Origin of the sequence: Halomonas icarae (assembly GCF_009901955.1) — a bacterium.
GTDB classification, from domain to species: domain Bacteria; phylum Pseudomonadota; class Gammaproteobacteria; order Pseudomonadales; family Halomonadaceae; genus Halomonas; species Halomonas icarae.
Genome location: NZ_WUTS01000001.1, coordinates 3,153,937 through 3,210,658 on the forward strand (window position 1 = coordinate 3,153,937; position 56,722 = coordinate 3,210,658).

Here is a 56,722-nt window from a genome sequence, read left to right on the forward strand (position 1 = left end):
CGGTGCCACTGTCGGCAGCAGCAAGCCCGGATGGCAATGCATGAACGATCACGGCATTAGTTACGACTGTAGTACTAGGGGGCGGCGGAATCGGCCTTGTCGATCGCCAGCCGCTCCTCGGCCCTGGCGATCCTCAGACCATGTTTGCGGAGCTTGCGCACCACGCTCGGCTGACTGATGCCCAGGCGCCTGGCGATGGCATAGGTCGAGTCCAGCTCGCCGCACAGCCCCGCCAGGATGTCGCGCTCGGTGCGCGCCAGGGCCGACGCCAGTGACTCGTTCTCTCCCAACGCCGAGGCAGGCTCGGCCGGCACCGGCTGGGGACTCGATTCGGCCAGCTCCACATCGCTCGACTCCGTCATCGGGCGCGGCAGCTCACCCAGCTCCTGATGGCGAATGACATCGCCCTCCGCCGATAGCCAGGCGCGCTCCAGCACATTCTCCAGCTCGCGCACATTGCCGAGCCACTCCCAGCCCATCAGCGACTGCCACACGCTGCGCGCCAGCATCTTGTCGCGCCCGTAGCGCCGATTGAGACGCCCGAGCTGACGCTCGACAAGCCCCGGAATATCCTCGCGACGCTCGCGCAACGGGGGCAGGGTGACCGGGATCACATTCAGGCGGTAGTAGAGGTCGAGCCGAAACAGCCCCTCCTCCACCCGCGCCGAGAGGTCCTGGTTGGTGGCCACCACCAGGCGAAAGTCCACGCGCCTCGGCGCGCTGTCGCCGAGCCGAGTGATGAAGCCATCCTGGATGGTCTTGAGCAGTTTGGTCTGCACCGCCAGGGGCAGCTCGCCGATCTCATCGAGAAACAGGGTGCCGCCCTCGGCCTGTTCGATCAGCCCCACACGCCCACCGGGGGCGGCGCTGGAGAAGGCGCCGGGGCGATAACCGAACATTTCCGACTCGAACAGGCTCTCGGGAATGGCGGCACAGTTGACGTCGATGAAGGGGCCGTCGCAACGCGAGCTCCAGCGGTGAAGCTGGCGGGCGAAGGCGGTCTTGCCCACCCCGGACTCCCCCAGCATCAGCACGGTGGCATCGGTAGGGGCGACCCGCCGCAGCAGCAGGGCCACCTCACGCATCAGCTGGCTCTTCACCTCGAGCTCATCCAGCTCCGCCTCCAGCGCCTCGGCGTCGGTCTCCAGCGCATGCCCCCGGCGGAGATGCTCACTGAAGCGGCGCTGCAGCAGCGCATACTCCTGTTGCAACAGCTGCAGATCGGTCATGTCCATGGAGCGGCTCACCACCGCCACCAGGCGCTCGTCCTCGAACACGGGGTGCGCCTGGGCGATGACCCGCCGCCCGGTACCGGTACGCTGCTCCAGCTGCACCGGCCTGCCCGTTCGGATGACCTCCAGGCTCACCGAGGGCGTCAACACACCGTCGGCCTCCAGCCGCTGGACGCTGGTGGCACAGAGGGCCTCACGGGACATGCCATAGACCGCCGCCGCCCCGGGGCTGACATCCCGGATACGGCCATCGGGCGCGACAATAAAGAAGTGATCGTGGGCGGTGTCGATGATGGTCTTGAGGATCAGGGCGTCATGCTCGAACATCGGTGATTCATTCCTGGATCGCGATCCATTATTGTATCACGCCACTCCGGCCCACCGATCCAGAATTGAATCAATTCTCTCTTACCTCACCTCCTCAGGCCATATCATCGGCCTTGTTTTTTAATCTTTGGTCTAACGAAACCGACATTGGCACGCATCCTGCTTTTCCAGGGGTATCGCACCAGCCTTACCTCGGCCAGGCATATCAATCAGCCTCACAGGAGCCCTGCATGAGCGACTTCAACCAGCCCCTCGGCGGCAACGACATGCCGCGTTTTGGCGGCCCCGCCACCATGATGCGCCTGCCCACCCAGGAGAGTGCTGCCGGCCTCGATGCCGCCTTTATCGGCATCCCGATGGATATCGGCACCTCCAACCGGCCCGGAACCCGCCTGGGGCCGCGACAGATTCGCGATGAGTCGCGCATGTTGCGGCCCTACAACATGGCCACTCGTGCGGCCCCCTTCGACAGCCTGCAGGTGGCGGATATCGGCGACGTGCCGATCAACACCTTCAACCTGCCGAAGAACCTGGACATCATCAGCCGGTTCTACGACGACGTTCTGGCCCATGACTGTGTTCCGCTGACCCTGGGCGGCGACCACACCCTGACCTGGCCGATCCTGCGCGCCATCGCCAGGAAGCATGGCCCGGTCGGCCTGATCCATATCGATGCCCACGCCGACGTCAACGAGCACATGTTCGGTGAGGAGGTCGCCCACGGCTGCCCCTTCCGTCGCGCCCAGGAGGAGGGCCTGCTGGATGCCAACCGCGTGGTGCAGATCGGCCTGCGCGGCACCGGTTACGCCGCCGAGGACTTCGACTGGTGTCGCCAGCAGGGCTTCCGTGTCGTTCAGGCCGAGCAGTGCTGGCACAAGTCGCTGGAGCCGTTGATGGCCGAGGTGCGCGAGCAGATGGGCGACGGCCCGGTGTATATCTCCTTCGACATCGATGGCCTCGACCCCTCCGTCGCACCCGGTACCGGCACCGTGGAGATGGGCGGCCTGACCTCCGCCCAGGGACTGGAGATCGTGCGTGGCGCCCAGGGGCTCAACATCGTCGGTGGTGACCTGGTCGAGGTGGCACCGCCCTACGACCCGAGCGGCAATACCGCCCTGATGGGCGCCACGCTGCTGTACGAAATGCTGTGCGTCCTGCCCGGCGTCAAGCGCCGCGACTGATTTCACCCCGGGGCCAGGGAGAGGCCCCGACAACCGCCTGATGGCGCCCCCAGCGGGCGCCCACCATTACAACAGCAATGAGTAATCGCCCCATGTCCTCCCATCTGCATTCCGCCGACAAGATCACGACCGAAGGGGACAAGCTGAGCACCCACGGCCTGATCAAGTTCCTCGCCCCCTCGTTGATCGGCATCCTGCTGTTCCTGGTGCCCTTCTCGGTGGGTGACACCATCAACATTGGCATGGGCCTGGCCGCCGACTGGCTCAAGGCCACCCTCGGTGACGCCCTGCCCGCCATCGCCACCGTGGTGCTCTGTGTCTCCATCCTGCTGACACTTCTGGTCAAGCTGACACGGCCCGGCTGGGCCCGCCAGGGCGCCATGAAGGAGCTCTTCGACATCTCGCCGCTATGGGTGGTGATGCGTGCCCTCGGTGCTGCGTTCGCGCTGATGACCTACTTCCAGGTCGGCCCGCAGATGATCACCGCCTCCTTCACCGGTGGCGTGATGCTCAACGATCTGGCGCCGGTCCTGCTGACCTTCTTCTTCTTCGCCGCCATTCTGCTGCCCTTCCTGGTCGATTTCGGCTTCATGGAGTTTATCGGCTCCATGGTGCGCACCCCCTTCCGCAGGATCTTCGGTCTACCCGGGCGAAGCGCCATCGATGCGACCGCCTCCTGGATGGGCTCGGGCACCGTCGGCGTGCTGATCACCACCCAGCAGTACGAGCAGGGCTTCTATAACGCCCGCGAGGCCTCGGCCATAGCGACCAACTTCTCCATCGTCTCCATCGCCTTCGCCCTGCTGGTGACCAGCTTTATCGGCATCAACCACCTGTTTGTTCCCTTCTACCTGACCGTGGTGGTGGCCGGCCTGGTGGCTGCCGTGATCGTGCCTCGCCTGCCGCCCCTGTCACGCAAGTCCAACGCCTACTACGAGCCGGTCGGCTGCCAGATCCAGGAGGAGAACACCGGCGACCAGAGCCTGCTGCGCTACAGCCTGGGCATCGCCGTGGCCCGCGCCGAGAAGGCTCCGGGTCCGCTGAAGCTGGTCCGCCTGGCTCTCTTCAACGTCGCCGACATCTTCTTCGGCCTGCTGCCGCTGGTCATCGCCATCGGTACCGTGGCGCTGGTGCTGGCCGAGTTCACCCCGTTGTTCACCTGGCTCTCCATGCCGATGGTGCCGGTACTCGAGTGGATGGGCCTGCCCGAAGCCGAGGCTGCCGCACCGGCCACCCTGGTCGGCTTCGCCGACATGTTCCTGCCGGCGGTGCTGGCCAGCGACATCGAGAGCGAGCTCACCCGCTTCGTTATCGCCTGCCTGTCGCTGACCCAGCTGATCTACATGTCCGAGATCGGCGCCCTGCTGCTGAAGTCCCGCATTCCCCTCAAGCTGTGGGAACTGGTGGTGATCTTCCTGCTGCGTACCGCCATCACGCTGCCCATCATCGTGATCATGGCCCACTGGCTGGTGGGGTAAAGGGCACCCCTACCCCCGAGCCCACCATGCCACTGAGGAGAGAGATATCCATGACCTGCGCCGAACTGCTGATCCGCCTGCTGCGCGACGCCTACGACGTGGACACCGTGTTCGGAATTCCGGGCGTCCATACCATCGAGCTCTACCGCGGCCTAGAAGGCGGCGACGGGCATGAACGCCAGGGCAGCGGCATCCGCCACGTGACGCCACGCCATGAGCAGGGCGCCGGCTTCATGGCGGACGGCTACGCTCGCGCCACCGGCAAGCCCGGCGTCTGCTTCATCATCACCGGCCCCGGGATGACCAATATCGCCACCGCCATGGGCCAGGCCCTGGCGGACTCGATACCGATGCTGGTGATCTCCAGCGTCAATCGCCGTGACACCCTGGGTCGTGGTCAGGGGCGCCTGCACGAGCTGCCGGGGCAGCGCGAGCTGATGGCCGGGGTCTCTCGCTTCAGCCACACCCTGCTCGACCCGGAGGGCCTCGGTGAAGTGCTGGCCCGTGCCTTTGCGGTGTTCGACGGAGCCCGCCCGGGGCCCGTGCATATCGAGATCCCCATCGATCTGTTCGATGCCCCGGTCAGCGCCCCACGCCACCTTCGCCGCAGCGTGCTGAGCAAGGCCGCCCCGGACCCGCACGCCCTCGAGCAGGCCCGGAGCTGGCTTGGCGAGGCCGAGCGCCCCCTGGTGCTGCTGGGGGGTGGCTGCGTCGGCGCTCCTCAGGCGGCCCGCCGTCTGGTCGAGCTGCTCGATGCCCCCACCGTCACCACCATCAACGCCAAGGGGCTGCTCGGCCGCGACCATCCGCTGGATCTGGGCGCCAACGCCTCGCTGCCGGCGGTGCGCCAGCTGGCGCGTGAGGCCGATGTGGTGCTGGCCATCGGCACCGAGATTGGCGAGACCGACTACGATGTGGTGTTCGACGATGGCTTCGAGCTGGACGGCCAGCTGATCCGTATCGACCTGGACCCCGAACAGCTGGCGCGCAATCAGCACGCCGATCTGGCGCTGGTGGCCGACGCCGTCTCGAGCATCGAGGCGCTGGCGACGAGCTGCGAGCAGGCGCTGGCCGGCCGCCCCCTGGCACGGGATGGAAGGAACCGTACCCGCGCCGCCCTCGAGTCCCTGGCACTGGCCGAGGACCCGGCCTTCCGCGCTTATGTTCCGCTGTTCGACACGCTGCGTGAGTGCCTGCCTGAAGCGATCCTGGTGGGTGACTCCTGCGCCACCACCTACGCGGCCAATCATCTGGTGAGCCAGGATGCCCCGCGGCGTTTCTTCAACGCCTCCACCGGCTACGGCACGCTGGGCTACGGCCTGCCCGCCGCCATGGGGGCGAGCCTCGGTCAGCCCGAACTGCCGGTGGTCGCCCTGGTCGGCGACGGCGGCGTGATGTTCACCCTCACCGAGCTGGCCTGCGCGGTGGAGGAGGGCCTGCCAATCATCGTGCTGCTGTGGCACAACCAGGGCTATGAGGAGATCCGCCGTTTCATGGACAATGCCGGGGTCACTCGCCTCGGGGTCGATATTCAGGCGCCGGACTTCCAGACCCTGGCCGCCGGCTTCGGCTGCGCGGCGAGCCGGGTCGGCAATCCCGCGGGCCTGGCACGTGCCCTCGCACACCGTCCCGAGGACGGCCCGATGCTGATCGAGATCGACGCCGCGGCCTGGTCCGAGACCGTTGCCTGACCGCCTCACCCTCCAGCATGGTGCCGAGACAACCGGGAGCCTTTGCATGCAACACCTGATTCAGCAGTTCATCGACAATCAATGGATCGAGAGCCGAGGCCAGCGCCGCCTGTCGGTGATGGACCCCTATCGCCAGACCCGGATCGCCGAGCTCACCGCCGGCGACAGCGCCGATGTGGACGCCGCCGTGCAGGCAGCACGTGCGGCCCTGCCCGTCTGGCAGGCGCTGGGTGGCGTCCGCCGCGGGGCCTACCTCGCGGCCTTTGCCGACGCCCTGGAGGCCCGCCGGGAACGCCTTGTACGGTGCTCGTCGACCAACAACGGCAAGGCGCTGGCCGAGGCCGCCATCGATCTGGATGATGCCATCGCCTGCTACCGCTACTACGCCGGCCAGGCGAAGGCACTGGAGCAGCGACAGGGACGCCGGCTCGAGCACGGCATGGCGGGTATCGAGGCGCGGGTCTTCGAGGACCCCGCCGGGGTGGTCGGTCTGATCACTCCCTGGAACTTCCCGCTGGTCACCAGTGCCTGGAAGATTGCCCCGGCACTGGCCGCCGGCTGTACGGTGGTCTTCAAGCCCTCCGAGGTCACCCCGCTGCCGGAGGTCGTGCTCGCCGAGATCGCCCTGGAGGTCGGCCTGCCCGCCGGGGTGCTGAACCTGCTCAATGGTGACGGCGACGGCATCGGTGCGCCGCTGTCCGCCCATCCGGGTGTGGACAAGCTGTCGTTCACCGGCAGCAACGCGGTGGGCGAGAAGGTCATGCAGGCCGCCGCCAACGGCGTGCGCGGCGTATCGCTGGAGCTCGGTGGCAAGTCACCGATCCTGGTGCTCGATGACGCCGAGGTGGAGAGCGCCGCCGACTGGGTGATGGCCGGCATCTACTTCAACTCCGGGCAGATCTGCTCGGCCACCTCCCGGCTGCTCGTCCACGAGTCGCTGGCGGAGCCGCTCTACCAGGCGCTGGCCGAGCGCATCGATGCGCTGACCCTGGGGGATCCTCTGGTCGAGGGCACCGACATGGGGCCGATGACCAGTGCCCGCCAGCGCGAGGCGGTGGAGCGCTACCTCGAGATCGCCAGGGCCGAAGGGCTGGTGGCGGTCCGCGACGGCCGCCATCGCGACCTGCCCGACCAGGGTGAGTTCGTCGCCCCGACGCTCTATCGCGACGTGCCGACCAGCAGCCGCCTGTGGCGGGAGGAGATCTTCGGGCCGGTGCTGTGTGCCCACAGCGTGACCAGCGAGGCCGAGGCGATCGAGCTGGCCAACGACTCGCCCTTCGGGCTCGCCGCCACGGTCATCTCGGGAGACAACGAGCGTGCCCGCCGGGTAGGACGCGCCCTGCGCGCCGGCAGCATCTGGTTCAACAGCGAGCAGCTGGTGATGCCCGAGGCCAGCTGGGGCGGCTTCGGGATCAGCGGCATCGGTCGAGAGCTGGGGCCCTGGGGGCTGGCCGGTTATCTGGAGGTCAAGCACCTGATCGGCCCCGAGGGCTGACGCCCTCGCCGATACCCTTGTCGATACCTTCGCCGATACCAGCGACGCCCCGGCCCTGCGGTCGGGGCGTTCGCGTCGATGGCCAGCGTGCCCTCCCAACAAGGCGCCGGCATCGGGTCTGGCATCGGCTCTGGCGTCAAGGGCAGCGTCCGAGACTTAAGCCGCGTCGAGCTTTGCTGTAAGATACCGCGCCTTTGTCCAGGTCGCCCCTTCCCTGCGGCCGTGAGCGCACCCTGTTACAGCATCCTCGAGGCATCATGAGCGACTTCACCCCCGGTCAGCGTTGGATCAGCGACGGCGAGGCCGAACTCGGCCTAGGCACCATCCTCAACTGTGACCCGCGCAGCGTGACCGTGCTGTTCGGCGCCAGCCAGGAAACCCGCACCTACAGCAGCCGCCAGGCCCCGCTGACGCGCGTGGCCTTCGGCAGCGGCGACCGCATCCGCGCCGCCGAAGGCTGGACGCTGACCGTCGATGACACCAAGGAGGTCGGCGGCCTGATCGTCTATATCGGCGAGGACGAACAGGGTGAACTCACCGAACTTTCCGAGGCGCGCCTGGCCGACAGCATGCAGTTCGATCAGGCCCGCGACCGCCTGCTCACCGGCCAGGTCAACCGCAACGACTGGTTCGACCTGCGCTTTCGCACCCTGCACCACTACCATCGTGTGGAGCAGAACCCGGCGCTGGGCCTTTCCGGTCCGCGCATCGACCTGATCCCCCACCAGCTCTATATCGCCGATGAGGTGTCGCGCCGTCACGCCCCGCGGGTGCTGCTGGCCGACGAGGTAGGCCTGGGCAAGACCATCGAGGCGGGGCTGATCCTGCACCGCCTGCTGCTCACCGGCCGCGCCGAGCGCGCCCTGATCCTGGTCCCGGACAGCCTGACCCATCAGTGGCTGGTGGAGCTGCTGCGCCGCTTCGCCCTCGAGGTGACCCTGCTCGACGAGCAGCAGAGCCAGGCCCATGGCGACACCAACCCGTTCGAGGCCGGCCAGCTGATCCTGGCCAGCCAGGACTGGCTGTTCGCCAATCCTCACCGTCAGGCTCAGGCCCAGGCCTGCACCTGGGACCTGCTGATCGTCGACGAGGCCCATCATCTCGACTGGAGCGCGGAGCAGGTCGGCACCGGCTACGCCTGCGTGGAACGGCTGGCCGCCGAGAGCGAGGGCCTGCTGCTGCTGACCGCCACCCCGGAGCAGATGGGCATCGAGAGCCACTTCGCCCGCCTGCGCCTGCTCGACCCGGGTCGCTATCACAGCCTGGCGGCCTTCCGTGAGGAGGAGACCCACTATGTGGCGGTGGCCGAGGCGATCGACGCCCTGGAGCGCCTGCCCGGCGGCGACGAGGAGCGCGAGCGGGTCGCCGCGGTGATCGACGAACCCGACAGCCTGGCACTGCTTGCCACCCTGGCCAACCCCGAGGCCGACGCCACCCAACGCGATGCCGCTCGCGACCAGCTCCGCGACCAGCTGCTCGACCGTCACGGCACCGGCCGGGTGATGTTTCGCAACAGCCGGCGCCACGTGGGGGGCTTCCCCGAGCGCCGCCTGCATGTGACGGAGCTTGCCCCCCCGGCCGCCTATCGGCGCGTGCTGCGCAAGCTGGGCCGAGACGAGGAGTACCTCGACGACCTGCTGATCGAGACCGGCCTCGACCACCCCGAGGTGCTGATCTACCTGGACGCCATGTACCGCGCCCTCTCCGACGATCCGCTCAACGGCGAGCCCTGGTGGCAGATCGACCCGCGGGTCAACTGGCTGCTGGAGCGCCTGGCCGATGACGGCGAAGGCGGGCTGGCCGGTGACAAGGTGCTGGTGATAGCCCACGAACGGGAGACCGCCGAGGGCCTGGCCGAGGCCCTGCGCGTGCTGGGTGGCTACCATGCCCCGGTGTTCCACGAAGGGCTCTCGCTGGTGGAGCGCGACCGCGCCGCCGCCGCCTTCGCCGACGAGGAGGAGGGCTGCCAGGTGCTGGTGTGCTCCGAGATCGGCTCCGAGGGTCGCAACTTCCAGTTCTGCCGCCACCTGGTGATGTTCGACCTGCCGCTGCACCCCGACCAGCTGGAGCAGCGCATCGGCCGCCTGGATCGTATCGGCCAGCGCCACGCCATCGAGATTCACGTGCCGGTCTTCGAGGCCAGTCCCGGCGAGAAGCTGCTGCGCTGGTACCGCGACGGCATGGACGCGTTCAGCGCGCCCCACGGCATCGGCAGCGAGATCTTCGACGCCTTCGGCGACCCCCTGGCCGATGCCCTGCTCGACGACGACTCCCTCGAGGAGGTCATCGAGGAGACCCGGGCGCTGTTCGAGAGCCGCCTGGCCGAGCGCGATGCCGGTCGCAACCGCCTGCTGGAGCTCAACGCCTGCCGGCACGAGCGTGCCGAGGCGGTGGCCGCGGCGATCGGCGAGCTGGATGAGGACCGCGCCCTGCGCCGCTATCTGGATCTGGCCCTGGATATCTTCGGCGTCGACAACCAGGACCTGGGTGGCGATATCCAGCACCTGGTGGCCGGCCCGCAGATGCTCGACGGCCTGCCGGGGCTGGCCAAGGGCGAGGAGGGCTTTTCCGCCACCCTATCGCGCTCGCGGGCGCTGGCCCGTGACGATGTCCAGCGACTCTCCTGGGAGCATCCGGTGGTGCGCGAGATGATGGGGCGCATCCTCGACGGCAGCATGGGCAATACCGCGCTGGCGCTGCTCCGGCATCCGTCACTGCCGCCCGGTCGGGTGATGGTGGAGCTGATCTATCGCACCCACTGCCCGGCCCCAAGGAAGCTGCATCTCAACCGCTTCCTGCCGCCCACCGCGGTGCGCGTGCTGCTGGATGAGTCCGGCGCCAACCTGACCGACAAGATCTCCTTCACGGGGCTCTCGAAGAACCTGCAGAAGGTCAAGAAGGCGATGGCTCGAGATCTGATCCGCAGCCGCCTGGAGGTGCTGCGCGAGCTGCTCGACCGAGGCGAGGGGGAAGCGGCTCGCGAGCTGCCCTCCATCGTCGAGGCCGCCCAGGGTCGCATGCGCGAGGAGCTTGACGGAGAGCTGGCGCGGCTGACCGCCCTGGCACGGCGTAACCCGGCGGTTCGCGAGGAAGAGCTGGCCGCGCTACGCGACGAGCGCGCCGCCCTGGACGAGGCCATCGAGGGGGCGCGGCTGCGCCTGGACGCGGTGCGGGTCATCGTGACGGTGGGGGAAGAAACCCGCTAGGCCAGGATGTCGGCCAGGGCCTCCTCCAGCGTCTCGAACCGGAACTCGAAGCCGGCCTCGAGGAGCCGGCCCGGGCGCATATCGGCGCCGGTCAACAGCAGTCGCGCCATCTCGCCGAAGGCGGTCTGAAGCACGATGGCGGGCACCGGGAAGATCGCCGGACGCTTCAGCTGGCCGGCCAGGGCGCGGGTGAACTCGGCGTTGGTGACCGGGTGCGGGGCGCTGCCGTTGAAGGCCCCCTCCAGCTCATCACGTTCGATCAGGAAGAGAATGGCGCGCACCAGATCCTCGCGGTGGATCCAGGGCATGTACTGCCTGCCGCTGCCGAAGCGCCCGCCCAGCCCCAGCCTGAAGGGGGGCAGCATCTTGGCCAGGCTGCCGCCGCCCTGGTCCAGCACCAGGCCGGTACGCAGCAGGGCGACCCGCACTCCAAACGCCTCGGCCTCGAGGGCGGCTTCCTCCCAGCGACGACAGAGACGGTGGGCGAACTCATCGTGGGGTGGGGTCTCCTCGGTCACTTCACGATCGCCCTGGTCGCCGTAATAGCCCATCGCCGACCCCGACACCATGACGCGAGGTACCCGGGTGTCGGTCTGTTGCAGCTGCTCACAGAGCCCCACCAGTTCACGGGTGGCGTTGAGGCGCGAGTCGATCAGCTTCTCCTTCTGGTCGTGACTCCAGCGTTTGGCGGCGATCGGCTCGCCCGCCAGATTGACCAGGACGTCGGGGGGGGCATCGACGAAGTCCAGCGCCGAGCGGCGTATATCCACCGTATCGGGCAGGCGGCCTCGCGCCGACTCGGGATCTCGCGAGACCACCTGCACCCGGTGCCCCGCTTCGGTCAGCCGCTGGCACAGTCGCTGGCCCACGAACCCACTTCCTCCGGTAATCAGCACGCGCATCCGAACCTCCTGATAAGCCGTGATGAGTTATACAGCTGTTGTACACTTCTGCTAGTCTAGCGGAAAACCAGCTTGCGAGGGTGTCATGACCCAGCCCCAGAACCATACCGCCATCATCGGCGCCGGCATCGCCGGCCTGGCCTGCGCCAGGTCGCTCGCCGCCGCCGGCCGGCCGGTGACCCTGTTCGACAAGGGGCGCGGCCCCGGCGGGCGACTGTCGAGCCGCCACCTGCCCCAGGCGACCCTGGACCTCGGCGCCCAGTTCCTCAGCGTGCGCGACGCCACCTTCGCCGCGGCCGTGGAGGAGTGGCTGGAAGCGGGCTGCCTGGCCGAATGGCCCACCTCGCTATGGTCCGCCACCGATGACGGCTGGCAGCGCCATCGAGACGATCTGCGCCGACTGTGCGGCACTCCGTGCATGAGCGCGCTGACTCGTCATCTGGCAACGGGGCTCGAGCTTCACGCCAGGACCCGCATCGAACGCCTCGAACGCGATTCCCGAGAGTGGTGGCTGGTGGACGCCAAAGGCGGGCGTCACGGCCCCTTCACCCAGGTGGTGATCGCCATCCCCTCGGCCCAGGCCAGGGCACTGGTGGCGCCCCACGATACGGCTCTGGCCGCGGCCTGCGCGGCGGTGATCCAGCGCCCCTGCTGGACCGCCTGGGTGCTGTTCGATGCCCCGCTGCCCACGCTGCCCGGCGTCGACGATGACTGGCAGGCGGTGCGCCTGCATGCGCCGGCGCTGCGCTTCGCGGTACGCAACCACCTCAAGTCCGGACGCGGCGACCAGGGCGAGGGCCTTACCCTGCTCGCCAATCTCGAATGGAGCAAGGCACGCCTCGAGGACGGCCCCGAAACCATCGCCGAGGCACTGTTCAACGCCTTCCAGCGCGGCCTGCCCGGTGATATCACCCTGCCCGAGCCCAGTGCCATGGGCGCTCACCGCTGGCGCTACGCACAGCCCGATGTCTTCGCCTCGGGCGAGGCGGTCAACGTCGACTACCGTCTAGCCCGCAACGGCCTGGCGCTGTGCGGCGACGGCTGGCGCGGGCCGCGCATCGAGGACGCCTGGCTCTCCGGCCACCATCTCGGCGATGCCCTGACAGGAGGATCATCCGCAACATGAACGAGCCGATCCAGCACGGCGGCGACACCCCGCTCTATCCGATTCGCGAGGTGTCGAGGCTTACCGGCGTCAATTCCGTGACCCTGCGCGCCTGGGAGCGCCGCTACGCCCTGATCAAGCCGCGTCGCACGCCGAAGGGGCATCGTCTCTATGCCCACGAGGATATCGAACGGATCGAGGAGATTCTGCAGTGGCTTAACCGCGGCGTTCCGGTCAGCCAGGTGCGCGAACTGCTCGATCGCCCCGCGCTCGCCGAACCCGAAGCGCCACTCCCCGACCCCAGCGACTGGAACGCCCAGCGCCGCCGCCTGGTCGACGCCGTGGAGGCCGTGGACCTCGCTCTCCTGGATGGCCTTTACAACCAGGCACTGGCGCTCTACCCGGTGGCCACCTGCGTCAACGAGCTGTGGGCTCCGGCACTTCGGGAGCTGGAGGAGCGCTGGGGTGACGAACGCCTTGGCAACATCCTGCAGCGCCACATGCTGGAGTCCTTCCTGCGATCACGCATCGGCATGCGTCTCTATCACAGCAATGCCCAACACACAGGGCCAACCCTGCTGGCCATGCCCCTGCCCGACGACCCCGGGACCCTGTGGCTGCTGCTCGCCACCCTGCTGGCTGGCGACCGCGGCCTGAACGTGACGCTGATTGATGCTGCGCCCCCCCTGGGTGAACTGCCTTTGGCGGTGGAGCGTCTGGGCGCCAGCGGTGTACTGCTGGCCGGCAGCCACGCCGGGCGCACTGACCTGATTCGTCGCCAGCTGCCGCGCCTGGCAGAACAGCTCGAGGTCCCACTGGGACTGTGCGGCCCGGTGGCACGTATCCGCCAGGCCGAACTCGACGACAGTGGTGTGGCGGCTCTGGGTGACGACCTCATCGAGGCGATCACACGCCTGCAGGCCCTGCTGCCCACCACCTGATGGAGCCGATATGCCCCCGACCCTGATGTGGTTTCGTAGCGACCTGCGTGTCCATGACAACCGTGCCCTGGCCGCCGCCGCACACCGCGGCCCGGTGATCGCCGTCTACCTGCGCGCCCTGCCCCACTGGCAACGCCACGGCCATGGCGCCAACCAGCTCGACTTCCGCGCCCGCGGCGTGGCGGCCCTCGAGACGGCGCTGCGAGGCCTGGGCATCCCGCTGCTGCATCGCGATATCGACGACTTCGACGAGGCCCCGGAATCGCTGCTGACCATCGCCCGCGAGACCGGCGCCGGCAGAGTGCACTTCAATCGCGAGTACCCGGTGGATGAGCTCGCCAGGGACGCCGCGGTGATCGATGTCTTCCAGGCGGCGGGCCTCGAGGCACAAGGCCATCACGATGCCGTGGCCTTCGCCCCGGGAGAGCTGCTCACCGGCAAGGGCGACTACTACGGGGTCTTCACCCCCTTCGCACGGGCCTGGCACCGCCAGCTGAGCGCGGAGCGCCTGGCGCTGGCAGACACCCCGCCCCCCCAGGCATCCATCGGTATCGAGAGCGACCCGCTGCCCGCTCTTCCGACGCTCGCGGACAGCCCCATCGATGGCCGCCAGTGGCCGGCCGGTGAGGAGGCCGCCGCGGATCGCCTGGAGCGCTTCCTGCGCTTCCGTGCTCGCTACTACGCCAACCAGCGCGACTTCCCGGCGATTCGCGGCACCAGCGAGCTTTCACCCTACCTGGCACTGGGCATGATCTCCTGGCGCCAGTGTCTTCAGGCGGTGCTCGCCGAGAATGACGGCAGCCTGGCCGAGGGTGATGCGGGCCTGACCGCCTGGGTCAATGAGCTGGTGTGGCGTGAGTTCTACCGTCATGTGGCGGTGGGCTTTCCTCGTGTATGCCGGCATCGTGCCTTCCAGCGCCATACCGAGGAGCTCGCCTGGCGCGATGATGACGCTGGCTTTCGCGCCTGGTGCGAGGGCCGCACCGGCTACCCCATCGTCGATGCCGCCATGCGCCAGCTGGTCGCCACCGGCTGGATGCACAACCGCCTGCGCATGATCACCGCCATGTTCCTGAGCAAGCACCTGCTGATCGATTGGCGCCGCGGCGAGGCCTTCTTCCTGCGCCACCTGGTGGATGGGGAGTTCTGCGCCAACAACGGCGGCTGGCAGTGGGCCGCCTCCACCGGCACCGATGCAGCACCCTACTTCCGTATCTTCAATCCCACCACCCAGTCCAAGCGCTTCGACCCCGACGGCACCTTCCTGGCCGAGTGGCTGCCGGAGCTGGCCGAGCTGCCTGCCAAGGCACGCCATGCCCCGCCCCGTGACCTGCTCGGCGGCAGCGGCTACCCCTCTCCCATCGTCGACCACAAGGCGGCGCGCCTTCGCGCGCTGGAGGCCTTCAAGGCACTCAAGGCCGACTGAACCAAGGTGTGCCCGATGTCAGCCGACCCTCAGCTGGAGGCCTTCTGCGCCTTCTTTAAAAATCTAGACAAGAGCTATACAAACAGATTGAGCGAGTTCTATACTCAGGACGTCATCTTTCACGACCCGCTTCACCATATCGAGGGTATAGAGTCACTCGAGCGCTACTTCTCTGCCTTGTACAGAAATGTCACCAAATGCCGATTCCGCTTTCACAGTCGGCAGCGCCTGGATCGGGAGGCCTTCGTCACCTGGACCATGCACCTGGTGCACCCCCGTCTGGAGAGCGGCCGCGAGATCACGGTGGAAGGATGCTCCCACCTCGCCTTCGCGGAAGATGACAGCGGACGGATCGCCCGCCATCGCGACTACTTCGATGCCGGTGAACTGCTCTATGAACGGCTCCCCCTGCTGGGCGGTGCCATCCGACTGATCAAGCGCCAGCTCGACGCCTGAGGACAACGGCCCCGGGCATGGCAACCACCCCCGGAGGCCCCATGTCCGACTCCCAGCGCATCTGGATCACCGGCGCCAGCTCGGGTATCGGCAGCGCCCTGGCCGAACGCCTGCTGGCCCGCGGCGATCGCGTGGCACTCAGCGGCCGCAACACGGCTGCCCTCGATCAGCTGGCCGCCGGCCGCGCCAACGCCCTGGTACTGCCGCTGGATGTGACCGACCGCGGGGCGGTACGCGACGCCAGTCGGCAACTGGCGGCCACCCTGGGCGGCCTCGACCTGGTGATTCTCAATGCCGGCACCTGCGAATATCTCGATGCCCGACACTTCGACGTCGACCTGGTGGAGCGAGTCTTCGCCGCCAACTTCCACGGCGCCCTCCACTGCATCGATGCCGCCCTGCCACTGCTGCGCCGCGCCCGCATCGAGGGCGGGAATCCGCTGCTCGCCGCCACGTCGAGTGCCGCGGCCTACCTGCCCCTGCCCCGGGCCGAGGCCTACGGCGCCTCCAAGGCCGCGCTGAGTCACTTCCTGGAGTCGCTGCGTCTGGACCTGGCCGACGAAAGGATCGACGTCAGCCTTATCCACCCTGGTTTCGTGCGCACGTCACTCACCGACCGCAATGACTTCCCGATGCCCATGCGGGTGGAGGTCGACCAGGCCGCCGAAGCGATCCTCGAGGGTATCGCTCGCCGTCGCCTGGACATTCACTTCCCACGCCGCTTTACCCTGCTCGTCAAACTGATGGGCATACTGCCGGCGCCCCTGCGCTATCGCCTGGGGCGACGCATGACTCGCGCCGAGGCCGTCAAGGAGAACGCCCGATGAATGCTCGACTTCCCCATCCCACGGTCAGGCGGCGCATCGCCGTGATCGGCAGCGGCATCGCCGGCATGGCCGCCGCCTGGTACCTGTCGGGCCGCCACGAGGTAACGCTCTTCGAGGCCGATGCACGCCTGGGCGGCCATACCGCCACCGTGGATGTGGAGCTCGAGGGCCGCCATTACGCCATCGACACCGGTTTCATCGTCTTCAACGACTGGACCTATCCGCACTTCCAACGCCTGATGCAGCGCCTCGGCATATTGTCCCAGCCCACCGAGATGAGCTTTTCGGTGCATGAGACGACCCGCGACTTCGAGTATAACGGCCACACCCTGGCCAGCCTGTTCGCTCAGCGGCGCAACCTGCTGCGCCCCAGTTTCTACGGTCTGCTGCGCGAGATCCTGCGCTTCAACCACGAGGCGATCCGGGCCATGGATGAGGGCGCACTCGATCCCGCTCTGACTCTGGGCACATGGCTGGAGGCGCACGGTTTCGGTGCCGCCTTCCAGAAACGCTACCTGCTGCCCATGGGTGCGGCGATCTGGTCGGCCAGCCTGAATGATCTGCGCGATTTTCCGCTGCAATTCTTCGTGCGCTTCTTTCGCCACCACGGCCTGCTCTCGATCAACCACAGACCGCAGTGGTACACCCTGGTCGGCGGATCGCGCAGTTATATTCCGCTGCTCACCGCGCCCTACGCCAACCGCATCCGCCTGTCGACACCGGTGCGCGGTATCCACCGACAGGCCGACGGCGTGGTGGTGCGCAGCGCCCTCGGCGTCGAACACTTCGACGAGGTGGTGATGGCCTGCCACGCCGACCAGGCCCTGGCGCTGCTGGAGGATCCTAGCCCCGCCGAGCGTGAGATCCTTGGCGCCCTGACCTACCAGGACAACGAGGTGGTGCTGCATACCGACACCCGCCTGCTGCCCCGCCGCCGCCGCGCCTGGGCGAGCTGGAACTATCGACTGGATGGTCGCGACGAGACGGCACGCGTCTCGGTGACCTATGACATGAATATCCTGCAGCGCCTGGCGGCACCGCATACCTTCTGCGTCACCCTCAACGACAGCGAGGCGATCGCGCCGGAGAAGGTGCTGGGCCGATTCACCTATGCCCACCCACAGTTCACCCTGGCCGGCGAAGCGGCCAAGACCCGCCATGACGAGATCTCCGGCACCGCCTTCCATACCCACTACTGTGGCGCCTACTGGCGCAACGGCTTCCACGAGGACGGCGTCTGGAGCGCCCTGCGCGTGGCCCACACCCTGGGCGGTGACGAGATGGGGCCCGAGGGTGTCACCAATCTGCTCGCCCCGGTGGTCGAGGGGGCCGTGAGCGCATGATCGCCACGCCCCGCTCTCGCATCTATCGCGGCGAGCTGCGTCATCGGCGCTTCCTGCCGCGCGACCACGCCTTCACCTACAGGGTGTGGATGGCCTGGCTCGATCTCGACGAGTTGCCTGAGCTGTTCGACGGTGTGCCCGGCTTCAGCGCCCGGCGCCCCGCGTTGGCTTGCTTCCGCCGCCATGACTATCTTGCCCCCCACGACCGCCCCCTTGAACAGGTGGTACGCGAGGAGATCGCGCACCAGCTGGGCGACGCCCCCGATGGTCGCATCTGCCTGCTCACCCAGCTGCACACCCTGGGAGTAGGCTTCAACCCCATCTCGCTCTACTACGCCTTCGATGCCCGCGGCGAGCTGCGCGCCGTGCTGGGTGAGGTGAGCAACATCCCCTGGGGCGAGCGTACCCGCTACGCCTGTGCCGTGGACCCGAGCCGGCACACCCACAGGGCCGAGTTCACCAAGGCGATGCACGTCTCGCCCTTCAACCCCATGGACATGACCTATCGTTGGCGTTTCAACACCCCCGGCGAGCGGCTATTGATGCATATGGAGAACTGGCGCGAGGGAGCACGCCACTTCGACGCCACCCTGACCCTGGAGGGTCGCCCGGCGACCCGCCGTGTGCTGCTCGGCAGCCTGGCGTACCAGCCGTGGATGGGCGCCAAGACCCTGGCCGGCATCCACTTCGAGGCACTGCGCCTATGGGCCAAGCGCGTGCCAGTCCATGACCACCCCGGCCCCGGTGCCGACCGTTCGTAGAGGAGAGACCGACGTGAACACGCTGCGCTCCGCCAACACCACTCGTCCCCTGACGGACGATGCCGACCGCCTGACACGCTGGCTACGACCGCGTCTGCTGGCCCAACTGGACCGCCTTGAGGGTGGCCAGATCACACTGATCGAAGGACATCGTCGCCACTATCTGGGCCAGGGCGGGCCACTTGTCGCCAACCTGGTGGTGCGCGACAGCCGGGCCTGGAGGCGCCTGGCGCTGGGCGGCACCGTGGGGGCAGCGGAGGCCTACATGGATGGCGACTGGGATACCGATGACCTGGTCACGCTGGTACGCCTGTGCGCCGCCAACCTGGAGCGGGTCAACGGCGAGATCGAGAACGGCCCCGCCCGCCTGGGCCGCTGGCTACTGACCGCCCTGTACCGCCTGCAGCGCAACAGCCTGTCCGGTTCACGACGCAACATCTCGGCCCACTACGATATCGGCAACGAGCTGTTTGCCACCTTCCTCGATCGACAGCATCGCATGTACTCCAGCGCCGTTTTCCCTCATCCCGAGGCTCGCCTGGAGGAAGCCTCCACCTATAAGCTGGATCTCATGCTGGAGCGGCTGGATGTGCGCCCCGACCACCACCTGCTCGAGATCGGTACCGGCTGGGGCGGACTCGCCATCCATGCGGCCAGGACCCGCGGCTGCCGAGTCACCACCACCACCATCTCCGAGGAGCAGTACGCCTACACCGCACGACGCATCGCCGACGAAGGGCTGGAGGACCGCATCACCCTGCTCAAGCAGGACTACCGCGAGCTCGAGGGCCAGTACGACCGGCTGATCTCGGTGGAGATGATCGAGGCGGTGGGCCATCAGTATCTGGAGATCTACCTGGCCACCCTGGACCGGCTGCTCACCGACGACGGCCTGGCGATGCTGCAGGCGATCACCATCCGCGACCAGCGTTTCGAGGCTGCCAAGCGCGAGATGGACTTCATCAAGCGCCATATCTTTCCCGGCGGCTTCCTGCCCTCTCACCACGCCATCCTGCAAGGGGTGACGCGAAGCACCTCGCTCAATGTACTGGCCCTGAACGAGATAGGTCCGCACTATGCGCGCACCCTGCGTGAATGGCGCCAGCGCTTCGAGGCCAGCCTGGAGACCGTACGTAACCTGGGCTACGACGAACGCTTCATTCGCATGTGGCGCTACTATCTGTGCTACTGCGAAGGGGGCTTCCTCGAGCGCACCATCGGCACCTGCCACCTGCTGCTGGCCAAGCCCGGCGCCCGCCCGACCCCACTCACCGGCATCCTGGCCGATGCCTGAGCCGGCACTGGACCGGCGACGCTCGACACCCCGCCTGCTGGCCAACCTGCTGGCTTTCGAGGCGGGCTGGCTGGCCTGCGTGCTGGGCGGCAGCCTGTCGGGCGGGACTATGGCCATTGTGATTCTCATCGCCCATCTACGCTGGCAGGCCTGGCCCGGGGAGTGGCGCTGGCTGCTCGGCTTTATCCTGCTCGGCCTGGCCGTCGATGGTGGCCTGACCCGGGCCGGCGGCTTCGACTTCAGCGATGCGCCCCTGATCCTTGACCTGCTGCCGGCCTGGCTATGGCTGCTGTGGCCACTGTTCGCCACCCTGCTGCACCACTCCCTGGCCTGGCTGTGGACACGACCGTGGCTCGCCACTCTGTGCGGAGCCGTCGGCGGTCCGCTCTCCTACTACGCCGGCGCCAAACTCGCCAATGTATCTCTCGCCCCATGGTTACTTCCCACTCAGGCTCTGATCTGGGCCGGCCTCTGTCTGTGGCTATGTCGGCGACTGGGCCATCACCCCACCTTCCGACACTGAAATGTGAAGGCGAGGACAACGTGCATTCACCTTGCACGGGCAGTAGACTACGCCTCTAATAACATTCGACTCTCGGAATGACTCTGTGACCAAGCAACACTCCTTCAACCGCGATGAACTGCTGGCCTGCTCACGAGGCGAGCTGTTCGGCCCCGGCAACGCCCAGCTGCCGGCCCCCAACATGCTGATGCTCGATCGTATCATCTCGATCACCGAGGATGGCGGCGAGCATGGCAAGGGTGAACTGATCGCCGAACTCGATATCCATCCCGACCTGTGGTTCTTCGACTGCCACTTCCCCGGTGATCCGGTCATGCCTGGCTGCCTGGGCCTGGATGCCATGTGGCAGCTGGTAGGCTTCTACCTGGGCTGGCTCGGCCACCCCGGCCGTGGACGCGCCCTGGGCTGCGGAGAGGTGAAGTTTACTGGCCAGATCCTGCCCGATGCCCAGAGGGTCACCTACCGTATCAATATCAAGCGCATCATCACCCGGCGCTTGATTCTCGGCATGGCCGACGGCACCGTTTCCGTCGACGGCCGCGATATCTATCAGGCCAACGACCTGCGCGTCGGCCTGTTCACCTCCACCGCGAACTTCTGACCAGGAGGCTTCCATGCGACGAGTGGTAGTCACCGGCCTGGGCATCGTCTCCTGCCTGGGCAACGACCAACAGCAGGTTCTGGAGGCGCTCAAGGAAGGGCGCTCCGGTATTCGTTTCAAGGAGGAGTACGCCGAGCGCGGATTCCGTAGTCATGTGGCCGGCGTGGTCGATATCGACCTCGACGCCCTGATCGACCGCAAGCAGCGTCGTTTCATGGGCGATGCCGCCGCCTACGCCTATGTCAGCATGGCCCAGGCCATCGAGGACGCAGGCCTGACGCCGGAGCAGGTATCCAATGAACGTACCGGCCTGATCGCCGGCTCCGGTGGCGCCTCCAGCGCCAACCAGGTGGAGGCCGCCGACGTCATGCGCGAGAAGGGCCTGCGCCGCGTGGGGCCCTACCGGGTCACCCGCACCATGGGCAGTACCGTCTCGGCCTGCCTGGCGACGCCGTTCAAGATCAAGGGCATCAACTACTCCATCTCCTCTGCCTGCGCCACCTCCGTGCACTGCATCGGCAACGCCGTGGAGCAGATCCAGATGGGCAAGCAGGATGTGGTCTTTGCCGGCGGCGGCGAGGAGGAGCACTGGACCCTCTCCTGCCTGTTCGACGCCATGGGTGCCCTCTCCACCCAGTACAACGATACGCCGGACAAGGCATCACGCCCTTATGACCAGGCCCGCGACGGCTTCGTCATCGCCGGCGGTGGCGGCATGCTGGTACTCGAGGAGCTCGAGCATGCGCGCGCTCGGGGCGCCAAGATCTATGCCGAGGTCACCGGCTACGGCGCCAACTCCGATGGTCACGACATGGTCGCCCCCTCCGGCGAGGGAGCCGTGCGCTGCATGCGTCAGGCCATGGCCACCGTCGACGGCAAGATCGACTACATCAACACCCATGGCACCTCGACGCCGGTAGGCGATATTTCCGAGCTACGGGCGATCCGTGAGGTGTTCGGCGATGCGACCCCGGCGATCAGCTCCACCAAGTCGCTGACCGGACACTCCCTGGGGGCCACCGGCGTGCAGGAGGCGATCTACTCGTTGCTGATGATGGAGAACGACTTCATCGCCGCCTCGGCCAATATCGAGACCCTCGACGAGCAGGCCGAAGGCGTCGATATCGTGACCCAGCGTCGTGACGGGGTGAAGGTCGAGCGCGTGCTCTCCAACAGCTTCGGCTTCGGCGGTACCAACGCCTGCCTGGTGCTGGAGACCTTCCGCGACTGATGACACTTGGCCGCGTACCGCAACACAAGACGGCGCCCTCAGGGGCGCCGTCTTGCGTTCGTCACTCGCGATAGTGGCATCACGCTCGTAGGGCTTATCGCCAGATCAGCCCGGACAGCCAGGCTATCTGTCGCCTCGGGCGTCACACGGCAGAGGCTGCACTATCGGTCACTGGCCTCGGTACCTCGGAGATCTCTTCGAGAGTCGCTTCGATCCACGCCTCGACCTCGAGCAGGACCTCCTCCGGGCTACGCCCCTCGGTGGCGATGGGAGCCCCCACCACCAGCGACAGCCGGCCCGGGTTCTTTACCCAGTGGCGCCCTGGCCAACGCTCGCCGGCATTGTGGGCCACCGGCACCACCGGCACCCCGGCACGACAGGCAATCACCGCCCCACTCTTGTTGTAGCGCTTGCGGCTGCCCGGAGCGACCCGGGTACCCTCGGGAAAGATCAACACCGACAGCCCCTCTCCCAGGCGCTGCTTGCCCTGGGTGAGCACTTGCTTGATGGCCCGAGAGGGACGAGAGCGATCCAGGGCGATGGGGTGCAACAGGCGCAGCCCCCAGCCGAAGATCGGCAGATTCAGCAGCTCCTTCTTGAGCACCGTGCACACAGGCGGATGCAGTAGCTGCAGATAGACGGTCTCCCACTCGGACTGATGATTGGCAAGGATCACACAGGGGCCATCGGGCACGTTCTCATGGCCTCGAAAGTCGTAGCGCACCCCGACAACCAGCCGGAACCAACTGATGATGAAGTGGTTGTAGAGGTTGAGCAGGCGATAGCGAGAGCCGAGCGGCAGGAAGGGCGCCGGCGGCAGAAACAGCACGCCACACACCAGCATGGCGATGAAGTAGCCCAGGTAGAAGATCAGGCTGCGCAACACGTTCACGATGCGCTCTCCTCCTTGCTGCACGACGGCGCATTGGCCAGACACCAGGCATCAAGCATATTGCTCAGCTCCAGGCGCCAGGGTTTCTGATGCACACCGAAGACCTCCAGCACGCGCCGACAGTTGAGCACACGGCGCAGCGGGTGGTCGTGATGATGATGCAGGGCGCGCAGAGGTCCCAGCTCTCGCTGCTCACCGCGCCCCTCGAGGCGGGTGGCGAGCTGGGTGCGCACCACCGAGACAAAGGTGTAGACGCTGACCGGCTCGGTGCCCGCCAGGTGATAGCTACCCCAGGCCCCCGCACCACACTGCTGCTGCTGTAACATGCCGACCAGCGCCATGGCCACCGCATCCGCCGAGGTGGGGCAGCAGGTCACATCGACCTCGCCACGCACCTCACCGGCCACAATCAGCGTATCGATCAATTCATTGAGCCAGGCGTGGCTGCCCTCCAGCGCGAACAGTGGCCCCAACCGCACGATCAGGTGGTGAGGGTGCTCGGCGCGGATGCGATCGCCGGTAACGACCAGACGTCGCAGGCTCTCGTCTCGCGGGCGCGGAATGACATGTTCGTCGATGGGCTCGGCGAAGCCATCCTCGTAGAGCTGGTCGGAGACACACCACACCAGCGGAATATCCGTTTCACGACACAGCTCCATGCAGCGCTCCACCGCCTCGGCATGGGCCGTCACCTCCGCCGGCGCGGCGATGATCGGGCGCGACAGCGGCGGAATCACCAGGGCGTCCGGTGCCACCTCCGCCAGCCAGTCCGGGTCCAGCGCCAGGCTCTCCTCGATGACCAGCTCGGTATCCGAGCGACGATTGGCCTCCCGAGCCAGGGCCAGGCTCAGGCAGTGGCCGGCATCCAATACCAGCAGCTTCACTCGTGCACCTCTCTCGACATGGCGTCAGCGGATCGACGTATCAGAACGGGATCTCGTCATCGAAGTCGTCGAAGCTGCCCGGATCGGGAGCCCCGAAGTTGCTACCCTGCTGCTGACCGCCAGCCGGCTGGCCACCCTGGGCGGGACGCTGGGGAGGCTGCTGCGGGGGACGCTGGGGTGCTCCACCGCCGAAGCCTCCGCCCTGCTGGGGAGCACCACCCTGCGGCGGCTGGCTGCCATAGCCGCCCTGCTGGGGTTGTCCGCCATAGCCACCCTGCTGCTGGGCACCGCCGAAGCCGCCCCCCTGGAAGTCTCCACCACCGGCGCGGCCGTCGAGCATCTGCATGTCGTTGACCACGATCTCGGTGGTATAGCGATCCTGGCCATCCTGGCCCTGCCACTTGCGGGTCTGCAGGCGTCCCTCGACATAGATCTTGCTGCCTTTCTTGAGGTACTGCTGGGCGATCTCGGCGGTCTTGTTGAACATCACCAGACGGTGCCACTCGGTACGCTCCTGACGCTGGCCGCTCTGGCGATCCATCCAGGTATCGGTGGTCGCCAGGTTGACATTGGCAACGGCGGTACCGGAAGGGGTAAAACGAACCTCGGGGTCCTGCCCCAGATTGCCGATGAGGATGACCTTGTTGATGCCACGGGCCATGAGGGACTCCTTGTTTAAAAAAAGTTTTCAGAAAAGTTTTCGGGAAAGTTGTCAGAAAGAGATACAGGAAAGAGATGCCATCAATGCACGGTTTCGCGGGCCGGGGTCGCCATCTGGTGTGTCATGCCGGCCGGCGTGGGTGAGGGCGCCGTCAGGCACGCTCCCTTCCCGAGTCGATCAGTCTGGCCAGCGCCTCCTCGTCGAGGCGCTGGCGGTCCACCTTGAGATAAGCCAGGCGCTCCTCGGGGACGACCAGCACATCCTCGACGCCGGCCACCTCGGCAAACCTCGCCATCAGGGTCTCCAGGGCATCATCGCCGTGATCACCCTCAAGCGCCACTACTTCGCTGACCAGATGCGGCGGCTGACGCATGCCCACCATGACCGCCAGCCAGGCCGCTACCAACGTGGCTGCTCCCAGGAAGACCGCCGTCAGCCCCCAGTGCTGGGCCAGGGCGCCACCCAGCACGCCGCCCAGGAAGGCCCCCAGAAACTGGCTGGTCGAGTAGACCCCCATGGCGGTGCCCTTGGCCCCGGCCGGTGCCAGCTTGCTGATCATCGACGGCAGCGTGGCCTCGAGCAGATTGAAGCCAATGAAGTAGGCCAGCAGCCAGGCCAGCAGCCCCCAGAGACCGGTGCCGCCCCAGGCCATGCCCAGCAGGCTGACCAGCATCGCCGAGATGGCCAGCAGGCACATCGCCTTCATGCGTCGGCGCTTCTCGGCCACCACGACCAGTGGCACCATGCCGATGAAGGCCAGCAGCATCACGCCCAGATAGGCCAGCCCGTGGCGCTCCGAGGGAAGCCCCGCCTCGATCAGTCGGAAGGGTACCGCAACGAAGATCGCCATCAGCACCAGGTGCAGGGCGAAGATGGAGACATCCAGGCGCAGCAGATCGGGCCGCCTCAGAGTGCGCCCCAGCTGTGCGCGGTCGATGCCCACATCGCGATGGCGCAAGCGGCGTGGTGCAGGCGGCACCAGTCGCCACAGCACCGGTAGTCCCATGGCAGCCAGGAGGGCGTTGAACCAGAACACTCCCGAAAGACCGAAGCTGGCGGCCACCAGCGGTCCCAGCACCATGGCCACGGCGAAGGCCACCCCGATGGAGAGGCCGATGGTGGCCATCGCCGCGGTGCGCACCTGCTCGCGTGTCTGGTCGGCCAGCAGTGCCATGATCGCCGCGGCCACCGCACCGCTGCCCTGCAGGCAGCGCCCCAGGATGACGCCGCCGATGGTGTCGGCGGCGGCGGCCACCACGCTGCCCAGCACAAACAGCACCAGGCCGGCGGCGATCACCGGCTTGCGTCCAAGACGATCGGAGAGCAGCCCGAAGGGGATCTGCAGTACCGCCTGCGTCAGGCCGTAAATGCCCAGCGCCAGCCCCACCAGCAGCGGCGTGGCGCCGGCCAGGTCATCGGCATACAGCGCGAGAACCGGCAGCACCATGAACAGGCCCAGCATACGAGTGGCGTAGAGACCGGCCAGGCCGGTGATGGCGCGCCGTTCGGCGGGGAGCAGCAGCCCGGAGACCTTGCGCATAGGCGTAGCGTATCTTCCCTGGAGGGGGCGTCATGCGCCCAGGATTGACCGTCTATTCTAGCGGTTTGCCACCTGCCGGGGAAAGTCGACATCCAACCCGCTTTGCCGCCGCCGGGAGCCGGCCCGTATAATCGGCCTTTTGCCGCGCTCTTTTGCCGCGCTCATGAGGTGGGAATGGACAGGATTCTGGTCAGGGGTGCCCGCACCCACAACCTGAAGAATATCGACGTCGAGCTGCCCCGCGACAGGCTGATCGTGGTCACCGGCCTATCCGGCTCGGGCAAGTCCTCGCTGGCCTTCGATACGCTCTATGCCGAAGGGCAGCGGCGCTATGTGGAGTCGCTCTCCACCTATGCCCGCCAGTTCCTGTCGATGATGGAGAAGCCCGACGTCGATCATATCGAGGGGCTGTCACCGGCGATCTCCATCGAGCAGAAGTCCACCTCCCATAACCCCCGCTCTACCGTGGGTACCATTACCGAGATCTACGACTATCTGCGGCTATTGTTCGCGCGGGCCGGCACGCCGCGCTGCCCGGAACACGACGAGGACCTCGAGGCCCAGACCGTTTCGCAGATGGTCGACCAGGTGCTGGCGCTGCCCGAGGGCAGCAAGCTGATGCTGCTGGCTCCGGTGGTCAAGGGACGCAAGGGGGAGCACCTGCAGCTGCTCGCCGAGCTGCGCGCCCAGGGCTTCGTGCGCGCGATGGTCGACGGCCAGGTCCTGGAGCTCGATGATATCGCCCCGCTGGAGAAGACCCGCAAGCACGATATCAGCGTGGTGGTGGACCGCATCAAGGTGCGTGACGGCTTGCAGCAGCGCCTGGCGGAATCCTTCGAGACCGCCCTCGGCCTGGCGGACGGCGTCGCCATGGTCCACTTCATGGACGGCGAGCGGGAGGATATCGCCTTCTCGGCACGCTTCGCCTGCCCGGTGTGCGGCTACTCGATCGCCGAGCTCGAGCCGCGCATGTTCTCCTTCAACAACCCCGCCGGCGCCTGCTCGACCTGCGATGGCCTGGGGGTGCAGCAGGTCTTCGATCCCGACAAGCTGATCAGCCACCCGGAACTGTCATTGGCCGAAGGCGTGATCAAGGGCTGGGACCGGCGCAGCGTCTTCTATTTCAATCAGCTCCAGGCAGTGGCCGATCACTACCGCTTCACCCTGGAGACCCCCTGGCAGGAGCTGGCACGCCACGAGCGCGAGGTGATTCTCTACGGCAGCGGTCACGACGATATCGCCTTCCACTATGTCAACGATCGTGGCCGCAAGGTGAGTCGCGAACACCCCTTCGAGGGAGTGCTGCCCAACCTGCAGCGCCGCTACCGTGAGACCGAGTCGAACATGGTGCGCGAGGAGCTGGCACGCTATATCGCGCTCCAGCCCTGCCCGGGCTGCGACGGGTCGCGACTGCGCAAGGAGTCGCGCCATGTCTTTATCGACGAGCGCTCCCTGCCCGACATGGTGCGCCTGCCCATCGGCGAGGCCTGGCACTACTTCCAGGAGCTCGAGCTGCCGGGCCGGCGAGGCGAGATCGCCACCAAGATCATCAACGAGATCCATGCCCGCCTGGAGTTTCTGGTCAACGTCGGTCTCGACTACCTCAATCTGGAGCGCAGCGCCGAGACCCTCTCCGGCGGCGAGGCCCAGCGTATCCGCCTGGCCAGCCAGATCGGCGCCGGCCTGGTGGGAGTGATGTATATCCTCGATGAGCCCTCCATCGGCCTGCACCAGCGTGACAACGACCGTCTGCTGCAGACCCTCGAGCGCCTGCGCGACCTGGGCAACACCGTGATCGTGGTGGAGCACGACGAGGATGCCATCCGTGCCGCCGACCATGTGCTCGACATCGGCCCCGGAGCCGGCGTTCACGGCGGCCGGATCATCGCCCAGGGCACCCCCGAGGAGGTGACCGCGACCGCCGATTCGCTCACCGGCCAGTACCTGGCCGGCACCCGGCGCATCGAGGTCCCGCCCTGGCGCATCCCCGGCAACCCCGAGAAGGTACTGCGCCTCTCAGGCGCCCGCGGCAACAACCTTCAGGATGTCACCCTGGAGCTGCCGCTGGGCCTGTTCGTGTGCGTCACCGGCGTCTCCGGCTCCGGCAAGTCGACGCTGATCAACTCGACCCTGATGCCCATCGCCGCCCGCGAGCTCAACCACGCCACCAGCCTGACGCCCTCGGCCCACGATGAGATCGAGGGGCTCGATCATCTCGACAAGGTGATCGATATCGATCAGAGCCCCATCGGGCGTACCCCTCGCTCCAACCCGGCCACCTACACCGGGATCTTCACGCCGATCCGCGAACTCTTCGCCGGCACCCAGGAGGCGCGCTCGCGGGGCTACAAGCCCGGCCGCTTCTCCTTCAACGTCAAGGGGGGACGCTGCGAGGCGTGTCAGGGCGAGGGCATGATCAAGGTCGAGATGCATTTCCTGCCCGATATCTATGTGCCCTGCGATGTCTGCAAGGGCAAGCGCTACAACCGCGAGACCCTGGAGATCGAGTACAAGGGCAAGAGCATCGACGAGGTGCTGGGGATGACCGTGGAGGAGGCGCTGGAGTTCTTCAGCCCCGTGCCGGCCATTGCCCGCCGCCTGCAGACCCTTCTTGATGTGGGCCTCTCCTATATCCGCCTGGGCCAGAGCGCCACCACCCTCTCCGGCGGCGAGGCCCAGCGGGTCAAGCTCGCCCGGGAGCTGGCCAAGCGCGACACCGGCAAGACGCTGTATATCCTCGATGAGCCCACCACCGGCCTGCACTTCGAGGATATCCGCCAGCTTCTCGGCGTGCTCCATCGCCTGCGCGACCACGGCAACACCATCGTGGTCATCGAGCACAACCTGGATGTGATCAAGACCGCCGACTGGCTGATCGACCTGGGTCCCGAGGGCGGCTCCGGCGGCGGACGCATCATCGCCGAGGGTACCCCGGAGCAGGTGGCCCGCAGCGAGGTCTCCCATACCGGGCGCTTCCTCAAGCCGCTGCTGGAGCGGGCCCAAGCCGGCAAGGCGGAGACTGAGGCCGCCTCTTAAGCTGTAAGCCATAAGCTGTAAGCTGTAAGCTGTAAGCTGTAAGCTGTAAGCTGTAAGCTGTAAGCACAGCATGAGACCCCGCAGGCCAGACCTGGCGGGGGTTTCTTATGGCTTACAGCTTATGGCTTACAGCTCCCGGCGAAGCCGGGGATAAAAAAAACCGGCCCCTTGCGGGAGCCGGTTTTTCTTTACAGCGTATGCCTGACCCGGGGGCCCGAGGATCACTCCTCGTCGGCATCCTCGACGACCGGACGGTCGACGAGCTCGACGAAGGCCATGGGGGCGTTGTCGCCGGTGCGGAAGCCGCACTTGAGAATACGGACGTAACCGCCCGGACGCTCGGCGTAACGCGGACCCAGCTCATTGAAGAGCTTGCCGACCGCTTCCTTGGAACGGGTGCGGCTGAAGGCCAGACGACGATTGGCGACGCTGTCCTGCTTGGCCAGAGTGATCAGCGGCTCGATGACGCGACGCAGCTCCTTGGCCTTGGGCAGGGTTGTCTTGATGACCTCGTGCTCGATCAGCGACACGCTCATGTTCTTGAACATGGCCTGGCGATGCGAGCTGTTACGGTTCAACTGGCGACCGCTTTTACGATGACGCATGGTTGTGATTCCTTACCAAACTGGGACTCGAGTCGGCGCTCACGCGGAGGCCTTGTCGTCCTTCAGGCTTGCCGGCGGCCAGTTTTCCAGCCGCATGCCCAGGGAAAGACCGCGTGCTGCCAGCACGTCCTTGATCTCGTTCAGGGACTTCTTGCCGAGGTTCGGCGTCTTGAGCAGCTCCACCTCGGTGCGCTGGATCAGATCGCCGATGTAGTAGATATTCTCGGCCTTCAGGCAGTTGGCGCTGCGAACGGTCAACTCGAGATCGTCTACGGGGCGCAGCAGGATCGGATCGATATGATCCTCTTCCTCCTCCACTTCCTGTTCCTTGTCGGCTTCCAGGTCGACGAACGCGGCCAGCTGATCCTGCAGGATGGTCGCGCTGCGACGGATCGCCTCTTCGGGATCCAGGGTGCCGTCGGTTTCCAGGTCGATGATCAGCTTGTCGAGGTCGGTGCGCTGCTCAACACGCGCGGCCTCGACGCTGTAGGAAACACGACGCACGGGGCTGAAGGTCGCATCCAGCTGCAGGCGGCCGATGGCGCGAGATTCATCATCGGCACCGACACGTGCATCCGCCGGCTCATAGCCACGGCCGCGTGCCACCTTGAGCTGCATCTTCAGCTCAGAACCCTCGTTGACGTGGGCGATGACATGGTCGGGATTGATGATCTCGACGTCATGGTCGAGGGCGATATCGCCCGCAGTCACGACGGCCGGGCCCTGCTTGTTCAGCGAGAGCACCGCCTCGTCGCGGCTATGCATCTTGATCGCCACGTCCTTGAGGTTCAGGAGGATCTCGATGACATCTTCCTGAACGCCCTCGATCGCGCTGTATTCATGCTCTACGCCGCCGATCTCGGCCTCTACCACGGCACAGCCGGGCATGGACGAGAGCAGGATGCGACGCAGGGCGTTGCCCAGCGTGTGGCCGAAGCCACGCTCGAAGGGCTCGAGCACGATCTTTGCGTGGTGTGCGCTGATCTCTTCGACCTTGATGTCGCGCGGACGAAGAAACTCTGTCACTGAACGCTGCATATGAACACCTTTCAGGCTGCCAAACGGATACTGGGTACTCTTGGCCCGCCCCCGTCAACGAGGGCAGGCACGGCGCTTGACACCGCTTACTTGGAGTACAGCTCGACGATCAGGGCCTCGTTGATGTCGGCAGTCAGGTCGCCACGCTCGGGCAGCGCCTTGAAAGTGCCTTCCATCTTCTTGGCATCGACCTCGATCCAGGCCACGTCGCCGCGGTTGGCGGCCAGGGCCAGGGCGTTCTGGATGCGCGCCTGATTCTTCGCCTTCTCGCGAACGGAGACCACATCACCGGGCTTGACCTGATAGGACGCCACGTTGACGGTCTTGCCATTCACGGCGATGGCCTTGTGGCTGACCAGCTGCCGAGCTTCGGAGCGGGTCGAGCCATAGCCCATGCGGTAGACGACGTTGTCCAGTCGGGATTCGAGAAGCTGCAGCAGTACTTCGCCGGTCGCGCCCTTGAGACGGGCCGCTTCCTTGTAGTAGTTGCGGAACTGCTTCTCGAGTACGCCATACATGCGACGTACTTTCTGCTTCTCGCGAAGCTGCAAGCCGTATTCGGAAATACGCTGACGGCGCTGGCCGTGCACACCCGGAATCTGCTCGGATTTGCACTTCTTCTCGAAGGGAGTGACACCGCTCTTCAGAAAGAGGTCGGTCCCCTCACGACGAGACAGTTTGCACTTCGGTCCAATGTAACGAGCCATGAATCTGTCTCCTTAAACGCGGCGTTTCTTCGGCGGACGGCAGCCATTGTGGGGAATGGGCGTCGCGTCAATGATGCTCTGCACGCGGAAGCCGGCGGCGTTGAGTGCGCGCACGGCGGATTCACGGCCAGGACCGGGGCCCTTGACCAGCACGTCGACGTTTTTCACACCATACTCGGCTGCAGCGGTCGCTGCACGCTCGCTTGCCACTTGAGCAGCGAACGGGGTGCTCTTGCGAGAACCACGAAAACCCGAACCACCGGCAGTTGCCCAGGATAGGGCATTGCCCTGGCGGTCTGTGATCGTAATGATCGTGTTGTTAAAAGAGGCGTGGATATGCGCGACGGCATCCACCACCTGCTTTTTAACCTTCTTGCGATTGCTACGCGGGTTAGCCATGTTGATGATTCTTCCTGTCTTTACGCCAGAACGTGCGTGTTATTTGCGGATCGGCTTACGCGGGCCCTTACGGGTACGCGCATTGGTCTTGGTACGCTGACCACGCAGCGGAAGACCACGACGATGACGCAGACCACGGTAGCAACCCAGGTCCATGAGACGCTTGATATTCAGCGTCACATCACGACGAAGGTCACCTTCAACGGTGTACTTGCCGACTTCAGAACGCAGGGTGTCGATCTCTTCAGATGACAGGTCCTGGATCTTGGTGGTCGGCGCGATGCCGGACGCGGCACAGATATCCTGTGCACGAGTGCGGCCAATCCCGAAGATATAGGTCAGCGAGATCGCCGCATGCTTGTTGTCCGGGATATTGACGCCTGCAATACGGGCCATCAGCTTACTCCGAATATGTGAGCGGCTTGCTCGTTGGGTCTACTACAAAAGGCGCAACAGCATACCCCTTTACCCTGCACAGGGCAAGGGGGGCATGCCGGCACCCGGTTCAGCGCAGTCGCCAGGATCAACCCTGACGCTGCTTGTGCCGCGGCTCCGTGCAAATGACGCGGACGGCGCCATTGCGACGGATGATCTTGCAGTTGCGGCACATTTTCTTCACGGAAGCTCGAACTTTCATCGTTCCATCTCCAAAGTCGGCTAGCGAGGCGGCCCCTGGGGACCGCAACGCGCCAGTTCGACGAACGGCGCCTCAGCGCATGATGCCGCCGCCGCCGTAGCCTTTCAGGTTGGACTTCTTCATCACCGACTCGTACTGGTGCGACATGAGGTGCGACTGCACCTGACCCATGAAGTCCATGATGACCACCACCACGATCAGCAGCGAAGTACCGCCAAAGAAGAACGGCACGTTCCACGCCACGATCAGGAACTGGGGCATCAGGGAAACCGCAGTGATGTACAAGGCGCCAAACAGGGTCAGACGAGTCATGACCTTGTCGACGTAGCGAGCCGTCTGCTCGCCAGGACGAATCCCCGGCAGGAAGGCACCCGACTTCTTGAGGTTGTCGGCGACGTCCTTGGGATTGAAGACCAGCGCTGTGTAAAAGAAGCAGAAGAATACCACCGCAGCGGCAAAAAGCAAGATGTACAGCGGCTGACCCGGGCCAAGAGCCTGGGACGCACGCTGCAGCCAGTCGAGGCCATCGCCGGCACCGACCCACTGTCCCAGCGAGGCCGGAAACAGCAGGATGCTGGAGGCAAAGATCGGCGGAATGACGCCCGCCATGTTCACCTTCAGCGGCAGATAGCTACTCTGACCAGCATACATCTTGTTGCCGACCTGACGACGCGGATAATTCACCGTGATGCGGCGCTGACCGCGCTCGATGAACACCACGAAGGCCACGGTAGCAACGCCCAGGGCAGTGAGTGCCAGCAGCGGCAGGACGTTCCACGCCCCTTCGTTGCGAGCCAGCTCGAAGGCCTGACCGACGGCGCCGGGCAGGCCCGCCACGATACCGGCGAAGATCAGCAGCGAGATGCCGTTGCCGATCCCTTTCTCGGTGATCTGTTCACCCAGCCACATCAGGAATACCGCACCACCCACGAACGTGACGATGGCGGTGAAGTAGAAGCTGAAGTCGGCAGTATAGGCGATGCCCTGGCTGGCCAGGCCGACCGACATGCCGGTGGCCTGAACCAGTGCCAGGGCAACGGTGCCGTAGCGGGTGTACTGGCTGATCTTGCGCCGCCCGGCCTCACCCTCCTTCTTGAGCTGCTCAAGATGGGGCGAGACCGCGGTCAACAGCTGCATGATAATCGACGCCGAAATATAGGGCATGATGCCCAGGGCGAAGATGCTCATGCGCTCCAGGGCGCCACCCGAGAACATGTTGAACATGCCAAGGATGGTACCCTGCTGCTCCCTGAACAAGGCAGCAAGCTGGTCAGGATTCATACCGGGCACGGGGATGTGGGCACCGATGCGGTACACCACGATGGCGAGGAGCACGAAGCGCAGACGCGCCCACAGTTCACCTAGACCGCTGCCCATCGCCGGCATTTTTCCTGACTTCGCCATTTAGTCCTCTACCTTGCCACCGGCGGCTTCGATCGCGGCACGGGCACCCTTGGTGACCTTGAGTCCGCGAACCGTAACCGCCTTGTTCAGATCGCCGGAGAGGATCACCTTCGCGTGCAGCGTGGCGTCCTTCAGCACGTTGGCCTGCTTGAGGGTCTCGAGGGTGACTTCGTCACCGGCAACCTTGGCCAGCTCGGCCAGGCGCACTTCCTCGGAAACCAGCGACTTCGCAGAGGTGAAGCCGAACTTCGGCAGACGCCGCTGGAGCGGCATCTGACCGCCCTCGAAGCCGGGCTTGACGCTGCCGCCGCTGCGCGACTTGAGGCCCTTGTGGCCACGGCCGCCGGTCTTGCCCAGACCGGAGCCGATGCCACGACCGACACGCTTCTCGGCGTGCTTGGAGCCCGGTGCCGGGCTCAGGCTATTGAGTTTCATGGATTACTCTCCCTCAACGCGCACAAGGTAGTTAACCTTGTGAATCATGCCGCGTACGGCGGGGGTATCTTCCAGTTCGACCGTGTGACCGATGCGGCGCAGGCCGAGGCCCTGGATGGTGGCCTTGTGCTTGGCCAGCACGCCGATGGTGCTGCGGGTCTGGGTAACCTTGATCGTTGCTGCCATGGTGCTCACCCCGTGATCGCTTCGACAGGCATACCGCGCTTGGCGGCGATGTCTTCCGGCGACTGAATGGCGCTCAGGCCCTTGACGGTCGCCCGTACCACGTTCACCGGGTTGGTGGAGCCGTAGCACTTGGCCAGGACGTCATGGACGCCGGCCAGCTCCAGCACGGAGCGCATGGCACCGCCGGCGATTACGCCGGTACCCTCGGAGGCGGGCTGCATGTACACCTTGGAGGCACCGTGACGGGCCTTGATCGGGTACTGCAGGGTGCCGCCGGAGAGGTGCACCTTGACCATGTTGCGACGCGCCTGGTCCATCGCCTTCTGGATAGCGACCGGCACTTCACGTGCCTTGCCGCGACCGAAGCCGACACGACCCTTGCCGTCGCCCACGACGGTCAGAGCGGTGAAACCGAAGACACGGCCACCCTTGACCACCTTGGCAACACGGTTGACCTGTACCAGCTTCTCCTGGAGGTCGCCGCTTTGCTGTTCGTTCTTCGCCATCGTAAAACCCTTTAGAATTCCAGGCCGCCTTCACGAGCGGCGTCGGCCAGGGCCTTGACGCGGCCGTGGTACTTGAAACCGGCGCGGTCGAAGGCTACCTGGGTGATGCCCGCTTGCTTGGCGCGCTCAGCAATCAGTTCGCCAACCTTGGCGGCGGCGTCAGCGTTGCCGGTAGCACCCTCACGCAGGACCTTGTCCAGCGTTGAGGCGCTGGCCAGCACCTTGCCACCATCCGGCGAGATAATCTGCGCGTAGATGTGACGCGGGGTACGGTTGACGCACAGGCGATACACGCCCAGCTCGCGGATCTTGGCGCGAGCGCGGCGGGCACGACGGAGACGAGATTCTTTCTTCGCGTTCATAACCCTGCCTTACTTCTTCTTGGCTTCTTTGCGACGCACCTGCTCGTCGGCGTACCTGACACCCTTGCCCTTGTAGGGCTCGGGCGGACGGAAGGCGCGGATTTCCGCGGCCACATGGCCGAGCTTCTGCTTGTCCGCGCTCTTCAGCACGATCTGGGTGTTCTTCGGCGTTTCCGCGGAGACACCCTCAGGCAGCGTATACTCGACTGGGTGCGAGAAGCCTAGTGACAGATTGAGCGTCTGGCCCTTGGCCTGGGCACGATAACCGACGCCGATGATTTCGAGGGACTTGGTGAAGCCTTCGCTTACCCCGGTCACCAGATTCTGCACCAGGGCGCGGGTGGTACCGGCCATGGCCCAGGTCTTGGCAGACTCGCTGGGGGCGAAGGTCAGCTGACCCTCTTCCTGACCTACCACCACGTCGTGGTGGATGGTCATTGACAGCGTGCCCTGGCCGCCCTTGGCGGTCAGCTGGTCACCGTCGATCTTGATCTCGACGCCAGCGGGCACTTTTACTGGATATTTGGCTACGCGGGACATTCCAAACTCCTAGAATACGGTGCAGATGACTTCGCCACCGACACCGGCCTTGCGAGCCGCGCGATCGGTCATCACCCCGTTGGAGGTGGTGACGATAGCGATACCCAGACCATCGGCGACCTTCGGCAGCGCGTCCTTGCCCTTGTACTGGCGCAGGGACGGCTTGGAAACTCGCTGGATGTGCTCGATGACCGGCTTGCCCTCGAAATACTTGAGGGTCACGGCCAGCTCCGGCTTGGCGCTTTCGGACACCGCGAAGTCGTTGATGTAACCCTCTTCCTTCAATACGCGGGCCACCTCAACCTTGAGGCGGGAAGACGGCATGGTGACCGTCTCCTTGGTGGCCATTTGCGCATTGCGGATACGGGTAAACATATCCGCCAGAGTATCTTGCATGCTCATTTACGTTGCGCTCCTGATTCTTGCGTGGCTTACCAGCTGGACTTCTTGAGTCCGGGAACATCGCCACGCATGGCGGCTTCACGAAGCTTGTTGCGGCCGAGGCCGAACTTGTTGTAGAAGCCGTGCGGACGACCAGTGATACGACAGCGGTTACGCTGACGCACCGGGCTGGAGTCGCGCGGCAACTGCTGAAGCTTCAGCGTAGCTTCGAAGCGCTCTTCGTCGGAAGCGTTCGCGTCCTGGATGATCGCCTTGAGCTCGGCACGCTTGGCGGAGTACTTCTCCACCAGCTTGGCGCGCTTGAGCTCACGCTCTACCATGCTTTTCTTTGCCATGATCCCACCCTTATTTCTTGAACGGGAAGTTCAGCGCGCTCAGCAGCGCACGACCTTCATCATCGGTGTTGGCGGTGGTGGTGATGGTGACATCCAGACCACGAATCCGGTCGATCTTATCATACTCGAGTTCCGGGAAGATGATCTGCTCACGCACCCCCATGGAGTAGTTGCCACGACCGTCGAAGGACTTCGGGTTGAGACCACGGAAGTCACGAACGCGGGGGATCGCGATATTCACCAGGCGATCGAGGAAGTCCCACATGCGCTCGGAGCGCAGGGTCACCTTGATCCCGATCGGCCAGCCTTCACGCACCTTGAAGCCCGCGATGGACTTACGTGCCTTGGTTACCACCGGCTTCTGACCGGAGAGCTTCTCCAGGTCACCGATGGCGTTGTCGATCAGCTTTTTATCGCTGGTCGCTTCGCCGATGCCCATATTCAGAGTCACCTTGGTGACTCGTGGCACCTGCATCACGTTGGCGTAGCTGAACTGCTCTTTGAGTTGAGCCACCACCTCGTTCTGATAACGTTCTTTCAAGTTCGCCATTATGCTACCCGACTCGCGTTAGGCGTCGATCTGCGACTGCGTCGACTTGTAGATACGTACCTTGGTACCGTCTTCCTGAACCTGGAAGCCGACGCGATCTGCCTTTCCGGTCTCCTGGTTGAAGATGGCCACGTTGGACGCGTGAATCGGAGCCTCGCGCTCGACGATACCGCCCTGATTTCCCGCCATGGGATTGGGCTTGGTGTGACGCTTGATCATGTTCACACCGGACACCACGAAGCGGTTATCAAGAACCCGCTTTACGGTGCCGCGCTTGCCCTTATCCTTGCCGGCGATGACGATCACTTCATCGTCACGTTTGATCTTTTGCATATCCGCCTCGCTCCTTACAGCACTTCAGGCGCCAAGGAAATGATCTTCATGAACTTCTCGTTGCGAAGCTCACGGGTCACCGGCCCGAAGATACGGGTGCCGATCGGCTGATCATTGGTGTTGTTCAACAGAACCGCCGCATTTCCGTCGAAGCGAATCAGCGAGCCGTCGGAACGACGGACACCGCTGCGGGTGCGAACCACCACCGCCTTGAGGACCTGGCCTTTCTTGACCTTGCCACGCGGAATGGCTTCTTTCACCGTGACTTTGATGATGTCGCCAACGTGGGCATAACGGCGATGAGAACCGCCCAGCACCTTGATGCACTGCACCCGGCGCGCTCCACTGTTGTCGGCGACGTCCAGCATTGTCTGAGTCTGAATCATCGGTTTTCTCCAAACCTAATCTGACAGCAGGTGTAGGGTTAGCCCTTGGCCTGCTCGACCACCTCGACCAGCGTCCAGGACTTGGTCTTGGACAGCGGACGGCACTCCTGGATGGAGACCGTATCACCGGCCTTCGCCTGGTTCGCCTCGTCATGGGCGTGGAGCTTGGTGGAGCGCTTAACGTACTTGCCGTAGATCGGGTGCCGCTCACGGCGCTCGATCATCACGACGATGGACTTGTCCATCTTGTCGCTCACCACCTTGCCGGTGAGCGTACGGGTTTTCTTCTCTTCGGCCATCTCAGTCACCTGCCTTCTCGTTGAGCACAGTCTTCACCCGGGCGATGTCCCGACGAACCTGCTTGAGCAGGTGCGTCTGGCTGAGTTGGCCGGTGGCCTTCTGCATGCGCAGGTTGAACTGCTCGCGGAGGAGTTCGAGGAGCTGATCGTTCAGCTCGTCGACTGACTTTTCACGGATTTCCTGGGCTTTCATCACATCACCGTCCGTTTCACAAAGGTGGTGGAAACCGGGAACTTCTGCGCCGCCAGGCCAAAGGCCTCGCGAGCCAGCTCCTCGGACACGCCTTCGATCTCGTAGAGGATCCGACCGGGCTGAATCTGTGCGACCCAGTACTCGACGGAACCCTTCCCCTTACCCATACGGACTTCGAGGGGCTTCTTGGAGATCGGCTTGTCCGGGAACACCCGAATCCAGATCTTGCCACCACGCTTGACGTGACGGGTGATCGCACGACGACCGGCTTCAATCTGACGGGCGGTGATACGACCACGGCCAGTTGCCTTGAGGCCGTATTCGCCGAAGCTTACCTTGCTTCCGCGATGCGCCAGGCCACGATTGCGGCCCTTCTGCATCTTGCGGAACTTCATACGCTTGGGTTGTAACATCGACTCGCTCTCCCCTTACCTGGAACCTTTCTTCTTGGAGGGCGCGGCCTGCGGCTGTTTAGCCTTGGCGCGGACCTCCTCGATGCCCCCGAGGATTTCACCCTTGAAGACCCAAACCTTGACACCGATGATGCCGTAGGTGGTCTTGGCCTCGTAGGCGGCGTAGTCGATGTCGGCGCGCAGCGTGTGCAGCGGAACACGACCTTCCCGGTACCACTCGGTACGGGCGATTTCCGCACCGCCGAGACGACCGGAGAGCGACACCTTGATGCCGCCGGCGCCCAGACGCATGGCGTTCTGCACGGAGCGCTTCATGGCACGACGGAACATCACGCGGCGCTCGAGCTGGCCAGCGATGTTCTGGGCCACGAGCATGGCATCCAGCTCGGGCTTGCGAACTTCCTCGATGTTGACGTGCACGGGCACACCCATCATCGCGGTCAGCTCGCGGCGCAGACGGTCAACGTCCTCGCCCTTCTTGCCAATCACGATGCCCGGACGGGCGGTGTGAATGGTGATGCGCGCGTTGTTGGCCGGACGCTCGATGGTGATGCGGCTCACGGAGGCGTTCTTGAGACGCTCTTCCAGGAAGCTGCGCACCGCGAGGTCGCTGTTCAGCTTATCGGCATAGGCGCCGCGCTCGGCGTACCACACCGAGGTATGGTCTTTGACGATACCCAGGCGGATGCCTGTTGGATTGACTTTCTGACCCATCTGGTCGACTCCTACTTCTCGGCTACCTTGACGGTGATGTGGCAGGTGCGCTTCAAGATACGATCCGCGCGGCCCTTGGCACGCGGCTTGATACGCTTGAGCGTCATGCCCTCATCGACGCAGATGGTCGAGACACGCAGCTCGTCGATATCCATGCCGTTATTTTCTTCCGCGTTCGCGATGGCGGACTGCAGCACTTTCTTGACCAGCTTGGCAGCCTTCTTCGGTGAGAAGGTCAGCAGGTCCAGCGCCTCGGCGACCGGCTTATCGCGCACCTGGTCAGCCACCAAACGGGCCTTCTGGGCGGATAAACGAGCGCCACGCAGCTTAGCTGTGACTTCCATCTCTCAATCCTCTCTGGCTTACCGTTTGGCTTTCTTGTCCGCCGCATGACCGCGATAGAGGCGGGTAGCAGCGAATTCGCCCAGTTTGTGGCCAACCATTTCCTCGGAGACATGCACCGGGACGTGTTGGCGACCGTTATGGACTGCGATGGTGAGTCCTACCATGTTGGGCAGGATCATGGAGCGACGCGACCAGGTCTTGATCGGTTTGCGATCACTCTTCTCCACAGCAGCCTCGACCTTCTTCAGCAGATGAAGGTCAATAAAGGGACCTTTCTTCAGTGAACGTGGCACAGCCGTTACCTCTTAAAGTGTGTTACTTGGCCTTGCGGCGACGAACGATCAGCGCATCGGTGCGCTTGTTCTTGCGGGTCTTGTGGCCCTTGGTGGGAACGCCCCACGGAGTCACCGGATGACGACCACCGCTGGTGCGGCCTTCACCGCCACCGTGCGGGTGATCCACCGGGTTCATGGCCACGCCGCGAACGGTCGGACGCACACCTTTCCAGCGCTTCGCACCGGCCTTGCCAAGCTGACGCAGGCTGTGCTCTGAATTGCCCACTTCTCCCAGGGTCGCGCGGCACTCGCTCAGCACCTTGCGCATCTCGCCGGAGCGCAGACGCAGGGTGGCATAGTTGCCTTCACGAGCGACCAGCTGGGCGCTGGTACCGGCGCTGCGAGCGATCTGGCCGCCCTTGCCGGGCTTGAGCTCGATGCAGTGCACGGTGGAACCCAGCGGAATGTTACGCAGCGGAAGAGCGTTGCCCTTCTTGATGGCCGCGTTGACGCCGGACTCGAGACGGTCGCCGGCGCTCACGCCCTTGGGCGCCAGAATGTAGCGACGCTCGCCATCGAGATACTTCAGCAGCGCGATGTTGGCGCTACGGTTCGGATCGTACTCGAGACGCTCAACGATGGCCGGAACGCCATCCTTGGTGCGCTTGAAGTCGATGATCCGGTAGTGCTGACGGTGACCACCGCCCACGTGACGGGTGGTGATACGACCGTTGTTGTTACGCCCGCCATTGCGCGACTGCTTCTCGAGCAGAGGCGCGTAGGGTGCACCCTTGTGGAGCTCGCTGTTCACGACCTTTACAAGGTGGCGACGACCGGCGGATGTGGGTTTAGTCTTGACGATTGCCATTGTCCGTACTCCTGCCCTTATTCGGCGCCAGAGAAGTCTTCAAGGGTCTCGCCGGCGGCCAACGTAACATAGGCCTTGCGATACCCCTTGCGGTGACCCAGACCCTGCGCGGTGCGCTTGGTCTTGCCCTTGACGTTCAGCGCTTGAACGCGGTCGACCTTCTTGCCGAACAGAGCCTCAACGGCCTTCTTGATCTCGGGCTTGGTCGCGTCGCTAGCCACCTTGAACACGTACTGGTTGCGTTCAGCAGCCATGGCGGCCTTCTCGGTCACGTGCGGGCCGAGCAGCACCTTGAATACACGCTCCTGGTTCATGCCAGCTTCTCCTCGAATTTACGGAGGGCGGAGACGGTGGCCAGCACCTTGTCGAAGGCGACCAGACTCACCGGATCGGCGGCGGCCACATCGACCACATCCACGTTGGGGATGTTGCGGGCGGCCAGGTAGAGGTTCTCATCGACTTCTTCGGTGACGATCAGCACCTTCTCCAGACCCAGCTCGTTGAGCTTGGCGACCAGCTGCTTGGTCTTCGGAGCGTCGACGGCGAACTCCTCGACGGCCACCAGGCGATCCTGGCGCACCAGCTCGGAGAGGATCGAGCGCATCGCCGCACGGTACATCTTGCGGTTGACCTTCTGGGTGTAGTCCTGGGGACGAGCCGCAAAGGTCACACCGCCACTGCGCCAGATCGGCGAGCGGATGGTGCCGGCACGGGCACGACCGGTACCCTTCTGACGCCACGGCTTCTTGCCGCCGCCACGCACGTCGGAACGGTTCTTCTGAGCGCGGGTACCCTGACGACCACCGGCCAGATAGGCGGTGACAACCTGGTGCACGAGCGCTTCATTGAATTCTTTGCCAAAGGTGGCGTCGGACACGTCGACGGTGCCGGCGCCGGCAGCAAGATTCAGATTCATCGGTAGATTCCCCTTCAGCCAGCTTTCACGGCGCTGCGCACGATAACGTCACTACCGGTGGCACCAGGCACGGCACCCTTGACCAGCAGCAGATTACGCTCAGCATCGACGCGGACGACTTCAAGACTCTGGACGGTGCAACGCACGTTGCCCATCTGGCCAGCCATTTTCTTGCCCTTGAACACTCGCCCAGGGGTCTGGCACATGCCGATGGAGCCCGGCGCGCGGTGGGCCAGGGAGTTACCGTGGCTGTTGTCCTGGGTGCGGAAGTTCCAGCGCTTGACGGCGCCCTGGAAACCCTTGCCCTTGGAGCTGCCAGTCACATCGATCGATTGACCAGCTTCGAAGAGGGATACGGTGAGTTCGCCGCCCACTTCCGGAGCCTCGTCGCCTTCTGCCAGGCGGAACTCCATCAGCGAACGACCGGCCTCGACACCTGCCTTGGCGAACTGCCCAGCCTGGGCCTTCGACAGGTGCTTGGCCTTGCGGGAGCCAGTTGTAACCTGAATCGCCGCGTAGCCGTCGCTTTCGACGGTCTTGACGCGAGTGACGCGATTAGGCTCAACCTCGATCACGGTTACGGGCACGGAAGCGCCGTCTTCGGTGAAGACACGGGTCATCCCGGCCTTCTTGCCGACTAAACCGATAGTCATTCTCAGTCTCCTATAGTGTACGGGGCTATCACCCGCTATGGCTGCCCTTTCCAGAGCATTCCACTAGCACGTTGTGTGGCGCCTCACGGCGCGGCGGCTGCTGCTCGAGCGAATTGTCGAACGCTGGGCCGCGGTGTCTAGTGTAATAATCAGTCGAGCTTGATCTGCACGTCCACGCCGGCGGCGAGATCGAGCTTCATCAGGGCATCGACGGTCTTCTCCGTCGGCTCGACGATATCGAGCACGCGCTTGTGAGTGCGAATCTCGTACTGGTCGCGCGCGTCCTTGTTGACGTGCGGCGAGATCAGCACGGTATAGCGCTCGCGATTGGTCGGCAGAGGAATCGGTCCACGAACCTGGGCGCCGGTACGCTTGGCGGTTTCGACAATCTCCGCAGCGGACTGGTCGATCAGGCGATGGTCGAAGGCCTTCAACCGAATGCGAATCTTCTGGTTCTGCATTTGCCCTAACTCCAATGGATTCTGACGGCGCGAGCCGTCAACCCACGCATTCAAAGGATGCGCATTATATGCACACCGAAAACGAGAGTCAAACACTCGTTGACGATGAACAGCAAAGGGGCTCCTCCTGGAGCCCCTTCTGATCATTCAAGCAGCGCGATGCTTACTCGACGATCTTGGCCACGACGCCAGCGCCGACGGTACGACCGCCTTCACGGATGGCGAAGCGCAGGCCATCGTCCATGGCGATCGGCGCAATCAGGCTGACCACCATCTTGACGTTGTCGCCCGGCATGACCATCTCGACGCCTTCCGGCAGCTCACAGGTACCGGTGATGTCGGTGGTACGGAAGTAGAACTGCGGACGGTAGCCCTTGAAGAACGGAGTGTGACGACCACCCTCGTCCTTGGACAGCACGTACACCTCGGCCTCGAACTTGGTGTGCGGGGTGATCGTGCCCGGCTTGGCCAGAACCTGACCACGCTCGACGTCGTCACGCTTGGTGCCACGCAGCAGGGCGCCAACGTTCTCGCCGGCACGACCTTCGTCGAGCAGCTTGCGGAACATCTCGACGCCGGTAACGACGGTCTTGACGGTGTCCTTGATACCGACGATCTCGACTTCCTCGCCAGCCTTGACGATGCCGCGCTCGACACGACCGGTGACCACGGTGCCGCGACCGGAGATGGAGAACACGTCCTCGATCGGCATCAGGAACGGCTGATCGATGGCACGCTCCGGCTCCGGGATGTAGTCGTCCAGGGCCTTGATCAGGCTGGCAACGGCGGTGGTGCCCATGCCGTTGTCGTCCTTGCCTTCCAGCGCCATCAGGGCAGAGCCGGTGATGATCGGGGTGTCGTCGCCCGGGAAGTCGTACTCGTCGAGGAGCTCACGAACTTCCATCTCGACCAGCTCGAGCAGCTCTTCGTCGTCGACCATGTCGGCCTTGTTCAGGAACACGACGATGTACGGCACGCCAACCTGACGAGACAGCAGGATGTGCTCGCGAGTCTGCGGCATGGGGCCGTCGGCAGCGGAACAGACCAGGATCGCACCGTCCATCTGGGCGGCACCGGTGATCATGTTCTTGACGTAGTCGGCGTGCCCCGGGCAGTCGACGTGTGCGTAGTGGCGCGCTTCGGACTGGTACTCGACGTGAGAGGTGGCGATGGTGATACCACGCTCACGCTCTTCGGGAGCGTTGTCGATGGCGTCGAACTCGCTCCAGTCACCACCGAACACCTCGGCGGAAACACGGGTCAGGGCCGCAGTCAGAGTGGTCTTGCCGTGGTCGACGTGACCGATGGTACCGACGTTGACGTGCGGTTTGGAACGCTCAAATTTTTCCTTAGCCACTGCTATAACCTCTTTACGTTAGCTAACGGTTAACCGTTTTGGTTGATGACGGCTTCAACGACGCTGGACGGCGCCTCTTCGTAATCCGCAAACTCCATGACGTAGCTTGCGCGTCCCTGGGTCTGAGAACGCAGATCGGTCGCGTAACCGAACATCTCAGCCAACGGAACTCTGGCGCGAATGACCTTGCCCATGGGCGAATCATCCATGCCGGATACCAGACCACGGCGGCGGTTGAGGTCACCCATGACGTCGCCCATGAAGTCCTCGGGGGTGACGACCTCGACCTTCATTACCGGCTCGAGCAGCACCGCCTTGGCCTTCTTGGCACCTTCCTTGACTGCCATGGAAGAAGCAACCTTGAACGCGGTCTCGTTGGAGTCCACGTCGTGGTAGGAACCATCGTACAGCGTAACCTTGACGTCGATCATCGGATAGCCCGCGATGACACCGTTCTGCAGCTGCTCGTAGGCCCCTTTCTCGACGGCTGGCACGTATTCCTTGGGAACCACGCCGCCGACGATCTCTGAAGCGAACTTGAAGCTCATGTCTTCATCTTCGCCCTTGTCTTCCGCGGTCAGCGGCTCGATGCGCAGATGCACGTGACCGTACTGACCACGACCACCGGACTGGCGCACGAACTTGCCTTCCTGCTCGACCGAGCCACGAATGGTCTCGCGGTAGGCGACCTGCGGCTTGCCGATGTTGGCCTCGACCTTGAACTCACGACGCATGCGGTCGACGATGATGTCGAGGTGCAGCTCGCCCATGCCGGAGATGATGGTCTGGCCCGTCTCCTCGTCGGTACGCACCTGGAACGAGGGGTCTTCCTGGGCCAGTTTGCCCAGCGCCACGCCCATCTTCTCCTGGTCCGCCTTGGACTTCGGCTCGACGGCCACGGAGATAACCGGGTCCGGGAACTCCATGCGCTCCAGCACGATCTTGTCATTCAGGTCGCACAGGGTGTCGCCGGTGGTGACGTCCTTCAGACCGATACAGGCGGCGATATCGCCGGCCAGCACTTCCTTGATCTCCTCACGGGAGTTGGCGTGCATCTGCACCAGACGCCCGATACGCTCCTTCTTGTTGCGCACGGAGTTGTAGACGCTGTCGCCGGACTTCAGCACGCCGGAGTAGACGCGGATGAAGGTCAGGGTGCCGACGAAGGGATCGGTCGCGATCTTGAACGCCAGGGCGGCGAACGGCGCCTTGTCATCGGCCTCGCGAGTCTCGATGGTACCTTCCTTGTCGTCCAGCTCACCCTCGATCGCCTTGACCTCGGTGGGAGACGGAAGGTATTCGACGACTGAGTCCAGCACCGCCTGCACGCCCTTGTTCTTGAACGCAGAGCCGCAGGTGACCAGCACGATCTCGTTGTCGAGAGTACGACGGCGCAGACCGGCCTTGATCTCTTCCTTGGAAAGCTCGCCACCTTCCAGGTACTTGTCCATCAGCTCTTCGGAAGCTTCGGCTGCGGCCTCGACCATCTCCTCGCGATACTTCTCCGCGGTCTCCTGGAGATCGGCGGGGATATCGATCAGGTCATAGGTGGCACCGAAATCGCTTTCGTTCCACTGGATGGCCTTCATCTCGATCAGATCGATGACGCCCTTGAAGTCTTCCTCGGTGCCCCAGTTGATCTGGATCGGCACGGCATTGGCACCGAGCCGGTCCTTGAGCTGGGCGACCACGTTGAAGAAGTCAGCGCCGGTACGGTCCATCTTGTTGACGAACACCATGCGCGGAACTTCGTACTTGTTGGCCTGACGCCAGACTGTCTCGGTCTGCGGCTGCACGCCGGAAGAGCCACACAGCACCACCACGGCACCGTCGAGCACACGCAGGGAACGCTCCACCTCGATGGTGAAGTCGACGTGCCCGGGGGTGTCGATGATGTTGATGCGATGCTCGTCGAACTGGTGGTTCATCCCCCTCCAGAATGTCGTCACGGCAGCGGAGGTGATGGTGATACCACGCTCCTGCTCCTGCTCCATCCAGTCGGTGGTAGAAGCGCCTTCGTGGGTCTCGCCCAACTTGTGGTTGATCCCGGTATAGAACAGCACGCGCTCGGTCGTGGTGGTCTTGCCGGCATCGACGTGGGCGACGATCCCGATGTTGCGATAGCGTTTTAGCGGAGTTTTGCGAGCCACGGTGGAACTCCCCGTTGGTTGGCGATGCGTTTTGCGGCCGGCACTTAGAACCGGAAGTGCGAGAAGGCCTTGTTGGCTTCAGCCATACGATGCACGTCTTCACGCTTCTTGACCGCAGAGCCCTTGCCTTCGGCGGCATCGAGCATCTCGCCGGCGAGACGCAGCACCATGGTCTTTTCACCACGGCGGCGCGCGGCATCTGCCAGCCAACGCATGGCCAGCGCCTGACGACGCGAGGGACGCACCTCGACCGGCACCTGATAGGTCGCGCCGCCGACGCGGCGTGACTTCACCTCGACCATCGGCTGGATGCTCTCCAGCGCCTTGTCGAAGATCTCCAGCGGCTCTTCGTTACTGCGCTCGGCAACCCTGTCCAGCGCACCATAGACGATGCGCTCAGCTACGGACTTCTTGCCGCCGATCATCAGGTGGTTCATGAACTTCGCCAGGCGTTCGCTTCCGAACTTGGGATCCGGCAGGATCTCACGCTTGGCCGCAACTCTTCTTCTAGGCATGATAAGCCCTCTGTTGAAGGGTCCTTCAGGTAAACTCGGAACTCCCGCGCACTCGCTTTGAGCCCGCGACGCCCGACCTTACTCTTATCAGACCGATATCAATGGGTGGTGAAATCGCGATCCGGGCCGATCAGGCCTTGGGACGCTTGGTACCGTACTTGGAACGACCCTGCTTACGGTTCTGCACGCCGGAGGTGTCCAGAGCGCCGCGCACGGTGTGATAACGCACACCGGGAAGGTCCTTGACTCGACCACCGCGGATCAGAACCACGGAGTGCTCCTGCAGGTTGTGCCCCTCACCACCAATGTAGGAGGAAACCTCGAACCCGTTGGTCAGGCGAACACGGCACACCTTACGCAGTGCGGAGTTCGGCTTCTTCGGGGTAGTCGTGTAGACGCGGGTGCAAACGCCGCGCTTCTGCGGGCAGGCCTGCAGCGCCGGCACGTCACTCTTGCTGACGGGACGCTTGCGCGGCTTGCGCACCAGCTGATTGATTGTTGCCATCTATTGCTCCAATGGGTTGCCTTGCGGAAGCGAGGTAGCCGCTCGCTTTCCTGTACTACGCTACCTTCCCAGCAGGTTCGGGCGCACCCGCCCCACTGTTAAAGGCTGCGCATTCTACTGGCTGACGCCGCCCTTCGTCAAGCCCGGCCGCCGCAGCGGCCGGACCTGCCGGTGACGTCAGATCTCGTCGTCATCCGAATCCAGCGCGGTCAACTGAGCACCCAGCGCCTGCTCGACGTCATGGGCCGACGGTGCGGCAGGCTCTTCGACACCATCGCGCCGGCGGCGACGCTCGGCATGGTGAGTCAGGCCGGTACCGGCCGGGATCAGGCGACCCACCACGACGTTCTCCTTCAAGCCGCGCAGGTAATCCCGCTTGCCGGTCACCGCGGCTTCGGTCAGCACTCGCGTGGTCTCCTGGAAGGAGGCCGCGGAGATGAACGACTCGGTTGCCAGGCTGGCCTTGGTGATACCGAGCAGCACACGCTGATACTTGGCCGGGAACTTGCCCGCCTTCTCGAGGCGCGCATTCTGTTCGAGCACCCGCACCAGCTCGGCCTGATCGCCGGGGATGAAGTCGGAGTCACCGGCATCGGTGATCTCGACCTTGCGCAGCATCTGACGCACGATCACTTCAATGTGCTTGTCGTTGATGCCCACGCCCTGGAGGCGGTAGACCTCCTGGATCTCGGCGGTGATGTACTTGGCCAGCTCCTCGACACCCAACAGACGCAGGATGTCGTGGGGGTTGCTGGGACCATCGGAGATGACCTCGCCCTTCGCGACCGACTCGCCCTCGAAGACCGCGATCTGACGCCACTTCGGGATCAGCGTCTCGAAGGGATCGCCACCGCCTTCCGGGGTAATCGTCAGGCGACGCTTGCCCTTGGTCTCCTTGCCGAAGCTGATCACGCCGCTGATTTCGGCGAGGATCGACGGTTCCTTGGGCTTGCGCGCCTCGAACAGATCCGCGACACGCGGCAGACCACCGGTGATGTCCTTGTTCGAAGAGGCCTCCACCGGGATACGCGCGACCACTTCACCGATACCGATCCGAGCGCCGTTGTCGGCGGTGACAATCGACTTGCCGGGCAGCGGATACTGCACGGGAGTATCGGATCCAGTGACGGTAACCGGCTTGCCGGACTCGTCATTGAGCAGGATCATCGGGCGCTTGTCGCGACCAGCCATCGGCCGCGCCGCCGCCTCGATCACCTCGATGGAGGAGAGACCGGTCATCTCGTCCACGCTGCGGTGGATGGTGACGCCCTCCTCCATGTCGGCGTACTGCACGGCACCCTCGGCCTCGGCGACGATTGGGTGGGTGTGCGGATCCCACTTGGCCACTGCCTGACCGGCGTCGACACTGTCGCCGTCGCGGACCGACAGCTCGGCACCGTAGGGCAGCTTGTAATATTCGCGCTCGCGACCATGCTCGTCGGCGACGGCCAAGGCACTGGAGCGCGAGACCACCACCAACTTGCCGTCGGCGCGCTCGACATACTTGATGTTGTGCAGACGTACCTTACCGCCATGCTTGACCTGGACACTGTCCACCGCGGAGGCCCGCGATGCGGCACCACCGATGTGGAAGGTCCGCATGGTCAGCTGGGTGCCCGGCTCACCGATCGACTGCGCGGCGATGACGCCGACGGACTCGCCGATATTGACCTGATGGCCACGCGCCAGGTCGCGGCCGTAACAGGCCGAGCAGACGCCATGGGCGGTCTCACAGCTGATCGCACTGCGCACCACGATTTCGTCGACACCCATGGTGTCGAGATCGGCACACCACTTCTCGTCGAGCAGGGTGTTACGCGGGATCAGCACCTCGTCGCTGGCCGGGTCGATGACATCCTGGGCGACCACGCGGCCCAGCACGCGCTGCGCCAGGGGCACGATGATATCGCCACCCTCGATCACCGGATGCAGGGTCAAGCCACGCTCGGTGCCGCAGTCCGTCTCGGTGATCACCATGTCCTGGGCCACGTCGACCAGGCGACGGGTCAGGTAACCGGAGTTGGCGGTCTTCAGGGCGGTATCCGCCAGACCTTTACGGGCACCGTGGGTGGAGATGAAGTACTGGAGTACGTTCAAACCCTCACGGAAGTTCGCCACGATCGGTGTCTCGATGATCGAGCCGTCCGGCTTGGCCATCAGGCCACGCATGCCCGCCAGCTGGCGGATCTGGGCGGCGCTACCCCGAGCACCGGAGTCGGCCATGATGAACACGCTGTTGAAGGAGTCCTGTTCGACCTCCTTGCCTTCGCGGTCGATCACGGTCTCCTTGGAGATCCCCACCATCATCGCCTTGGCCACCTTGTCGTTGGCCTTGGACCAGATGTCGATCACCTTGTTGTACTTCTCGCCCGCGGTCACCAGACCCGAGGAGAACTGGTCCTCGATCTCCTTGACCTCCTCCTCGGCGGCCTCGACGATCTCGGCCTTGGCGTCCGGGATGACGAAGTCGTTGACCCCGATGGAGGCGCCGGACCAGGTGGCCAGGCGGAAGCCGGTGTACATCAGCTGGTCAGCGAAGATGACCGTCGGCTTGAGACCGGAACGGCGATAGACCTCGTTGAGCAGGCCGGAGATCGCCTTCTTCTTCATCGGCTGGTCGACCAGCTCAAAGGGCACGCCCTCCGGCAGGATGCGGAACAGCAGCGCACGCCCGACGGTGGTATCGCGAAGCACCCGCTGGTGGGTTTTCTCACCGCTCTCCTCATCGATGAGGACCTCGTCGAGACGCACCTTGATGCGGGCATGCAGCGCCACATTCTGGGTGTTGAAGGCGCGCTCCACCTCGTTGAGGTCGGTGAAGACCATGCCCTCGCCCCTGGCGTTGATCTTCTCTCGGGTCATGTAATACAGACCCAGCACCACATCCTGGGAAGGCACGATGATCGGCTCACCGTTGGCCGGCGACAGCACGTTGTTGGTCGCCATCATCAGCGTGCGCGCCTCGAGCTGAGCTTCCAGGGTCAGCGGCACGTGGACCGCCATCTGGTCACCGTCGAAGTCGGCGTTGTAGGCGGCACACACCAGCGGGTGCAGCTGGATCGCCTTGCCCTCGATCAGCAGCGGCTCGAAGGCCTGAATGCCGAGGCGGTGCAGGGTCGGGGCGCGGTTGAGGAGTACCGGGTGCTCGCGAATGACATCGGCGAGGATATCCCACACCTCGGCTGTCTCGCGCTCGACCATCTTCTTGGCCGCCTTGATGGTGGAGGCGTGGCCCAGTGACTGCAGCTTGGAGTAGATGAACGGCTTGAACAGCTCCAGCGCCATCTTTTTGGGCAGGCCACACTGGTGCAGGCGCAGGGTCGGGCCGACGGTGATCACCGAACGGCCGGAGTAATCGACGCGCTTGCCCAGCAGGTTCTGACGGAAACGCCCCTGCTTGCCCTTGATCATGTCGGCCAGGGACTTCAGCGGGCGCTTGTTGGAGCCGGTGATGGCACGACCACGGCGACCGTTGTCGAGCAGCGCATCGACCGCTTCCTGCAGCATCCGTTTCTCGTTGCGCACGATGATATCGGGCGCATTGAGGTCGAGCAGCCGCTTCAGGCGGTTGTTGCGGTTGATCACGCGACGATAGAGGTCGTTGAGGTCGGAGGTCGCGAAACGACCACCGTCCAGCGGCACCAGCGGACGCAGGTCCGGTGGCAGCACCGGCAGCACCTCCATGACCATCCAGGCCGGATCGTTGCCGGAGCCTTGGAAGGCCTCCAGCAGCTTGAGCCGCTTGGAAAGCTTCTTGATCTTGGTCTCGGAGTTGGTCTGGGGGATCTCCTCGCGCAGGCGCTCGATCTCCTCCAGCATATCGATGTCCTTGAGCAGCGCCTGGACCGCCTCGGCCCCCATGCGGGCGTCGAAGTCGTCGCCGAACTCCTCGAGTGCCTCGAAGTACTGCTCGTCGTTGAGCAGCTGACCGCGCTCCAGCGTGGTCATGCCCGGGTCGATGACCACGAAGCTCTCGAAGTAGAGCACGCGCTCGATATCACGCAGGGTCATGTCCAGGAACATGCCGATACGTGACGGGAGCGACTTCAAGAACCAGATATGCGCGACGGGGCTGGCCAGCTCGATATGCGCCATGCGCTCACGGCGCACGGCGGCCTTGGTGACCTCCACGCCACACTTCTCGCAGATGATGCCGCGATGCTTCATGCGCTTGTACTTGCCGCACAAGCACTCGTAATCCTTGACCGGGCCAAAGATCTTGGCACAGAACAGGCCATCCCGTTCCGGCTTGAAGGTACGGTAGTTGATGGTCTCGGGCTTCTTGACCTCCCCGAATGACCAGGAACGGATCATGTCCGGGGACGCCAGGGTAATCTTGATCGCGTCGAACTCGTCGGACTGAGACTGCGATTTGAGGACTTTCACCAAATCTTTCATGGGGTCGGCTCCGCTGCGGAGTTGTCATGGGCGGGGGCAATGCTGCCACCCCCGCGGACCGTCATAATGTGAAGCGTCGGCCGCCTCAGCTCTCGAGCTCGATGTCGATGCCCAGCGAGCGGATCTCCTTCACCAGCACGTTGAAGGACTCCGGCATGCCCGCCTGCATCGCGTGATCGCCATCCACGATGTTCTTGTACATCTTGGTACGACCCTCCACGTCATCGGACTTGACGGTGAGCATCTCCTGGAGGGTATAGGCGGCGCCATAAGCCTCCAGGGCCCAGACCTCCATCTCACCGAAACGCTGACCACCGAACTGCGCCTTGCCGCCCAGCGGCTGCTGGGTCACCAGCGAGTAGGAGCCGGTGGAACGGGCGTGCATCTTGTCGTCCACCAGGTGGTTGAGCTTGAGCATGTACATGTAGCCAACGGTCACCGGACGATCGAAGGCATCACCGGTACGGCCGTCATAGAGCGTCATCTGGCCTGAATCCGGCAGCTCGGCCAGGCGCAGCAGATGCTTGATCTCATCCTCTTCGGCGCCATCGAACACCGGCGTGGACATCGGCACGCCGCCCTTGAGGTTCTTCGCCAGGGCGATCACCTCATCGTCGGAAAGCGTGTCGAGTTCCTCGACCCGGGTGCCCGGAGTGGTGTTGTAGACCTGCCCCAGGAACTCGCGGATCTCGGCCACCTGCTGCTCACGCGCATCACGCAGCAGAGCGTCGATCTTGCGACCCAGCCCCCAGGCGGCGAGGCCCAGGTGAGTCTCGAGAATCTGACCGACATTCATGCGCGAGGGTACGCCCAGCGGGTTGAGCACGACATCCACCGGCTCGCCCTGGTCGTCGAACGGCATGTCCTCGATGGGCATGATCGCCGAGATGACACCCTTGTTTCCGTGACGACCCGCCATCTTGTCGCCCGGCTGCAGGCGACGCTTGACCGCCATGTAGACCTTGACGATCTTGAGCACGCCGGGAGCCAGATCGTCCCCCTGGGTCAGCTTGCGCTTCTTGTCCTCGAAACGCTCGTCCATCTCCTTGCGACGGTTCTCGAGCTGTTCGTCGGCCTGGGCCAGCAGCTCATTGAGCGTCTCGTCCTGCAGGCGCAGCTTGAACCACTGCTGACGCGGCAGCTCGTCGAGGTAACTCTCGGAGAGCACGTCACCCTTCTTGAGCTGGGGGCCACCGTTTACCGGCTGGCCACTCAGGGTTCGCTTGAGGCGCTCGAAGGTGGCATCCTCGGCGATGCGATAGGTCTCCTGGAGGTCCTTGCGTACCTCGTCGAGCTGCATCTGCTCGATGGAGAGCGCACGCGAGTCCTTCTCCACGCCGTCACGGGTGAAGACCTGAACGTCGATGACGGTTCCCTTCATGCCCGTCGGGGCACGCAGGGAGGTGTCCTTCACGTCGCTGGCCTTCTCACCGAAGATCGCACGCAGCAGCTTCTCTTCCGGCGTCAGCTGGGTCTCCCCCTTGGGCGTGACCTTGCCGACCAGGATATCGCCGGGACCGACTTCCGCACCGATATAGACCACACCGGCCTCATCCAGCTTGGAGAGTGCCGACTCGCCGACATTGGGGATATCGGAGGTGATCTCCTCCGGCCCCAGCTTGGTGTCGCGGGAGACGCAGGTCAGCTCCTGGATATGGATGGTGGTGAAGCGGTCCTCTTCCACCGCCCGCTCCGAGAGCAGGATCGAGTCCTCGAAGTTGTAGCCGTTCCAGGGCATGAAGGCGATGCGCATGTTCTGGCCAAGCGCCAGGTCACCCATGTCCACGGAGGGGCCATCGGCGAGGATGTCGCCGCGTGCCACCGAGTCACCAGGACGCACGATCGGGCGCTGGTTCTGGCAGGTGTTCTGGTTGGAACGCACATACTTGGTGAGGTTATAGATGTCGACGCCGGCCTCGCCGCCGATGATCTCATCCTCGTTGACGCGTACCACGATGCGCTTGGCATCCACGGAGTCGATCACCCCGCCGCGACGCGCCACCTCACAGACCCCGGAGTCACGGGCGACGAAGCGCTCCATGCCGGTACCCACCAACGGCTTGTCGGCACGCAGGGTCGGCACCGCCTGACGCTGCATGTTGGCCCCCATCAGGGCGCGGTTGGCGTCATCATGCTCGAGGAAGGGAATCAATGCGGCGGCAACCGATACCACCTGACGCGGCGACACGTCCATCAGCGTCACCTGCTCGGGACGCATGAAGGTGGTCTCGCCCTTGTGGCGCACCTGCACCAGATCGTCGGCCAACTTGCCGCTCTCATCCACGGTCGCCGAGGCCTGGGCGATAACGAAGTTGCCCTCCTCGATGGCCGAGAGATGAACCACCTCGTCGGTCAACTGGCTGTCCACCACCTTGCGGTACGGCGTCTCGAGGAAGCCATAGCTGTTGGTGTGGCTATAGGTCGCCAGGGAGTTGATCAGACCGATGTTGGGACCTTCCGGGGTCTCGATCGGGCACAGTCGACCATAGTGGGTCGCGTGAACGTCACGCACCTCGAAGCCGGCCCGCTCGCGGGTCAGGCCACCCGGGCCAAGCGCGGAGACACGACGCTTGTGGGTGACCTCGGAGAGCGGGTTGTTCTGGTCCATGAACTGGGAGAGCTGGCTGGAGCCGAAGAACTCCTTGACCGCCGCGGCGACGGGCTTGGCGTTGATCAGGTCCTGAGGCATCAGGCCCTCGCTCTCGGCCATGGAGAGACGCTCCTTGACCGCGCGCTCGACGCGCACCAGGCCGACGCGGAACTGGTTCTCGGCCATCTCGCCCACGCAGCGGATACGGCGGTTGCCCAGGTGGTCAATGTCGTCCACCTCGCCGAAGCCGTTACGGATATGGATCAGCTCCTTGAGCACGTCAAGGATGTCGCGACGATCCAGTACGCCGGAGCCGGTATCGGACTCGCGACGCAGGCGGCGGTTGAACTTCATGCGACCGACACTGGAGATGTCGTAACGGTCTTCGCTGAAGAACAGGTTGTTGAACAGGGTCTCGGCGGCCTCCTTGGTGGGCGGCTCGCCGGGACGCATCATGCGATAGATCTCGACGAGCGCCTCGAGCTGGGACCCGGTGGTATCCAGCTTGAGGGTGTCGGAGATGAAGGGGCCACAGTCGAGATCGTTGGTGTACAGCGTCTCGAGGGTAGTGATGCCGGCCTGGCCGAGCTTCTCGAGCAGCTCCGGGGTGATCTCGGTGTTGCAGGGGCAGAGCAGCTCACCGGTGTTCGGGTCGACCTGATCCTTGGCCAGGGTCTTGCCGAACAGGTACTCCATCGGCACCTCGAGACGCTCGAGGCCGGCCTTCTCCAGCTGACGGATATGCTTCTGGGTAATGCGGCGGCCTTCCTCGACGATCAGGCCGCCCTCGGCATCCTTGATGTCGAAGGTGGCGGTCTCGCCGCGCAGGCGCGACGGCACCAGCTCCACGGAGAAGCCGTTCTTCTCGACGTGGAAGGTGCTGGTCTCGAAGAACTCCTCGAGGATCTCCTCGGCGCTCATGCCCAGCGCGCGCAGCAGTACCGAGGCCGGCAGCTTGCGGCGACGGTCGATACGCACGAAGACACTGTCCTTGGGATCGAACTCGAAGTCGAGCCAGGAGCCGCGGTAGGGGATGACCCGCGCGGAGTAGAGCAGCTTGCCGGAGGAGTGGCTCTTGCCCTTGTCGTGATCGAAGAACACGCCGGGAGAACGGTGCAGCTGGGAAACGATAACCCGCTCGGTACCGTTCACCACGAAGGTACCATTCTCCGTCATCAGGGGGATCTCCCCCATGTAGACTTCCTGCTCCTTGATGTCCTTGATCGCCTTGTTCGATGACTCCTTGTCATAGATGATCAGGCGAACCTTGACGCGCAGTGGAGCCGAATAGGTGACACCACGCAGCTGACACTCCTTGACGTCGAAGGCCGGCGTACCGAAGCGGTAGCTGACATACTCCAGCGCAGCATTGCCGGACATGCTCTCGATCGGGAACACCGACCTGAAGGCAGCATGCAAGCCGGTCTCGAGACGCTCCTCGGGCGCTCGGTCCTGCTGGAGGAAGTCGTAATAGGAATCAAGCTGGATCGCCAGCAGGTAGGGCACATCCATCACTTGGGGCAGTTTGCCGAAATCCTTGCGGATGCGTTTTTTCTCAGTGTATGAGTAAGCCATCTGTATTCCCCAGCTTGTTCACCATGGGTGACCGATGCGTGGTCGGCGCCACCCGACGGGGTGCGGCTCCGTCAGGCGATGAAGGCAAGCGCCTAGAGGGACGCTCGCCTTCTGGAATTCGTCTGGCCGGGCTGCCGAAGCAGCGGCCAGTGACAACAGAAAAAGGCCGGCAGCGGGTGTCCCGCCACCAGCCGTGGAAGCTTACGCCGCGCGTGAAGCCATGTTGCTCAATGACTTACTTGAGCTCCACGCTCGCGCCGGCTTCTTCCAGCTTGGCCTTGGCCGCTTCTGCGTCTTCCTTGGACATAGCTTCCTTGACGGTAGCCGGTGCGCCGTCGACGGCACCCTTGGCTTCCTTCAGGCCCAGACCGGTGATCTCACGGACGACCTTGATCACGTTGACCTTCTTGTCGCCAGCGCTGGTCAGCACCAGGTCGAACTCGGTCTGCTCTTCCTCGGCAGCGGCTTCACCGCCACCCGGGCCAGCCACGACAGCGGCAGCAGCGGAGACGCCGAACTTCTCTTCCATGGCCTCGATCAGCTCGACCACTTCCATGACGGACATGTCGGAGACGGCGTTGATGATATCTTCTTTGGTCAGTGCCATTGTCACGATTCCTAACTTTGCGGGAGCCAC

Annotated in this window: 58 protein-coding genes; 17 read left to right on the forward strand and 41 right to left on the reverse strand. The window is 64.5% G+C overall.

The genetic code is table 11. The features are described from left to right. Window positions 1–74 precede the first annotated feature (74 nt). Window positions 75–1,559, reverse strand: a complete 1,485-nt coding sequence (locus tag GRB80_RS14500) for a sigma-54 interaction domain-containing protein (RefSeq protein WP_161424034.1) — start codon at window positions 1,557–1,559, stop codon at window positions 75–77. Window positions 1,560–1,789: 230 nt separating this feature from the next. Between GRB80_RS14500 and speB the strand changes: the two genes are divergently transcribed. The 5 genes from speB (at window position 1,790) to rapA (ending at window position 10,610) form a co-directional block, all read left to right on the forward strand. Further along, a complete protein-coding gene (gene speB, locus GRB80_RS14505) occupies window positions 1,790–2,740 on the forward strand; it encodes an agmatinase (RefSeq protein ID WP_161424035.1) in 951 nt (316 codons plus the stop codon). Between the two features lie 92 nt (window positions 2,741–2,832). Beyond that, window positions 2,833–4,218, forward strand: a complete 1,386-nt coding sequence (locus tag GRB80_RS14510) for a YjiH family protein (protein WP_161424036.1) — start codon at window positions 2,833–2,835, stop codon at window positions 4,216–4,218. A 50-nt stretch (window positions 4,219–4,268) separates the two neighbouring features. After that, window positions 4,269–5,909 (forward strand): 5-guanidino-2-oxopentanoate decarboxylase, encoded by a 1,641-nt coding sequence (locus GRB80_RS14515; protein WP_161424037.1) that lies wholly within the window; start codon window positions 4,269–4,271, stop codon window positions 5,907–5,909. Between the two features lie 46 nt (window positions 5,910–5,955). Continuing rightward, a complete protein-coding gene (locus tag GRB80_RS14520) occupies window positions 5,956–7,404 on the forward strand; it encodes an aldehyde dehydrogenase family protein (protein WP_161424038.1) in 1,449 nt (482 codons plus the stop codon). 257 nt (window positions 7,405–7,661) lie between these two features. After that, window positions 7,662–10,610, forward strand: a complete 2,949-nt coding sequence (gene rapA, locus GRB80_RS14525) for an RNA polymerase-associated protein RapA (protein WP_132044155.1) — start codon at window positions 7,662–7,664, stop codon at window positions 10,608–10,610. Here rapA and GRB80_RS14530 read toward each other — a convergent pair. Further along, the gene (locus GRB80_RS14530) at window positions 10,607–11,512 is read right to left on the reverse strand and encodes a TIGR01777 family oxidoreductase (protein WP_161424039.1); all 906 of its coding nucleotides are present in this window, start codon (window positions 11,510–11,512) and stop codon (window positions 10,607–10,609) included. The two genes, rapA and GRB80_RS14530, sit on opposite strands and share 4 nt — an antisense overlap. Before the next feature lie 85 nt (window positions 11,513–11,597). On the opposite strand from GRB80_RS14530, the gene GRB80_RS14535 reads away from it, so the two are divergent. From GRB80_RS14535 to fabB, 11 genes are all read left to right on the forward strand, one after another. Further along, window positions 11,598–12,638 carry an NAD(P)/FAD-dependent oxidoreductase gene (locus GRB80_RS14535; protein ID WP_161424040.1) on the forward strand — a complete coding sequence of 347 codons (1,041 nt, stop codon included), beginning with the start codon at window positions 11,598–11,600 and terminating at the stop codon, window positions 12,636–12,638. Then, complete coding sequence (locus GRB80_RS14540) at window positions 12,635–13,558, forward strand: MerR family transcriptional regulator (RefSeq protein WP_132044149.1); 924 nt, start codon at window positions 12,635–12,637, stop codon at window positions 13,556–13,558. The genes GRB80_RS14535 and GRB80_RS14540 overlap by 4 nt, the downstream gene beginning before the upstream one ends. 10 nt (window positions 13,559–13,568) lie before the next feature. Continuing rightward, window positions 13,569–14,984, forward strand: a complete 1,416-nt coding sequence (phrB, locus tag GRB80_RS14545; RefSeq protein ID WP_161424041.1) for a deoxyribodipyrimidine photo-lyase — start codon at window positions 13,569–13,571, stop codon at window positions 14,982–14,984. A 15-nt stretch (window positions 14,985–14,999) separates the two neighbouring features. Further along, entirely contained in the window at window positions 15,000–15,440 is a 441-nt protein-coding gene (locus GRB80_RS14550) for a nuclear transport factor 2 family protein (protein WP_161424042.1), read from the forward strand. Between the two features lie 41 nt (window positions 15,441–15,481). Further along, a complete protein-coding gene (locus GRB80_RS14555; RefSeq protein WP_237562003.1) occupies window positions 15,482–16,267 on the forward strand; it encodes an SDR family NAD(P)-dependent oxidoreductase in 786 nt (261 codons plus the stop codon). Then, window positions 16,264–17,610, forward strand: coding sequence for an NAD(P)/FAD-dependent oxidoreductase (locus GRB80_RS14560; protein ID WP_161424044.1), 1,347 nt, complete (start codon window positions 16,264–16,266; stop codon window positions 17,608–17,610). Before GRB80_RS14555 ends, GRB80_RS14560 begins: the two co-directional genes overlap by 4 nt. After that, entirely contained in the window at window positions 17,607–18,371 is a 765-nt protein-coding gene (locus GRB80_RS14565) for a DUF1365 domain-containing protein (protein ID WP_161424045.1), read from the forward strand. The genes GRB80_RS14560 and GRB80_RS14565 overlap by 4 nt, the downstream gene beginning before the upstream one ends. Window positions 18,372–18,384: 13 nt before the next feature. Beyond that, complete coding sequence (locus GRB80_RS14570; RefSeq protein WP_309663601.1) at window positions 18,385–19,665, forward strand: class I SAM-dependent methyltransferase; 1,281 nt, start codon at window positions 18,385–18,387, stop codon at window positions 19,663–19,665. After that, the gene (locus GRB80_RS14575) at window positions 19,658–20,188 is read left to right on the forward strand and encodes a DUF2878 domain-containing protein (RefSeq protein WP_161424047.1); all 531 of its coding nucleotides are present in this window, start codon (window positions 19,658–19,660) and stop codon (window positions 20,186–20,188) included. Before GRB80_RS14570 ends, GRB80_RS14575 begins: the two co-directional genes overlap by 8 nt. An 85-nt stretch (window positions 20,189–20,273) precedes the next feature. Continuing rightward, a complete protein-coding gene (fabA, locus tag GRB80_RS14580) occupies window positions 20,274–20,789 on the forward strand; it encodes a 3-hydroxyacyl-[acyl-carrier-protein] dehydratase FabA (protein ID WP_132044135.1) in 516 nt (171 codons plus the stop codon). A gap of 13 nt (window positions 20,790–20,802) precedes the next feature. Beyond that, window positions 20,803–22,020 (forward strand): beta-ketoacyl-ACP synthase I, encoded by a 1,218-nt coding sequence (gene fabB / locus GRB80_RS14585; protein WP_161424048.1) that lies wholly within the window; start codon window positions 20,803–20,805, stop codon window positions 22,018–22,020. A gap of 142 nt (window positions 22,021–22,162) precedes the next feature. Here the strand turns inward: fabB and GRB80_RS14590 are convergent, their stop codons facing one another. From GRB80_RS14590 to GRB80_RS14605, 4 genes are all read right to left on the reverse strand, one after another. Beyond that, window positions 22,163–22,912, reverse strand: coding sequence for a lysophospholipid acyltransferase family protein (locus GRB80_RS14590; protein WP_205741926.1), 750 nt, complete (start codon window positions 22,910–22,912; stop codon window positions 22,163–22,165). Further along, entirely contained in the window at window positions 22,909–23,796 is an 888-nt protein-coding gene (locus GRB80_RS14595) for a sugar nucleotide-binding protein (RefSeq protein ID WP_161424049.1), read from the reverse strand. Before GRB80_RS14595 ends, GRB80_RS14590 begins: the two co-directional genes overlap by 4 nt. Window positions 23,797–23,836: 40 nt before the next feature. Further along, window positions 23,837–24,457 (reverse strand): single-stranded DNA-binding protein, encoded by a 621-nt coding sequence (ssb, locus tag GRB80_RS14600; RefSeq protein WP_161424050.1) that lies wholly within the window; start codon window positions 24,455–24,457, stop codon window positions 23,837–23,839. Between the two features lie 151 nt (window positions 24,458–24,608). Next, window positions 24,609–25,997: an MFS transporter gene (locus GRB80_RS14605; RefSeq protein ID WP_161424051.1), complete on the reverse strand. Its 1,389-nt coding sequence runs from the start codon at window positions 25,995–25,997 to the stop codon at window positions 24,609–24,611. A gap of 174 nt (window positions 25,998–26,171) precedes the next feature. Between GRB80_RS14605 and uvrA the strand changes: the two genes are divergently transcribed. Beyond that, window positions 26,172–29,033: an excinuclease ABC subunit UvrA gene (gene uvrA, locus GRB80_RS14610; RefSeq protein ID WP_161424052.1), complete on the forward strand. Its 2,862-nt coding sequence runs from the start codon at window positions 26,172–26,174 to the stop codon at window positions 29,031–29,033. Between the two features lie 221 nt (window positions 29,034–29,254). On the opposite strand, the gene rplQ is transcribed toward uvrA, so the two are convergent. The 35 genes from rplQ to rplL all read right to left on the reverse strand — a co-directional run bounded on the left by rplQ (window position 29,255) and on the right by rplL (window position 56,692). Beyond that, window positions 29,255–29,638, reverse strand: a complete 384-nt coding sequence (gene rplQ, locus GRB80_RS14615; protein ID WP_132044123.1) for a 50S ribosomal protein L17 — start codon at window positions 29,636–29,638, stop codon at window positions 29,255–29,257. A gap of 39 nt (window positions 29,639–29,677) precedes the next feature. Then, a complete protein-coding gene (locus GRB80_RS14620) occupies window positions 29,678–30,676 on the reverse strand; it encodes a DNA-directed RNA polymerase subunit alpha (RefSeq protein WP_132044121.1) in 999 nt (332 codons plus the stop codon). An 86-nt stretch (window positions 30,677–30,762) separates the two neighbouring features. Next, window positions 30,763–31,383 carry a 30S ribosomal protein S4 gene (gene rpsD / locus GRB80_RS14625; protein WP_132044119.1) on the reverse strand — a complete coding sequence of 207 codons (621 nt, stop codon included), beginning with the start codon at window positions 31,381–31,383 and terminating at the stop codon, window positions 30,763–30,765. A gap of 12 nt (window positions 31,384–31,395) precedes the next feature. Further along, window positions 31,396–31,782 carry a 30S ribosomal protein S11 gene (rpsK, locus tag GRB80_RS14630; RefSeq protein WP_132044117.1) on the reverse strand — a complete coding sequence of 129 codons (387 nt, stop codon included), beginning with the start codon at window positions 31,780–31,782 and terminating at the stop codon, window positions 31,396–31,398. Between the two features lie 39 nt (window positions 31,783–31,821). Next, window positions 31,822–32,178, reverse strand: a complete 357-nt coding sequence (gene rpsM / locus GRB80_RS14635) for a 30S ribosomal protein S13 (protein WP_132044115.1) — start codon at window positions 32,176–32,178, stop codon at window positions 31,822–31,824. A gap of 127 nt (window positions 32,179–32,305) precedes the next feature. Next, window positions 32,306–32,419 (reverse strand): 50S ribosomal protein L36, encoded by a 114-nt coding sequence (rpmJ, locus tag GRB80_RS14640; protein WP_031384759.1) that lies wholly within the window; start codon window positions 32,417–32,419, stop codon window positions 32,306–32,308. A gap of 72 nt (window positions 32,420–32,491) precedes the next feature. Next, window positions 32,492–33,823, reverse strand: a complete 1,332-nt coding sequence (gene secY / locus GRB80_RS14645) for a preprotein translocase subunit SecY (protein WP_132044113.1) — start codon at window positions 33,821–33,823, stop codon at window positions 32,492–32,494. Continuing rightward, a complete protein-coding gene (gene rplO / locus GRB80_RS14650) occupies window positions 33,824–34,258 on the reverse strand; it encodes a 50S ribosomal protein L15 (RefSeq protein ID WP_132044111.1) in 435 nt (144 codons plus the stop codon). Between the two features lie 3 nt (window positions 34,259–34,261). Then, complete coding sequence (rpmD, locus tag GRB80_RS14655) at window positions 34,262–34,444, reverse strand: 50S ribosomal protein L30 (RefSeq protein ID WP_132044109.1); 183 nt, start codon at window positions 34,442–34,444, stop codon at window positions 34,262–34,264. Between the two features lie 5 nt (window positions 34,445–34,449). Beyond that, window positions 34,450–34,950, reverse strand: coding sequence for a 30S ribosomal protein S5 (gene rpsE / locus GRB80_RS14660; protein ID WP_027962365.1), 501 nt, complete (start codon window positions 34,948–34,950; stop codon window positions 34,450–34,452). Between the two features lie 11 nt (window positions 34,951–34,961). Next, window positions 34,962–35,312 (reverse strand): 50S ribosomal protein L18, encoded by a 351-nt coding sequence (gene rplR / locus GRB80_RS14665; RefSeq protein WP_027962364.1) that lies wholly within the window; start codon window positions 35,310–35,312, stop codon window positions 34,962–34,964. A gap of 9 nt (window positions 35,313–35,321) precedes the next feature. After that, window positions 35,322–35,852, reverse strand: a complete 531-nt coding sequence (gene rplF, locus GRB80_RS14670) for a 50S ribosomal protein L6 (RefSeq protein WP_132044107.1) — start codon at window positions 35,850–35,852, stop codon at window positions 35,322–35,324. 9 nt (window positions 35,853–35,861) lie between these two features. Further along, window positions 35,862–36,254 (reverse strand): 30S ribosomal protein S8, encoded by a 393-nt coding sequence (gene rpsH / locus GRB80_RS14675; RefSeq protein ID WP_132044105.1) that lies wholly within the window; start codon window positions 36,252–36,254, stop codon window positions 35,862–35,864. Window positions 36,255–36,283: 29 nt separating this feature from the next. Beyond that, window positions 36,284–36,589 (reverse strand): 30S ribosomal protein S14, encoded by a 306-nt coding sequence (gene rpsN, locus GRB80_RS14680; protein ID WP_132044103.1) that lies wholly within the window; start codon window positions 36,587–36,589, stop codon window positions 36,284–36,286. A 10-nt stretch (window positions 36,590–36,599) separates the two neighbouring features. After that, complete coding sequence (gene rplE / locus GRB80_RS14685) at window positions 36,600–37,139, reverse strand: 50S ribosomal protein L5 (RefSeq protein WP_132044101.1); 540 nt, start codon at window positions 37,137–37,139, stop codon at window positions 36,600–36,602. Window positions 37,140–37,157: 18 nt separating this feature from the next. Next, window positions 37,158–37,472 carry a 50S ribosomal protein L24 gene (rplX, locus tag GRB80_RS14690; protein WP_132044099.1) on the reverse strand — a complete coding sequence of 105 codons (315 nt, stop codon included), beginning with the start codon at window positions 37,470–37,472 and terminating at the stop codon, window positions 37,158–37,160. Window positions 37,473–37,486: 14 nt separating this feature from the next. After that, window positions 37,487–37,858, reverse strand: coding sequence for a 50S ribosomal protein L14 (gene rplN, locus GRB80_RS14695; protein WP_027962358.1), 372 nt, complete (start codon window positions 37,856–37,858; stop codon window positions 37,487–37,489). A gap of 38 nt (window positions 37,859–37,896) precedes the next feature. Next, window positions 37,897–38,157, reverse strand: coding sequence for a 30S ribosomal protein S17 (gene rpsQ / locus GRB80_RS14700; RefSeq protein WP_132044203.1), 261 nt, complete (start codon window positions 38,155–38,157; stop codon window positions 37,897–37,899). Between the two features lies 1 nt (window position 38,158). Next, window positions 38,159–38,350, reverse strand: coding sequence for a 50S ribosomal protein L29 (rpmC, locus tag GRB80_RS14705; RefSeq protein ID WP_023007544.1), 192 nt, complete (start codon window positions 38,348–38,350; stop codon window positions 38,159–38,161). Next, window positions 38,350–38,763 (reverse strand): 50S ribosomal protein L16, encoded by a 414-nt coding sequence (gene rplP / locus GRB80_RS14710; protein ID WP_023007545.1) that lies wholly within the window; start codon window positions 38,761–38,763, stop codon window positions 38,350–38,352. The genes rpmC and rplP overlap by 1 nt, the downstream gene beginning before the upstream one ends. Before the next feature lie 15 nt (window positions 38,764–38,778). Next, on the reverse strand, window positions 38,779–39,477 hold the full coding sequence (rpsC, locus tag GRB80_RS14715; protein WP_132044097.1) for a 30S ribosomal protein S3: 699 nt from the start codon (window positions 39,475–39,477) through the stop codon (window positions 38,779–38,781). 11 nt (window positions 39,478–39,488) lie between these two features. Next, window positions 39,489–39,821 (reverse strand): 50S ribosomal protein L22, encoded by a 333-nt coding sequence (rplV, locus tag GRB80_RS14720; RefSeq protein WP_027962354.1) that lies wholly within the window; start codon window positions 39,819–39,821, stop codon window positions 39,489–39,491. Window positions 39,822–39,839: 18 nt separating this feature from the next. Then, window positions 39,840–40,115, reverse strand: a complete 276-nt coding sequence (gene rpsS / locus GRB80_RS14725; protein ID WP_084286553.1) for a 30S ribosomal protein S19 — start codon at window positions 40,113–40,115, stop codon at window positions 39,840–39,842. 22 nt (window positions 40,116–40,137) lie between these two features. Next, window positions 40,138–40,965 (reverse strand): 50S ribosomal protein L2, encoded by an 828-nt coding sequence (gene rplB, locus GRB80_RS14730; protein WP_132044095.1) that lies wholly within the window; start codon window positions 40,963–40,965, stop codon window positions 40,138–40,140. A gap of 17 nt (window positions 40,966–40,982) precedes the next feature. After that, window positions 40,983–41,279, reverse strand: coding sequence for a 50S ribosomal protein L23 (gene rplW, locus GRB80_RS14735; RefSeq protein WP_132044093.1), 297 nt, complete (start codon window positions 41,277–41,279; stop codon window positions 40,983–40,985). Further along, entirely contained in the window at window positions 41,276–41,881 is a 606-nt protein-coding gene (gene rplD, locus GRB80_RS14740) for a 50S ribosomal protein L4 (RefSeq protein ID WP_132044091.1), read from the reverse strand. Before rplD ends, rplW begins: the two co-directional genes overlap by 4 nt. A gap of 14 nt (window positions 41,882–41,895) precedes the next feature. Then, window positions 41,896–42,534, reverse strand: coding sequence for a 50S ribosomal protein L3 (gene rplC, locus GRB80_RS14745; RefSeq protein ID WP_161424053.1), 639 nt, complete (start codon window positions 42,532–42,534; stop codon window positions 41,896–41,898). Window positions 42,535–42,683: 149 nt separating this feature from the next. Further along, a complete protein-coding gene (rpsJ, locus tag GRB80_RS14750) occupies window positions 42,684–42,995 on the reverse strand; it encodes a 30S ribosomal protein S10 (RefSeq protein ID WP_021819602.1) in 312 nt (103 codons plus the stop codon). 163 nt (window positions 42,996–43,158) lie between these two features. Continuing rightward, on the reverse strand, window positions 43,159–44,352 hold the full coding sequence (gene tuf, locus GRB80_RS14755) for an elongation factor Tu (protein WP_132044087.1): 1,194 nt from the start codon (window positions 44,350–44,352) through the stop codon (window positions 43,159–43,161). 29 nt (window positions 44,353–44,381) lie between these two features. Next, on the reverse strand, window positions 44,382–46,502 hold the full coding sequence (gene fusA, locus GRB80_RS14760) for an elongation factor G (protein WP_132044085.1): 2,121 nt from the start codon (window positions 46,500–46,502) through the stop codon (window positions 44,382–44,384). A gap of 44 nt (window positions 46,503–46,546) precedes the next feature. Further along, window positions 46,547–47,017 (reverse strand): 30S ribosomal protein S7, encoded by a 471-nt coding sequence (gene rpsG / locus GRB80_RS14765; RefSeq protein WP_132044083.1) that lies wholly within the window; start codon window positions 47,015–47,017, stop codon window positions 46,547–46,549. Between the two features lie 130 nt (window positions 47,018–47,147). Continuing rightward, on the reverse strand, window positions 47,148–47,522 hold the full coding sequence (rpsL, locus tag GRB80_RS14770) for a 30S ribosomal protein S12 (protein ID WP_102626761.1): 375 nt from the start codon (window positions 47,520–47,522) through the stop codon (window positions 47,148–47,150). Window positions 47,523–47,699: 177 nt separating this feature from the next. Further along, window positions 47,700–51,920, reverse strand: a complete 4,221-nt coding sequence (gene rpoC / locus GRB80_RS14775; protein ID WP_161424054.1) for a DNA-directed RNA polymerase subunit beta' — start codon at window positions 51,918–51,920, stop codon at window positions 47,700–47,702. A gap of 85 nt (window positions 51,921–52,005) precedes the next feature. Continuing rightward, entirely contained in the window at window positions 52,006–56,085 is a 4,080-nt protein-coding gene (rpoB, locus tag GRB80_RS14780) for a DNA-directed RNA polymerase subunit beta (RefSeq protein ID WP_161424055.1), read from the reverse strand. Between the two features lie 235 nt (window positions 56,086–56,320). Further along, window positions 56,321–56,692 (reverse strand): 50S ribosomal protein L7/L12, encoded by a 372-nt coding sequence (rplL, locus tag GRB80_RS14785; protein WP_132044076.1) that lies wholly within the window; start codon window positions 56,690–56,692, stop codon window positions 56,321–56,323. Window positions 56,693–56,722: the final 30 nt, after the last annotated feature.

Coding starts and splice junctions, on each gene's coding strand:
- fabB (WP_161424048.1), top strand. CDS start 20,803: ATGCGACGAGTGGTAGTCACCGGCCTGGGCATCGTCTCCTGCCTGGGC.
- GRB80_RS14550 (WP_161424042.1), top strand. CDS start 15,000: ATGTCAGCCGACCCTCAGCTGGAGGCCTTCTGCGCCTTCTTTAAAAAT.
- rpsC (WP_132044097.1), bottom strand. CDS start 39,477: ATGGGTCAGAAAGTCAATCCAACAGGCATCCGCCTGGGTATCGTCAAA.
- GRB80_RS14515 (WP_161424037.1), top strand. CDS start 4,269: ATGACCTGCGCCGAACTGCTGATCCGCCTGCTGCGCGACGCCTACGAC.
- GRB80_RS14530 (WP_161424039.1), bottom strand. CDS start 11,512: ATGCGCGTGCTGATTACCGGAGGAAGTGGGTTCGTGGGCCAGCGACTG.
- rplR (WP_027962364.1), bottom strand. CDS start 35,312: ATGAACGCGAAGAAAGAATCTCGTCTCCGTCGTGCCCGCCGCGCTCGC.
- rpsN (WP_132044103.1), bottom strand. CDS start 36,589: ATGGCAAAGAAAAGCATGGTAGAGCGTGAGCTCAAGCGCGCCAAGCTG.
- rplP (WP_023007545.1), bottom strand. CDS start 38,763: ATGTTACAACCCAAGCGTATGAAGTTCCGCAAGATGCAGAAGGGCCGC.
- GRB80_RS14520 (WP_161424038.1), top strand. CDS start 5,956: ATGCAACACCTGATTCAGCAGTTCATCGACAATCAATGGATCGAGAGC.
- rpmC (WP_023007544.1), bottom strand. CDS start 38,350: ATGAAAGCCCAGGAAATCCGTGAAAAGTCAGTCGACGAGCTGAACGAT.
- rplX (WP_132044099.1), bottom strand. CDS start 37,472: ATGCAAAAGATCAAACGTGACGATGAAGTGATCGTCATCGCCGGCAAG.
- GRB80_RS14535 (WP_161424040.1), top strand. CDS start 11,598: ATGACCCAGCCCCAGAACCATACCGCCATCATCGGCGCCGGCATCGCC.
- speB (WP_161424035.1), top strand. CDS start 1,790: ATGAGCGACTTCAACCAGCCCCTCGGCGGCAACGACATGCCGCGTTTT.
- rpoB (WP_161424055.1), bottom strand. CDS start 56,085: ATGGCTTACTCATACACTGAGAAAAAACGCATCCGCAAGGATTTCGGC.
- GRB80_RS14620 (WP_132044121.1), bottom strand. CDS start 30,676: ATGCAGCGTTCAGTGACAGAGTTTCTTCGTCCGCGCGACATCAAGGTC.
- phrB (WP_161424041.1), top strand. CDS start 13,569: ATGCCCCCGACCCTGATGTGGTTTCGTAGCGACCTGCGTGTCCATGAC.
- rplW (WP_132044093.1), bottom strand. CDS start 41,279: ATGAACCAGGAGCGTGTATTCAAGGTGCTGCTCGGCCCGCACGTGACC.
- rpsM (WP_132044115.1), bottom strand. CDS start 32,178: ATGGCCCGTATTGCAGGCGTCAATATCCCGGACAACAAGCATGCGGCG.
- GRB80_RS14605 (WP_161424051.1), bottom strand. CDS start 25,997: ATGCGCAAGGTCTCCGGGCTGCTGCTCCCCGCCGAACGGCGCGCCATC.
- ssb (WP_161424050.1), bottom strand. CDS start 24,457: ATGGCCCGTGGCATCAACAAGGTCATCCTCATCGGCAATCTGGGGCAG.
- rpsQ (WP_132044203.1), bottom strand. CDS start 38,157: ATGGCCGAAGAGAAGAAAACCCGTACGCTCACCGGCAAGGTGGTGAGC.
- rpoC (WP_161424054.1), bottom strand. CDS start 51,920: ATGAAAGATTTGGTGAAAGTCCTCAAATCGCAGTCTCAGTCCGACGAG.
- GRB80_RS14540 (WP_132044149.1), top strand. CDS start 12,635: ATGAACGAGCCGATCCAGCACGGCGGCGACACCCCGCTCTATCCGATT.
- rplV (WP_027962354.1), bottom strand. CDS start 39,821: ATGGAAGTCACAGCTAAGCTGCGTGGCGCTCGTTTATCCGCCCAGAAG.
- GRB80_RS14560 (WP_161424044.1), top strand. CDS start 16,264: ATGAATGCTCGACTTCCCCATCCCACGGTCAGGCGGCGCATCGCCGTG.
- rplE (WP_132044101.1), bottom strand. CDS start 37,139: ATGGCGAACTTGAAAGAACGTTATCAGAACGAGGTGGTGGCTCAACTC.
- rpsJ (WP_021819602.1), bottom strand. CDS start 42,995: ATGCAGAACCAGAAGATTCGCATTCGGTTGAAGGCCTTCGACCATCGC.
- rpmJ (WP_031384759.1), bottom strand. CDS start 32,419: ATGAAAGTTCGAGCTTCCGTGAAGAAAATGTGCCGCAACTGCAAGATC.
- rplB (WP_132044095.1), bottom strand. CDS start 40,965: ATGGCAATCGTCAAGACTAAACCCACATCCGCCGGTCGTCGCCACCTT.
- rapA (WP_132044155.1), top strand. CDS start 7,662: ATGAGCGACTTCACCCCCGGTCAGCGTTGGATCAGCGACGGCGAGGCC.
- rpsH (WP_132044105.1), bottom strand. CDS start 36,254: ATGAGCATGCAAGATACTCTGGCGGATATGTTTACCCGTATCCGCAAT.
- rplF (WP_132044107.1), bottom strand. CDS start 35,852: ATGTCCCGCGTAGCCAAATATCCAGTAAAAGTGCCCGCTGGCGTCGAG.
- rplO (WP_132044111.1), bottom strand. CDS start 34,258: ATGAAACTCAATAGCCTGAGCCCGGCACCGGGCTCCAAGCACGCCGAG.
- rplL (WP_132044076.1), bottom strand. CDS start 56,692: ATGGCACTGACCAAAGAAGATATCATCAACGCCGTCTCCGACATGTCC.
- rplD (WP_132044091.1), bottom strand. CDS start 41,881: ATGAATCTGAATCTTGCTGCCGGCGCCGGCACCGTCGACGTGTCCGAC.
- rplQ (WP_132044123.1), bottom strand. CDS start 29,638: ATGCGTCATCGTAAAAGCGGTCGCCAGTTGAACCGTAACAGCTCGCAT.
- rpsK (WP_132044117.1), bottom strand. CDS start 31,782: ATGGCTAACCCGCGTAGCAATCGCAAGAAGGTTAAAAAGCAGGTGGTG.
- GRB80_RS14575 (WP_161424047.1), top strand. CDS start 19,658: ATGCCTGAGCCGGCACTGGACCGGCGACGCTCGACACCCCGCCTGCTG.
- uvrA (WP_161424052.1), top strand. CDS start 26,172: ATGGACAGGATTCTGGTCAGGGGTGCCCGCACCCACAACCTGAAGAAT.
- GRB80_RS14565 (WP_161424045.1), top strand. CDS start 17,607: ATGATCGCCACGCCCCGCTCTCGCATCTATCGCGGCGAGCTGCGTCAT.
- rpmD (WP_132044109.1), bottom strand. CDS start 34,444: ATGGCAGCAACGATCAAGGTTACCCAGACCCGCAGCACCATCGGCGTG.
- GRB80_RS14510 (WP_161424036.1), top strand. CDS start 2,833: ATGTCCTCCCATCTGCATTCCGCCGACAAGATCACGACCGAAGGGGAC.
- rpsD (WP_132044119.1), bottom strand. CDS start 31,383: ATGGCTCGTTACATTGGACCGAAGTGCAAACTGTCTCGTCGTGAGGGG.
- secY (WP_132044113.1), bottom strand. CDS start 33,823: ATGGCGAAGTCAGGAAAAATGCCGGCGATGGGCAGCGGTCTAGGTGAA.
- rplN (WP_027962358.1), bottom strand. CDS start 37,858: ATGATTCAGACTCAGACAATGCTGGACGTCGCCGACAACAGTGGAGCG.
- rpsL (WP_102626761.1), bottom strand. CDS start 47,522: ATGGCAACAATCAATCAGCTGGTGCGCAAGCCGCGCAAGCGTCCCGTC.
- GRB80_RS14555 (WP_237562003.1), top strand. CDS start 15,482: ATGTCCGACTCCCAGCGCATCTGGATCACCGGCGCCAGCTCGGGTATC.
- GRB80_RS14500 (WP_161424034.1), bottom strand. CDS start 1,559: ATGTTCGAGCATGACGCCCTGATCCTCAAGACCATCATCGACACCGCC.
- rplC (WP_161424053.1), bottom strand. CDS start 42,534: ATGACTATCGGTTTAGTCGGCAAGAAGGCCGGGATGACCCGTGTCTTC.
- rpsG (WP_132044083.1), bottom strand. CDS start 47,017: ATGCCTAGAAGAAGAGTTGCGGCCAAGCGTGAGATCCTGCCGGATCCC.
- rpsE (WP_027962365.1), bottom strand. CDS start 34,950: ATGGCGAAGAACGAACAGCAAAGCGGCGACCTCCAGGAGAAGCTGGTA.